Source organism: Nonomuraea sp. NPDC050310 (genome assembly GCF_040655795.1).
GTDB lineage: Bacteria > Actinomycetota > Actinomycetes > Streptosporangiales > Streptosporangiaceae > Nonomuraea.
Genome location: NZ_JBFAKP010000008.1, coordinates 166,535 through 222,506 on the forward strand (window position 1 = coordinate 166,535; position 55,972 = coordinate 222,506).

Genomic DNA, 55,972 nt, shown 5'->3' on the forward strand with positions numbered 1-55,972 from the left:
TGCTGGCCGCCAAGGACGCCGACGGGTCATGGCCGTTCGCCGGATACCGGATGACCGCGCTGTCCAGCACCGAGGAGAAACCCAACAGCTTCGGCCGCAAGGCGCCCTGGTTCCTGGAGGACCGGCTGCGAGAGAGCGGCGCGGACTTCACCAAGGGCAAGATCCCGCTGGTGCCGCACCTCGAGACCGACCGCAACCTCTGCACCGGCCAGAACCCGGCCTCGTCCGAACGACTCGCCCGCCGCCTGGTGACCGACTTGGGCTGACCCGGAAGACGCGGGTCCAGGGAACCCGTCGGAACCCTTCGGGAGACAGCACGGTGAAATGGCTACTCACCGAAGGAGAGGCGTTGAGCGCTGAGACGGTCGAGATCGACGACGGAGAACTGATCCGTCGTTCGGCGCATGACCCGGAACAGTTCGCCGCGCTGTTCGACCGCTACGCCAGGCAGATCCATCTGTACGCGGCCCGGCGGCTCGGCACGCAGGCGGCCGATGACATCGTGGCCGAGACGTTCCTGGCGGCCTTCCGCAGGCGCGGGACGTACGACCCGTCGTTCGCGCTGGCCAGGCCCTGGTTGTACGGCATCGCCACCACGTTGATCGCCAGGCATCGACGGCAGGAGGAGCGGCTGTTGCGGGCGCTGAGCCGTACCGGAGTGGACCCCTTGCCGGAGGAACTGGCCGACGCCGTGACGCGGCGGGTGATGGCACAGGGCAGGGAACGCGAGCTGGCGGGGGCGCTGGCGTCGTTGCCCCGCGGCCATCGGGACGTGCTGCTGCTGGTGGCGTGGGAGGACATGTCGTACGAGGAGGTGGCGCGGGCGCTGGACATCTCGGTGGGAACCGTACGGTCGCGGCTGCATCCTTCCCACTTCATTGACCGGATCCTACGGGGTGGGCGAGCCGAGCAGCCGCCCTGGACGTGCCGAACCTTTCGCCGCCCCGCCGCTACCTAGGTGCATGGCTCACCTACACCCAGCGGTCAGGCTGGCGCGACGACACCCCCTGACCGGCTACTTCCTGCTGACCTTCACGCTCTCCTGGACCTGGATGGCGGTGGCGCTCGGCGTGCTGCGGCTGCCCATGCTCGGGATCGGCGGCGCGCTGGCCCCGCTGGTCGGGCCGGCCCTCGCGGCCTTCGTCCTGACGGCGCTCACCCAGGGCAGGGCCGGGATCCGGGACCTGCTGCGGCGGCTCGTGCTGTGGCGGGTCTCGCCGTGGTGGTACGCGATCGTCTTGCTCGGCTGGCCGGCGCTGCTCCTGCTGCTCGGCTTCACGCAGGGGGCGAGCGCACAGGCTCCGGCGGCGGCGTTCTGGGGACTCTTCCTCCTCATCCTGGTCACCGGCGGTCCGCTGGGCGAGGAGCCGGGCTGGCGCGGGTTCGCGCTGCCGCTCCTGCAACAGCGCCACGGCCCTCTCGCCGGAACGCTGGTCCTGGGCGTCCTGCACGGCCTGTGGCACCTGCCGGTCTACGTGCTGGTCCCCGGCTACAACGGCGCCCCGGCCGACCCGGCGGGCCTCGCGGTGTCGTTCGCGACGTTCGTCGGCGGCGTCACCGCCGGGTCGGTGCTGTTCACCTGGATCTTCAACAACACGCGCGGCAGCGTACTGCTGGCGGTCCTCTTCCACGCCGTCGGGAACGTCCTGCACAGCCTGGCCTACGAGCTGTTCCCCGGAGCGGATCTCGGGCACCTCGTGGCCGACCTCCGCACCCTGGCCCAGGTCGGGCTGGCGCTGCTGGTCGTCGCGGCGACGCGCGGGCGGCTCGGCCACGACCGCTACCTGCGCGAGGTCCCGCCCGTCCCGGACGCCGGCCGGGCCCGGGTTTGGTCACCGTGACGATACCGCCCGCCGAGTTGGCTGGGGGAGGACCCGGCCCCGCAGCGGGTCAGCACCGTTCGCCCGGCCGCTGCCGCCCACCTGACGGCAGCGCGAGACCGAACCAGTTGGAGGAAACCCCGTGGATCCCTTACGGCAAGACGGCGGGCCGTACCTCGTGATGACGCAACCCGAAGCGCCGACGACCGGACCCTTCTCTCGGCGATCGCCCAGGGTGATCGCGCCGCGCTGGTGACGCTCTACGAGCGGCACTCGGGCGTGGTCTACTCCCACCTCGTCCTGCTCACCGACGATCACGGGCTCAGCGAGGAGATCCTGCAGGACACCATGCTCGCCGTCTGGCGCGGCGCGGGCGGTTTCCGCGGCGACTCCTCGGTGCGGTCGTGGATCATCGCCATCGCCCGGCGGCAGTGCCGGGACCGGCTGCGCCGCCGGCGGCCCACGCTCGTCCCGCAGGACGTGCTGGCCAACCGCCCGGCCGCCGAGCCGGGACCGGAGGAGCAGGTGCTGGACCGGATGGCGGCCGGGGCGATGATGACGGCCGTCGGCGCCTTACCGCGGCACCACCGCGAGGTGCTCGACCTGGTCTTCAGGACCGGGCTGCCGCTCGCCGAGATCGCCAAGATCCTGGAGATTCCCGTCGGCACGGTCAAGAGCCGGCTGTTCGCGGCGCGGGCCGCACTCGTTCGCTCGATGCCCGAAGGGGGATACGCGTCATGACCAAGGCCTCGCCTCATCTGAGCCTTGAAGAGCTCCTCGCCCATGCCGACGGTACGGCGGAGCCGGCCGACCCCCACCTCGACCGCTGCCCGGCCTGCCGGGCGGAGCTCGACGCGTGGCGGGCCGTTGCGCCTGCCGTACGCGACAGTGCTCCTGCCGCTCAGCCGCACCCGCGGGTCCTGCGCGGCGTGCTGGACGCGATCGACGGCCCGCGCCGGGTCCGGCGGCGCGGGCCCGCGGTGCTGAGCTGGGTCGCGGCCGCGGCCGCGCTGGTGGCGATCGCCGGGTACGTCCTGCTGCCGCGCACCGCGTCCGCCCCGGTGGAGGAGGCTTTCGACGCCCAGCGGGTCGCCGCGATGGGCCTGCTCGCCACCGAGTGCGAGAGCCTGCAGGTGGCCGCGGGCTCCCTGCGGGTCGTGGACGGCTCACGCCTGGTCGTGCGTACGGCAGGCGGCAAGGACATCCGGGTCGACGTCGCGCCGACGGCCAAGGTGACCCGGCAGATCGCCGGGACCGTCGCCGACCTCGTCCCCGGTATGTCGGTCCTGGTGCGCGGCGAGGGCAGCCGGGCGGGCGACACCCTCGCCGCCGGCAGCGTGCTCGTCGCGCCCGCGAAGCTGAAGCCGCCCCGGCTCCCCGGCGGGATGGGTTTGGGCATCACCGCGATGCTGGCCGGGCACGGCATCGCGATGGGCACGGTGAGCCAGATCCGGGACGGCGCGTTCACCGTGACGGGCGCGGACGGCGGCAAGGTGAAGGTCACCACGTCCGCCTCCACCACGCTCGTCCGGCAGTCCGCGGCGCGCTTGACCGACCTGACGACCGGCAAGTACACCACCGTGGTCGGCACGCTCCAGGGCGACGGCACCCTTCAGGCCCGTACCGTGCAGCAGGACACCCTGACCGACGGCGACAAGCCGTCCAGGCCCGAGGGCCTGAAGCCCCCCGGCGGCCTGCCCAAGCCGCCGGGCATGAAGGACCCGTTCTCCGGCCTGGGCTGCGACGCCGACGCCATCGCCGGCACCGCACTCAACGGGACGCCGATCTAGATGATCTAGGGCTTCGGCGGGCAGAAGCCTCCGGCGATGATGAGCGCGGTGTCCGCCCGGTCCGCGTTGGCCGGCTTGAAGTTCGCCCGTTCGCCGGCCGACCAGGCGGAGCCGAGCAGCACGTGGCCGTCGGGGACCCGGTCGTATAGGCAGACGGAGTGGGCGCTGCGGTTGTAGACGGAGTCGACGGCGTCGTGCCAGTGATCGGTGGACGGCTCGGACAGCGGGATGGCGCCGAGTTCGAAGCGCTGGCCGGCGCGGACTTCCCCCAGGTCGGCCATCTGCCCTCCGCCGTCCCGCTGCCCGAACAGGCAGGCGTGGCCTTCGGCGCAGGCCGCGTAACCCGTGGGGCGGAGCAGGAAGAAGGCCGCCGCACCCGCGAGCACGCAGGCGAGACCTGCGGCGATCCACGCCGGCTTCCGGAAGCGGCGTGGAGAGCCCTGCTGCGGAGGCGCTGCGGTGGTCTCCGGGGGAACATCCGGAGCGCTGCCGTTGCCGGCGTAGGCCCGCTCGGCCCGGTCACGGGCGTCCAGCCACTCCTGCCGGTCCGCTGCCTCCAGCAGGGTGAGCAGCCGCGCGAGATAGGCGGGCGAAGGCAGGCCCGTCCCCGGCCGCCCAGGAACCGAGGTCATCCACTTCGACACCGCCGAACGCGACAGACCCAGCTCGCGCGCCAGATGCGTGGCGTTGGTGATGCGGTTCTCCCGCACCGCCATCGCCACCAGAGTCTTGAGCGCAGCGGCGAACTCCGGCTGCGTGCCGACCTTCGTGGGATCCGCTCTCATCGTGCCTCCCGACGGGAGAAACCTGTCAACCGCTGTCCACACTTGTCAACACCCCGTGCGAACTGCGGGAACGGGTGGATTACTGAAGTCGTCCGGAAGATCCAGCACAGAAGGAGCGCTTCCATGAAACGGCGACACGCAGCCGCCCTGGCCCTGATCCCCAGCCTCGTCCTCCCCGCCACGGCCGCCGCCGCGGAGGGTCGCACGACGGTGTGCGAGAGCAACGTCCACAACCCGCAGATCGACAACGCCATCCGCGTCTGCGCCCAGCTGATCAAGGGCGACGTGGGGTACCTGTCCGGTCGGGGAACCGTGCGCATCGGCCGGTACGCGACCCGTGCCACGGGCTGCAAGCTGACCGTCTGGTTCGTGGTCTCCGACCGCAAGGGCATGAGCCCGGGTTGGAGCACGCAGCGGAGCACCCACTCTTGCGACTACGCCCTGCTGCACCGCGGAGTCGTGGCGTCGAAGAGCGCGAGCGTGCGTTCTTCGGCCGGCTGGGGCCAGCTGAACGCCTGCGTCGACCTCTACTACAACGGCTCCAGCAGGTCCGGCGCGCAGCTGTGCGCCCGCACCGACGCCATGAGCCTGTCGGGGCCCCTGTCGAAGGCCTGACAGCCGGGTGTCACTCCTCGGTCCCGGCGCCGCTCAAGCCGCTGACGATCCCCTCCGCGGTCATGCCCAGCCCGGGCAGCGGAGCACTCTCGCCCCTGCGCAAGCCGTCCAGGAGGGTGCCGAGCAGGCGGTCCCGCAAGGTGGTGGCGAGCGCGGGGGAGAGGGCCGGGAGGGGCCGGGTGGCGACGGCGAGGAACAGGATCAGATCCCCCGAGGTCACATCGGGCCGGAGCGTGCCCTCGGCCTGGGCGGCGTCGACCAGGGAGTCCACGGCCGACAGCACGCGGGCGGCGGCCTCGCTGAAGCGGGGGCCGGACTCGACCTGGCCGCCGAGGATCGGGAGCATCGCGACGCTCTGGTGCTCGACCACCTGGGAGGCGAACGTCCGGATCGCCTCCCAGGCGGAGGGCGAGGAGTCCAGGGCGTCGGTGGCCGTCGCCGCGACCTGGTCCATGTCGTGGACGGCCACGCTGTGGATCAGGTCTTCGCGGGTGGGGAAGTGGCGGTAGAGGGTGGCGTTGCCGACTCCCGCGCGCTCGGCGATCTGGTCCAGCGGCGCGGCTGGGCCGTACTCCACGAAGGCCGCGTGCGCGGCGCGCAGGATCTGCTCGCGGTTGCGGCGCGCGTCGGCGCGCATCGGCGGATGGTCGGCCACTCGACGGCTCCCTCGATAAACGTGGACAAACTCCCCGCTTATGCTAGCGTGCGAAGGAAGCGGGGAATAACCCCCCGTTTTAGGCGGCAAAGGAGCAGGGACATGCGGTCGGTGGCATGCACGGTCGTGGGCGGCGGCCCGGCGGGGATGGTGCTGGGTCTGCTGCTGGCTCGATCCGGGGTGGAGGTGGCCGTCCTGGAGCAGCACCCCGACTACCTGCGCGACTTCCGCGGGGACACCGTCCACGCCTCGACCCTCGGCCTGCTCGACGAGCTGGGGCTGGGGGAGCGGTTCGCCGCGTTACCCCAGCAGCGCGAGCGGCGGCTGACGGTCCGCTTCGACGACGGAGGCTTCGACGAGGACTTCGGCCGGCTGCCCGGACGGCACCAGCACGTGGCGCTGGTGCCGCAGTGGGACTTCCTCGACCTGCTGGCCACGGCGGGCCGGGAGTCGCCGCATTTCCACCTGGTCCAGAACGCGCGGGTGACCGGCGTGATCCGGGAGGGCGCGGCGGTCCGCGGCGTTCGCTACCTGGACAAGGGCGGGATGGTCCGCGAGGTGCGCTCAGCCCTGGTGGTCGCGGCGGACGGGCGGCATTCCACCATGCGCGACCTGCTCGGCCTCCGCCCCAAGAACATCGGAGCCCCCCACGACTGCCTCTACGTCCGCATCCCCCGCCTGCCCGGTGATCCGAAGCTTACGCACCTGCGCTTCTCCGCCTCCGGCGGCCTGATCATGATCAACCGGGGCGACTACTGGCAGACGGCCCTGCTGATCGGCAAGGGCGAAGCCGCCGCGGCCCGCGCGGACGACGGCGCCCGGACCCGGGAGCTGATCGTACGGCTGGCGCCGTACCTGGCCGAGCGCGCGGAGTCGATCGGAGCGGCCGACATCGCCGCGCTCCAGATCCGGATCGACCGGCTGGAGCGCTGGTGGGCGCCGGGAGTGCTGTTCATCGGGGACGCGGCGCACGCGATGTCCCCCATCGCGGGAGTCGGCATCAACCTGGCCATCCAGGACGCGGTGGCGGCCGCCCGGGTCCTCGTGCCCGGCCTGCGGAACGGGCACGTCACCACCAGGGACCTGGCCCGCGTGCAGCGGCGACGCCGGTGGCCGGCCCTCGTGACGCAGGGCATCCAGCGGGCGGCCCAGAAGCGGTTCGTCGCCGCCTCCATGGACGGCTCCGGAGCGGCGGCCGAACCGCTGCGCGTGCCGCAACCGCTGCGGACGCTCCGTCACCTGCCCGGCTTCAGCGGCCTGCTCGGCCGCCTGGTCGCGCTCGGCGTCCGGCCCGAGCACCTGACCGGCTCGCTCGCGCCGCTCAACGGCCGGTGCTAGGGAAGACCCCTGTCGATGCGGCCGCGCAGCGAGTGCAGGGCTTGCCGGAGCTCGGCCGGTTCGATGGCGGTGAGGTCGGCGTCGAAGGTGAGCAGCAGCCCGGCCACTCCTGACCACGACCACGCGCCGAGCGTGAGCCGGCACGTGGTGTCGGTCTCGTACTCGACCGTTGACCCACCGGGGGCGAACCTGGCGACCGTCGAGGCCGGCAGGGCGAGTACGGCGGAGCCACGGCACGGCCATTCGGCGGCGGCGTCCCCGCGGTCGTGCGCGGTCATGACGAAGGCGACGGGATCCCCGTGCGGGATCGCCCGCCGGTCGAAGGGCAGGTGCGTCGGCGGGTGCGGGCCGATGCGGTCCACGCGCATCGCCCGCCACCGGCCCGCGTCCGGGTCGAAGGCGACCAGGTACCAGCGCGCGGCCCAGACCACGAGGTCGTGCGGTTCCAGCGTGAGCGTGACGGGTTCGCCGTCACCGGTGTAGTCCACCCGGACGAGGTGCCGCCGGCTGATCGCGCTGCCGACAGCACGGACGATCTCGGAGTCGATCGGTGGCGCGGGAAACTCCCAGTAGTTGCGCGCCGACGTGACCGTGAACGCCTCGGCGTGCAAGCGGCTGCGCGCGGGCATCGCCTGGTGCAGCGTGGCCAGAGCCCGGGCCGCGTTCTCGCGGATGCCGGACAGGACCGCCGGCACCGTCTGCAGCGCGACCGCCGCGGCGACGGCCTGGTCCTCGTCGAAGACCACCGGCGGCAACCGCGTGGCCCGGCCGAGCCGGTACCCGCCACCCGCGCCGCGCACGGCCTCGATCTCGTACCCGAGCTCCCGGAGGGTGTCGATGTCGCGGCGGACCGTTCGCGCCGAGGTCCCGAGCCGGTCGGCGAGGTCCTCGGCGGTCAGCGTCGCACCGATTCCGAAGATCGACAGCAGCTTGAGCGCCCGAGCGGAGGTGGCAGCCATGCTCCGATTCTCCGCCCTGTAGCGGACACTCGATGGCAATTATGCCCGCCATGGTGGCCGGCATGACCGCCACCTCGAACCTCCGCACCACCCAGGCCTCCCTGGCCCTGCTCGTGGTGCTCTTCGGGTCCTTCATGGACCTGCTCGACGCGACGATCGTCACCGTCGCGGCACCCGCGATCGCCCACGACCTGGGGGCGTCCGCCGCCGAGATCCAGTGGACGATCGCCGCCTACACCCTCACCCTGGGCGCGGGCCTCATCACCGGCGGCCGGCTCGGCGACCAGTACGGCCGCAAGCGGCTGTTCATGCTCGGGCTGGCCGGGTTCATGCTCACCTCGGCGCTGTGCGCGCTGGCCGTCGACCCGGGCATGCTCATCGGCATGCGGGCCGGGCAGGGACTGACCGCCGGGATCATGGTCCCGCAGGTGTTCGGGATCATCCGGGCGTCCTTCGCCCCGGCCGAGCGGGCCAAGGCGTTCGCCGCCTACGGGGCGGTCCAGGGCCTCGCCTCGGTCGCCGGCCCGCTGCTGGGCGGGCTGCTCGTCGACGCCGACCTGGCCGGGCTCGGCTGGCGCACGATCTTCTGGATCAACGTGCCCGTCTCGATCCTGGCGCTGGTCCTCGGGGCGAGGATCCTGCCGGAGTCGCGGTCCGCCTCGACCGCGCGGCTGGACCTGCTCGGCGCGTTCCTCGCCGCCGCGGGCGCCCTGCTCCTCCTGCTGCCGATCATCCAGACCGAGGCCTGGGGATGGACCTGGACCAGCTACGGCCTGCTCGCCGCCGGCGTCCTCGTCCTGGCGATCTTCCTCGCCTACGAGCGCCGGCTCACCGCCCGCGGCGCAGAACCGGTCTTCGACCCGGCCCTGCTGCGGATCCGCAGCTTCGCGGCCGGCCTGGCCGCCTCGACGCTCTTCTTCGGGGGCATCGGGCCGTTCTTCCTCACCCTCTCCGTCTACCTGCAGTACGGCACCGGCCGGACCGCATGGGCGACCGGCCTGGTGATCCTCCCGTACGCGCTCGGCTCGATCATCACCTCCGGGCTCGGCGTCGCGCTCGCCGCCAAGGCCGGCCGTACGCTCCTGGTCACCGGCTCCCTCACCGTCGCCGCCTCCCAGCTCGTCCTGTGGCTCGTCGCCAAGGACGGCACCGACCCCGGATACTGGCCCCTCGCCCTGGCGCTCCTCATCGGCGGCCTCGGACTCGGCCTCGCCGCCCCCATCCTGGTCAACGTCGTCCTCGCCGGTGTGCCCGGCCGCAACGCCGGCGCCGCGGGCGGGGTGCTCTCCACCGTCAACCAGATCGGCGCCGCGGTCGGCATCGCGGTCCTCGGCACCCTCTTCTTCACCGCCGCCACCGGCTCGACGGCCGCAGCACCGGCCTTGTCCGACTACAGCCACGCGCTCGGCACGGTCCTGATCGTCTCCGCCGCGCTCTACCTGGTCACGGCGCTGGCGATGCTCGCCCTCCCGAGGACGGAGCACCAGCGGTGAAGGCCGGCCCTGGGGCTGACCACCGGCCCCTCCTGGAGCGAACCCCCGCCCCAGAACGGCGGCAGGCATGATCGCGGCGGCCGCACGAGCCCGCCTACCGTCGACCTCGTCTCAGCAACCCGGGAAGGAAGCACGATGTCGCCGCACACCTGGGCCGCCACGGCCACGATCACCGCCCTCGCCGGTCTGAGCGGGGTGGTCTCGGCCCCTGCTCCCGACCGCTACCACCGGCAGCCGATCACCTGGCGCGCCTGCGCCACAGACCCTGCGGACGAGCTCGGCACCCTGCTCGACCAGGCCGGTGTCCAGTGCGCCGGCGTCACGGTGCCCATGGACTACCGCAGGCCCGCCGGCCGGACGATCACCATCGAGATCTCCCGTCTCAAGGCGCCCGACGCCACCCGCCGGCGAGGGGTGCTGCTGATCAACCCCGGCGGGCCGGGCGCCACCGGCATCCAGCAGGTCCTCCTCGGCAAGAAGGTGCCGGCGCTGGCCGAACGGTACGACCTGGTGGGGATGGACCCCAGGTTCGTCGGACGGAGCACCCCGATCCGCTGCCGATGGCAGACCGACACGTTCCTCCGCTCCGCCGGCCCCGACCGGCGTTCCTTCGACGCCGGCGTGGCCCTCGCCAGACGGCTGGCGGAGGGATGCGCACGCGACGATCGCAGCGCCCTGCCGTACGCCTCCACCAGGAACACCGCGCGGGACATGGACGTGATCAGATCGGCGCTCGGCGAGAGGAAACTGTCCTACCTCGGGTACTCCTACGGCACCTACCTGGGCGCGACCTACCTGCAGATGTTCGGCGCGCACGCCGACCGTGTCGTGCTCGACAGCGCGGTCGATCCCGAGACGTACGGCCCGCGCCTGCTCAGGCACAACGCTCCCGCGCTGGAGGCCGCGCTGCGCCGGTGGGCCGCCTGGGTCGCCGGACGCGACGGCGAGTACGGGCTGGGCGCCACGGTGCGGGAGGTGCGGGCGGCCATCGACAAGATCACCGAGAAGCCGGTGCAGGTCAACGGCCATTGGGTGGACGCCTCGGTCGTGCCGTACTGGCTGTTCGCGCGGCTCTACGACGACGGACCCGCCGAGTACGCCGCCCTCGCGAAGGAGGCCGCCGCCCTGACCGGACGCACCCCGCCGCCCGCGTCGCTGCTGGAGTTCCTCGACGGCCTGTTCACCGGCTCCGGCACGGCCGAGGACCGGGCAGGGACGCCGATCCTGTGCGCCGACCGCGCCGCGCCGACGAACCCGGAGCTGTACTACCGCGACATCCAGCGCCACCGGGCCGCGGAACCGCTGTTCGGGCCGCTGGTCCGCAACATCTCCCCGTGCGCGTTCTGGCCGGACACGCCGGTCGAACCGGCCACCAGGATCGCGAACGCCGTGCCCGCGCTGATCGTCGGCGCCGCGGGCGACCCGGCGACGCCCTACGCCGGCCAGCGGGCGATGCACCGCGCGCTGACCGGCTCCCGGATGCTCACGCTGATCGGGTCGTACCGGCACGGCGTCTACGTCTCGGCCGGCAACCGGTGCGTCGACACCGTGGTCGGCCGGTATCTGCTCGATGGAGTGCTGCCGAAGGCAGACACGAGCTGCACCGTTTCGTCCGCGAGGCCGGCGCCGCCGGGTTCAGAGCAGTAGCAGGGTCTTGCCCACCGCCGTACGGTTCTCGATCGCGGCGTGCGCCTCGCCGGCCCGTTCCAGCGGGAAGGTCTGCCCGATCACCGGGCGGACGGTGCCGGCGGCGGCCAGCGACCTCATCTCCTCCGCCCACCGCGGCAGGTCCGGGCCGAACTCCGCCAGTTGCTCAAGGCCGAGTACGGTCACCCCACGGCTCTGCGCCTCCTCCGCGGAGATCACCGTGGGAGCGTCGCTCGACGCGCCGTGCACCGAGAAGCGGCCGCCGCGCGCCGTCACCTCGAACGCGGCCCGCCCGATCGCCCCGCCGACGCCGTCGAACACCACGGTCGGCCCCTGGCCACCGGTCGCTTGCCGTACCTGCTCGGTCCAGTCCGGCTCGGAGTAGTCGACCGCCGCGTCCGCGCCCAACTCCCGGATGAGCTCCAGCTTCCGCGCGCCGCGGGCGGCGCCGACCACCTGGGCGCCGGCCGCCAGCGCGAGCTGCACCAGCAGGCTGCCCACCCCGCCGGCCGCCGCTTCGACCAGCACCCGGTCGCCGGGGCCGATGCCGGCCTTCTCCACCAAACCCTGCGCGGTGCTGCCGTCGCTGTGCAGGGCGACCGCCTCCGGCAGGCCCAGCCCGTCCGGCACGGGGGACAGGCCGGCAACGTCGACCACCGCGTGCTCGGCGAAAGCGCCGGTGTCCCCGACATCCGCGATGACCCGCCGCCCCAGCCAGGCCGCATCCACGTCCGGCCCGACCGCGCTCACGTGTCCGGCCGCCACACCTCCCGGCACGTACGGCAGGGCCGGCCTGGCATGCCATCGGTCCACACCGCGCCGGATCTGCGTCTCGACGAACGTGATGCCCACCACCGCCACATCCACCAGGACCTGGCCCCGCCCGGCCACCGGGACCGGCGCTTCACCCGGCTCCAGCACCTCCGGGCCGCCGAACCGCGTCACTCTGGCCACTCGCATGGTTCTTCTCCTCTGATCAGCAAGCAACGCGGCCATCGTGCAACCTCAAGTCGCCTTGAGGTCAAACGTCAGCCGAAACGGAGGCCTCGCGCGACCAGGCCGAGCACCAGCGCACCCACCTTCCAGGCGTCATCGCCCCCCGATGCTCGGTGCCCTCGAAGCAAAGGCCGGCCAGCCGGAACGCCTCAGGACGATCCGGCCCGTGCGAGAGCCCGTAGGCCACGGCGAAGGAAGCCCTCCGAAGCGCCTCGACCTCGACCCCACCCTGCCCGGGAATTCCGTTGAGCGCCCAGCCGGCGCCTGCCTAGGATCGCCCGCATGCGGCGAACCGTGATCATCGGTGACATCCACGGCTGTTTCGACGAACTGCTCGAACTGCTGGAGAAGGTCGACCTCCACCCCGACGACCTGCTGGTGAGCGTCGGCGACCTGGTCGACCGGGGACCGGCGCCCGGAGAAGTGATCGGCCTCTTCCGCGAACGACCCAACTCGGTCGCGGTCATGGGCAACCACGAACGCAAGCACGTGCGCGGCATCTTCTCCTACGCCCAAGAGATCACGCGCCTGCAACTGGGCGACGGCTACGCCGAAGCGGTCGACTGGATGCGGACCCTGCCGTACTACTTCGAGAACGACCACGTCCGGGTCGTGCACGCCGCGATCCAGCCCGGCCTCCCGCTGGCAGACCAGAGGGAAGCGGTCCTCTGCGGCTCGACCAGCGGCGAACGCGAACTCGCCACCCTGTTCCCGGACAGCCACTGGCACGACCACTACCAGGACCCGAAGCCGATCGTCTTCGGTCACCACGTGACGGGCCGCGAGCCGTTGATCCGCGACGGCAGGATCTTCGGTCTCGACACCGGCGCCTGCCACGGCTGGAACCTGACCGCGCTGTGCCTGCCCGGCTCCACGCTGCACTCAGTCCAGGCGCGCGCAGACCACTGGTCCCTCGCCAAGCGGGCGTGGCAGCTGCCCGTCCTGAAGTCCAAGCCCTGGCCGGACTACACCTGGCCGGAGCTGAGGCGGTCCATCGAACGCTTCGCCTCCGCACCCGACCCAGCCACCCACCGCTGGGTCGAAGCACTCGAGGAGTGGGCCGCCACCCTGCAATCCTCGCTACCGGCCCTGCTCCATGCGGCACATCGCCTCGCCGGCGACCTCGACCCGGCCGACCTGGCACGGCACCCGGCCGCCAAGTTCCTCTTCCAAGCTCGCGACGGCCGCCTCGACGAGGCGGGCCTGGCCAGGCATTGCCTCACCCCCCGCAGGACCAGCGACCTGGCGGCCCACCTGGGGCATGCGCTGCCCGGGCTGCCTGACTGAACGGTGATGGGCAGGCGGAGGTCGGTGTCGTAGGGGAGCAGCACGGCATTCACCGCCCAGGGGGTGGCGCGCCCTGATGCGCGTCTGTTCATACTTTGCCGGATTCGGGGATCAAGGAGGATGATCGGCCGGGTAGCACCAGGCCATGATGTTCGCCGGGCTGCGGGGCGTGCCACGGGCGCAACTCCCGAGAGAGGTCATCGCCGGTGTGACGCTGGCCGCCCTGGCGATCCCGCTCAACATCGGTTACGCCCAGATCGCCGGCCTGCCTCCGGTCGTCGGGCTGTACACGGCGATCGTCCCGATGCTGGTGTTCGCGCTGTTCGCCTCCTCCCGCCAGCTCGTGGCCAGCCCGGACGCGCCGATCGCGGCGCTGATCGCCTCCCTGCTCGGCGCCATGGCGGCCGCGGGCAGCACGAACTACGTGGAGCTCGCCTACGCCCAGGCGCTGGTCTGCGCGCTGGTGTTCCTGCTGTTCTACGTCTTCAAGCTCGGCTTCCTAGCCAACTTCCTGTCCGAGCCGGTGCTGGTCGGCTTCATCGCGGGCCTGGCGATCGAGATCCTCACCAGCCAGGTGGAGAAGATCCTCGGCATCAAGACCACCTCGGAGCACTTCTTCCCTGAGCTGTGGGAGATCGTGACGAAGATCCCGCAGGCGCACTGGTGGAACGTCGCCGTCGGCGTCGGCACCATGGCGTTGATCCTGGTGCTTCGCCGAGTGGCCCCGGCACTGCCGGGTCCGCTGATCGCCCTGATCGCCGCCACCGTCCTGGTCGCCGCCGCCGGGCTGGACCGCCACGGCGTCTCGGTCCTGGGCGCGGTGCCCTCTGGTCTGCCCGTGCCGCACTTCCCGAGCGGGGTGAGCCTGGGCCAGTGGGCGACACTGATCCCCGGCGCCATCGCGATCTGCGCGGTCACCCTGGCCGACGGGCTGCTCACCGCCCGCCGCTACGCCGAGCAGCACAACTACACGATCGACGGCAACCAGGAGCTGATGGCCTTCGGCGTGAGCAACATCGCGGCCGGGCTGACCGGATCGATGACCATCGGTTCCAGCGCCTCCCGCACGGCGGCCATGGACTCGGTGGGCTCCCGCTCGCAGATCCCCAGCGTGGTCTGCGCGCTGGTGGTCGCGGTCCTGCTGGCCTTCTTCAGCGACCTGCTCGCCTACCTGCCCAACGCCGCGCTGGCCGGCATCGTCGCGGTGGCCGTGATCAGGCTCATCGACGTGCGCAAGCTGACCGAGCTGTGGCACCTGCGGCGTTCGGAGTTCTGGATCGCCACCGTGTGCATGCTCGGGGTGCCCGTCCTGGGGTCGCTGTCCGCGGTGGTCATCGCCTTCCTGCTGTCCGCGGTGGACATGGTACGGCGAGCGTCCTCACCCAGCACCGCCGTACTCGAACCGGGGCCCGCCGGGCGTTACGTCCGCGCCCGGCAGCCTGGACCGGGACCGGCGGTCTACCGCTTCGAGGGCCCCCTCTTCTTCGCCAACGCCGCCGCGTTCAAGGAACAGGTCCTGGGCCTGGCGGCGACCGACATCGTCCTCGACGCCGAGGCGATCTCGGACGTGGACACCACCGGCGCGGAGGCGCTTCGCCAGGTCATCGGGAAACTGCAGGCGCAGCATCGCACCCTCGTCGTGGCCAGAGCCACCAGGGAACTGCGTGACCTGCTCACCCACTACGGGCTGCGGTTGACCCACTTCGACTCCAACGAGGCCGCGGTCGCCGCTCAGCAACCTTGACCCCCCGCTGAGCCTCGCCGCTGATCGCGGGACAGGACCCGCGCCGGACCTGACGATTTGCCGGGACTTGGCCCGGCCCCGCGCCTGCCTCGCCTGCCGGGCGGGAACGTCACCACCGTCGCCACCTGCGGGAGCAGGCCGGTCTCCACCCTCAAGAACAAGGGACGCATGAGTCACCTGATCGCCATCGCCTACCCGGACGTCCAGACCGCCACCACGGTCCGCGAACGCCTCCTCGACCTGCGCGACACGGTCGAGGCACTCAAGGCATGATCTTCGGCAGGAAGCACGACGAGCACCCACCGCCGGTCACCGCCCTGTACCAGCTCCAGCAGAAGATGGTGTCGATCGGCGACGACTACTGGATCGAGAACGGACTCGGCCAGCGCGTCTACCACGTCGACGGCAAGGTCTTCCACCTGCGCAAGACCTTCGTGCTGGAAGACGCCTCCGGCGCCGAACTGCTGCGCATCCAGAGCCGGATCCTCCGGGTGCGCGAGACGATGGTCGTCGAGCGCGGTGACGAGACGGTGGCCACCCTGCACAAACACCTCGTCGGACTGCGCGACCGGTTCACCGTCGACCTCGGCGACGCGGGCGAGTTGCACGCCAAGGGCGACTTCGTCGACCACGAGTACACCATTCACCGCGACGACGTGGAGATCGCGAACATCTCCAAGCGCTGGATGCGCGTCCGCGACACCTACGGCGTCTCCATCGTGGAAGGCGAGGACACCCCGTTGCTCCTCGCCGTGGTGGTGTGCATCGACCATCTGAGCCACGAAGGCCACTGACGTGCGGACACTGCTCAAGATCCTCATCGTGGCCGCCTCCCTCGGGGTGGCCACGATGGTCGTCGACGGCATCGACGTGGACGCGCGGTCCACCACCGGGGCGATCGCCACCCTGCTCGGGGTCGCCCTGGTCTTCGGCCTGGTCAACGCCGTGCTCAAGCCGCTCATCCACGTGCTCGGCTGCGCCTTCTACGTGCTCACGCTCGGGCTGTTCGCGCTGGTCGTCAACGCGGGCCTGCTGCTGCTCACCGATTGGGTGGCCGGCCTGCTCCGCCTGCCGTTCCACGTCAGCGGCTTCTGGCCGGCGCTGTGGGGAGCGCTCATCATCGGCGTCGTGAGCTGGGCCCTCAGCCTGGTCCTCCAGGTGTGACGATCACAGGCCGCCGATGCCCTTGCCCAGCAGTACCGCCCCGATGACCAGCAGGAGCACGAACATGACGGTGGCGTTGTTCTGCTCCAGCCAGCCACGCAGCTCGTTGAGCGGCCCGCGCATCCGCTCGGCGGCGACCGCGTAGGCGACCACCGGGATGGCGACGGTCGAAGCCGCGATCACCGTGAAGACCACGATGGGCACGACATAGGCACCGGCCTGGGCGACGGAGACGCCGGCGCCGACGCACATCATGAGATTCTTCGGATTCACCGCGGACAGCGCGAAGCCGAGTGCCGCGCCCTTGGCCGGGGTCATCTGGTCGATGGCCTTCATCCAGCCGGGCAACTCCCCCTGGGCGCCCGCCTTGGGCCGGCTCCTCCACTGCTTCCAAGCCAGAGCCAGCATGAGCAGGCCGAGCAAGATCTTGATCCACGACACCGCGGCCGAGGGCTGCCCACCGGACTGCAGCCCGATCACGTTGGCCAGGACGGCGAACACCGTGGTCGCGACCACGATGCCGCCCACCCAGCCGACCAGGAAGCCGAAGCTGGTGCCGCCCGCCCGGGGCGCGAGCAGCATCAGGATCACCGCGATGATCGGGATCGGGCTGATCGCCACGCCTAGGGCCAGGGGCAGCACGTCCCCTATGGCGCCGTTCACCAGTCGCTCCGCATGATGCGGGGTTACCCGAGGGCCGGGTCACGTGATCTCAGCGGCTGGCAAAGCCTCCGAGGGTTGCCGGGCCCATGAATGGGCAAAGACCAGGGCCTCGCTGGTGCGCCGCAGCCGCAAGGGGTAGGCCAGCAGCCATGGGGGACTATCCATTTGAAGACCGTGCCGACTTCGACGACGTCGAACGTGGGTTTCTCGGCACTCTCAAAGACCCGGTCGTCAAGAACGACAAGGGTGAGCCCGTCTGGGACTGCGACGCCTACGACTTCCTGGCGGGCGAGTGCCCCGACACCGCCAACCCGAGCCTGTGGCGGCAGGGACAGCTCGTCTCCAAGCACGGCCTCTTCGAGGTCTGCGAGGGCATCTACCAGGCTCGCGGTCTCGACCTGTCCAACGTGACATTCGTCGAGGGCAAGCGCGGCGTCATCGTGATCGACCCGCTCATGACGGTCGAGCCGGCCCGCGCGGCGCTGGCGCTCTACCGGGAGCACCGGGGCGAGCGTCCGGTCACCGCGGTCATCTACACCCACTCCCACGCCGACCACTTCGGCGGCGTGCGCGGCGTCACCGACGGCAAGGACATCCCCATCGTCGCTCCCGCGGGCTTCCTGGAGCACGCGGTCAGCGAGAACGTCTACGCCGGCGGCGCGATGGCCCGCCGCGCGGTCTACATGTACGCCGCCGACCTCGAGCGCGGCCCCACCGGCCAGATCGGCGCCGGTCTGGGCATGACGACCTCCATGGGCACGATGTCGCTGATCGCGCCCACGCTCGACATCACCCACACCGGCCAGGAAGAGGTCATCGACGGGGTCAGGATCGTCTTCCAGATCACCCCGGGCACCGAGGCCCCGGCCGAGATGAACTTCTACTTCCCCGACCGGCGAGCCCTGTGCATGGCGGAGAACGCCACCCACACCCTGCACAACCTGCTCACCCTGCGCGGCGCGGTCGTGCGCGACGCCCGGGTCTGGGCCAAGTACCTGGCCGAGGCCAACGAACTGTTCGGCGACAAGTCCGACGTGCTGTTCGCCTCCCACCACTGGCCCACTTGGGACGGCGAGCGCATCCGCACCTTCCTGTCCGAGCAGCACGACCTCTACGCCTACCTGCACGACCAGACGCTGCGCCTGGCCAACAAGGGCCTGACCGGCATCGAGATCGCCGAGGAGATGCAGGTGCCGCCCGCGCTGGAGAAGCGCTGGCACACCCACGGCTACTACGGCTCGATCAGCCACAACGTCAAGGCCATCTACCAGCGCTACCTCGGCTGGTTCGACGGCAACCCGGCGCACCTGTGGGAGCACCCGCCCGTCGAGCAGGCCAAGCGGTACGTGGAGTTCATGGGCGGCGCCGCTAACGTGCTCGCCCAGGCCCGCAAGAGCCTGGAGGACGGCGACCTGCGCTGGGTGGCCACGGTGGTCAACCACGTCGTCTTCGCCGACCCGGCCAACGCCGAGGCCCGCGAACTGCTAGCCACGGCCTACGACGGGCTCGGCCGCGGCGCGGAGAACGGCACCTGGCGCAACTTCTACCTCACCGGCGCCGACGAGCTCCGCGGCGAGATCAAGCCGCCCGCCCCGGACACCGCGGGACCCGACCTGGTCGGCGCGCTCACCATCGGGCAGATCTTCGACTCGATCGCGGTGAAGGTCAACGGGCCGCGCGCCTGGCACGAGCAGGCGACCGTCGACTGGACCTTCACCGACCTGGACGAGTCCTACCGGATGCGGCTGTCCAACGGCGTCCTGTGGCACACCACCTCGCAGTCCGGCCCGCCGGCCGACCTCACCGTGACGCTCACCAAGCCGCAGCTCTTCCAGGTGCTGGGGAGCGGCAAGCTCGACGGCGTCGCGCACGAGGGCGACGCCACGGTCATCGGGAAGATCCTCTCGCTGCTGGAGGCCCCTGACCGCCAGTTCCCCATCGTCACGCCGTAGACGGTGCGGGGGCGTCCACCTGGAGGTTCCGGACGGCCCGAGCCGGCCCCTCAAGCTCGCCCCCGGCCGGCGCGGGCACTCCCCCCTGTCACCCGGCTTGCGCGGACTACGCGACGCTCTGGGTGAGGTCAGTTCTTGACCGGCTGGTACATGCCCCAGTAGCGGTGACCGGACTCGTTTCGCTTGTTCGACTCGGTGGCCTTGGCGAGCTGCGCCATGGTGATGGTGTATCTGCCGCCCCCGCCGGCGAAGGTGTTGGGGTCCCAGACGAGGACGGTCTTCGCCTTCTTGTCGTAGCCGTAGGCGACGATCATGTGAACGACGTCCGGCGCGCCGAAGTCGACGCCCTTGTACCAGGGCAGCCGGTCGATGTAGAGCTGGATCGGAGTGGCCTTGCGCAGGACGCCGATGCTGTAGGCGAGCCGTTCGCCCAGGCGCTTGGCGTTGTACACGTCCCACGCGGGCGCGTAGGCGTACCCGGTGTTCTTGGCGTAGGCGTTCAGCACCCGCAGCTGGTCTTCGGCGGACGTGCCGTTCTCCTTGGTGGTGCGCATCTTCTTGGCCAGGGTCGCCTGGGGCACCTTGACACCGAGCGTGCGCAGGGAGATCTCGGCCGACGCCGGGGCGCACCAGTAGTCCGTCGTCTGGTAGACCTCCTTGATGGCGAGCTTGGCCCGGATGGGGGACTGAGCCCCGGCGGGTACGGTCGCCTGTGCGATGGCGCTGCTGCCTTGGAGCGGGGTACTGGCGGGGGCGGCCTGGGCACTCCCTGGCTGGAGGGCGACGAGGGTCGTAACCACGACGGTGCCCAGTGCGGTCCTTGCTAGGAACGTCTTCACGCGGGAGATCTCCGGGGGAAGTCGGGACAGGAGTGAGCAATCGGGCCGGACTCTACATGAGCCTTGTGTGACGAGGCGCTGGACGTCAGTGGTCCTGGACGTCGAAGAGGGTCTTGGAGAAGGCGCGGGCAGCGAGGTGGTCCCGGCGGAGGTCGATCGAGCCGTGAGCGTCGGCGAAGGCGGGCCACCGAACCGTCGTCGTTGCAGACCTCGCTGATGACACCGACCGGTGCGAGGCCGGCCAACCGCAGCAGGTCCGCTGTCGCCTCGGTGTGGTCGCGCCGTTCGGCCGGACCTCCCGGCGTGCGCGCAGCGGGAACAGGTGGCCGGGCCGCCGGAGCTGGTCGGGACGGGTGGCGGGGTCGGCGAGCAGGCGGGCGGTGAGCGCACGGGTCGGCGGCGCTGATGCTTGGCTCGATGCCGTCGCGGGCGTCGGCCGACACCGGGTAGGCCGTCCCTGCCGGATCCTGGCTGTCGGCCACCATCGGCGGCAGCAGGAGCCGCTCGGCGACCTCGGCCGACATCGGGGCGCGGAGCAGGCCGCTGGTCCACCGTACGAAGAACGCCAGTGTGCTCGCCGTGGCCAGCCCGGTGGCCATGACCAGGTCGCCCTCGTTCTCCCGGTCGTCGTCATCGACCACGATCACCGGCCGCCCGGCCCGCGGGTCGGCGATGGCCTCATCGATCCTGTCGAGCACCGCTGACCTCGGATCCCTTGCAGGCTCCACACCCATGCACATGCTCGAAGCCCTCCTTTGATCACCCAGACTGACCTGCGGCGACACCGCGCCTGGAGGGGCCGTAGGGGTGGGTCGTGGGGTCCGTCGTCGGGTGGTCCGGCGCCGAGGTGCTTCGCCAGCGGGCAGTGATCGCGGCCGGTGGTTAGGCCAGGAAGTCGGTGATGAGCTTCAGCCACTCCTCCGGCCGCTCGGCGAAGGGCAGGTGGCCGGTGGCGAGGTCGGCCACCTCGGCCTGCGGTAGCGCCGCGGCCAGGTCGCGCTGGAGTGCCGGGCTGATCAGCCCGTCCTGGGTGGTGACGATGACCAGGGCGGGGATCGTGATCGCGGCCAGGTCGGCGCGCACGTCCGCTCGCCGTACGAGATCGACCTGGTCCGGGGTGCCGGCGGGGATGGACGGGACGGTCTGCGTCACGGCCGCCTGGAGCTGGGCGGGAGTGAGGGAGTTGAGAGCCGGCTCGCTGAGCGCGAGCAGGTTGAGGTACTGCACGAGCAGGTCGTGCTGTCCCGTCGCGTACAGCCGGTGCCAGATCGAGGCGGCGAGGTCGGTGCGGGTGTCGGCGTGGGAGAAGGTGGCGGTCAGCACGAGGCGGGTGACGCGCTCGGGGTGACGGGCCGCGAGGCGGATCGCGATCGGGCCGCCGAGCGAGTAGCCGCTGACCGCGAAGGTGCCCAGGCCCCGGGCGTCGGCCGCGGCGAGGTATCGGTCGGCCAGGTCGTCGAGGGTCAGGGGTGCGGAGGTGGCGGGGGTGGCGCCGGAGCCGGGGAGGTCGAGGGCGGCGACGGTGTGCCGGGCGGTGAGGCCCTCCATGATCGGGCCGTAGTTGTCCTCGATGCTGCCGCCTGCGCCGTGAATGAGGAGGAGAGACATGGTCGGGTCCTTTGCCGTCGATGCTTGCTGTAACGATCGCTAAAGCTAGCAGAGAACTGTAGCGACCGCTACAAAACGGGATAGGGTGGGACGGTGACCCGCCGAGCCTTCGACCGTGACCACGCCCTGGCCATCGCCCTCCGGGAGTTCTGGACGCACGGCTACGAGACGACCTCGATCGCCTCGCTCACCAAGGCGATGGGCATCAACCCGCCCAGCCTGTACGCGGCCTTCGGCGACAAGCGCAGGCTCTTCGACGAGGCGGTCGAGCTCTACCTGCGCACCCACGCGACCGGCCTGCGGCCCGCCGCCGACGCCGGTACCGCCATCGGCCGGTTGCTGCGCGATCTGGCCGCCGACTACGCCGATCCGGCCCACCCGCCGGGCTGCCTGATCATCAGCGCGGCGACCAACTGCGCGCCCGGCTCGGAGGAGGTCCTGGCCGCGATGCGCGCCATGCGGGAGGCCACCAAAGCCTCCCTCGCCGCTCGCGTGCGCGAGGACATCGAGGCCGGGCTGCTCGCCCAGGGCGTCGACCCCGAAGCGGTCGCGACCTTCTATGCCGCCGTCATCCAGGGGATGAACCAGCAGGCTCGTGACGGCGCCGGGCGCAAGGCGCTCGAAGGCGTGGCCGACGCGGCGATGCTCGCCTGGCCCGCTCTCACCGCCGGATAGTGCTCAGGAGCCGGCGGCGGCGCGGTCGCGGTGGGCGCGGATCTCGTCGCGGTGGTCGGCGGCCCAGCCGATCAGCTGCTTGACGATGTCGAGCAGCCCGCGGCTGAGGGGCGTGAGGGCGTACTCCACGCGCGGCGGGACCTCCGCGTAGGCCGTGCGGGTGATCAATCCGTCCTGCTGGAGCTGGCGCAGGGTGTGGCTGAGCATGCGCTGGGAGATGCCGGGGACGTCGCGCTGCAGCTCGGTGTAGCGCAGGGCGCCGTCCTCCAGGAGCGAGATGATCAGCATGCTCCACTTGTCGCCGATCCGGTCGAGGATCTGGCGGATGAAGTCCATCTGGTCGGCCGGGATCGCCGCGCAGGGCCCCCGGCTTGCAGCGGCGTCCCCTGCGTGCTCCATGACGCACATTCCTCTCCGTGACGCACAGTGATGTGCCTTTTGTACGCCTCTCCATGCTGTCCTATCTTGACGTTGCGCACAAATAGTAGGAATTGGCGACGCCGTACCCTCCGAAACTCGCTTTCCACGTTCAAGGGACACTGATCATGCCTACACTCGCCATCGTCGGCGCCGGCCCCGGCATGGGCCTCGCCATCGCCCGCACCTTCGGCTCCCAGGGCTACAACGTCGCTCTCATCGCCCGCAACCGGGCCAAGCTCGACGACCTCGTCGGGCGGCTCGCCGCGGAGGGCATCACCGCCGCCGCGTTCCCGGCGGACGTGCTCGACCACGACGCCCTGACCCAGGCCCTCAAGGACGCCGCCACCCTGTTCGGCGGCATCGACGTCCTGGAGCACTCCCCGGCCCCGAGCATCGACACCGTGGCCCTCACCTTCCCGTCCCACACCAACCCGTCCGACGTGCAGTGGCTGATCGACCTGCTGCTCTACAGCGCCATCGCCGCCACCCAGGCCGTCCTCCCCGCGATGCGTGAAGCGGGCGCGGGCACCCTGCTGTTCACCAACGGCGGCGGCTCGGTCGACCCGCACCCGATGCTCGCCAACGCCAACGCCGCCCAGGGAGCTCTGCGCAACTGGGTGCTCAACCTGCGCAAGGAGCTGGACGGCACCGGCATCCAGGTCGCGCATGTCGCCATCGACGTGTGGATCGGCGGCGGTGGCCCTCCCGGAGCCCCGACCGCGGAGGCCGAGGAGATCGCTCCGCTCTACTGGGACCTGCACACCCGGCGCGACCAAGCCGAACGCGTCTTCACCCGCTGACGGCTCGGGGCGGGGCGGCGTCGCAATAAGATCGCCTCTCATGCTCTCCGAGAGGTTATGGCGGTTCGTCAGGGTTGGCGCGGCAGGTCTGCTTCTGGTCGCGGTGGCTGCCGGGCTGGTGCTGGGTGATGCCTGGCTCTGGGTGGCCGTCCTGTGGTCGCCGCCGATCCGTTGGCCTTCCGCGACGACCGGGGAGCCGGGCTTCAGCGGGCTGTTGACGGGTCTGCTGGTCGTGGCAGGCCTGATGAAGGCCGGGATGGTGTGGCTGGTTCTGCGGGCCCCGCGGCGAGGGGTGCTCGACCGGCGTGAGGCGTGGCTGCGCGGGTTGCTGTATCTCGCGGTGGCGGTGTCGCTGGTGTTGTGGCTGCCGCTCGCGTTGCTTCCCGACTGGGCGCGGGCGGCGTTGCACCTCGTGCTCTGGAGCGGGATCTACGGCCTCTACCTCCTGGTCATCCGGTGGCGGTCGCGAGGGCTGCGGGTGGCGGCCGGGGCGGTGTTCGCGGTGGAGACGCTCGTGCAGGTGAACGACCTGCTGGACGAGCTTGACCTGCCCGAGGTGGGCCCTTGGCAGGTCATGGAGCCGGTCGCGACGTTCTCCGGGGCGGTCGGCACGGTCGTGGTCCTCGTCGGACTGCGGCGGGATGGCCGGTGGAGCCGGGGGACGCTCATCGCCGGGTGGGCGTTCGCGGGTATGCAGCTGTTGGTTGTGCCGCTCTCGTGGCTGCTCGAACCTTCCATCTACGCGGCCTTCCCCGAGCGTTCCCTGGCGATGCACCTCATCCTCCATACGACCTGGCTGGTCGGCACGGGGTGGACGGCGGCGATCGCGCGGGAGATGCCGGCCGAGCGCGGCGAGGCCGGTGTCGCGCCGAGGTGGGGGCGGCTCGCCCGCGTGGGCCTGGCGGCGGTGATCGTCCTCCCCGTCGTCGGGTCGATCCAGCCGGAGCGGGTGTCACGGCACACCTACCTCGGGTCCGGTGACGACTGCGGGTATTACGCGAACTTCGGCGACGTCCCGCCGGAAGAACGCGAGCACGTGTTCCTGTGCAAGGCGAGGGACACCATGGGCGGGGTGCCGCCGATGTTCCCGTTCGACCTGTCGGATCAGGAGGTGCTCGCGTACGGGCGGGCGCTGTGCCACGTGCGTGATCGCGAGGAGCAGCAGGCGATCCTGGAGCGGGCCGGGAGCGAGCGCGCCTCCTGGGGTGCGGACGATCGAGATCTGGTCTACGCCTGCCCGGAGGTCATCGGGGCGCGACGCCCTGAGCTGCTGCGGTCGTCCCGAGAGACGCAGGCGAGCTACGAGGACTACATCCGCAAGGAGAACGCCAAGTGCCGCGACCCGTGGCCTCGGACGAAGGGAGTCGTGCAGGCGTCGTCCAAGTACTTCCTGTTCGCCGACGGGGACCACGGCTACGCGGTCTACGACGGCGATGAGCAGACCCGCGAGGTGGAGATCGAGCAAGCGATCGACGCGCTCTACGACAACGATCTCGTCGGCGTGGCCGGTGGGACGGTGCTGGTCGGCCATCTCGGGGATGTCTCCGACCTCTGCCTGACGGTCAAAGGGCTGCGTACGGCCCCGCCGCCCCGGACAGGTGGGTGGGACCAGGTCGTCGAGGTGCCGATCCTGAGCCGTACCGGGCGGCTCGGCATCGACGACATCGTCGACGGCGCCGAGGTGGGCGCCGGAGTGCGGATCCCGAACCTGGCGGTCGCGGGAAAGGGGCGGTACCGGCTCCGGGTCTACCACCGGATCGACGCGGCGGGCGAGGAGCATCACCTGGTCGTGGTGTTCCCGGGGAAGGCGCAGAAGCGGGTCGTCCTGAAGGCGCTCAAGCGTCGCCCATGACCCAGGGGCAGCGCCGGCGGCTGTGTCAGCGGTATCGCTCGACGAGGGTCCGGCCGATCGACGCGAGGTGGTCCCGCACGCCGGGCGGGCCGGTCACCTCGAGCCATTCGACCAGCCCGGCGAGCTCGCCCGCGAGCGAGTACTCGTCGTAGCCGCGGATGACGACCTCGATGCGGCCGCCGGCCGTGGAGCCGCCGACCTCCAGCCGGTCCCCGAAGCCCATCCGGAGCTTGCCGACCGCGTCGGGAACGCACACGGCGTGGGCTTCGAGGGGTGTTCGCCTGCGGTCGAGATCGTCGGCGATCTCCCGCCAGCTCTCGGCGAGGTCGAACCCTTCGGGCCGGTGCACGGGGTCGCCGGTCGGCTCGACGGAGGACACGCGGTCGATCCGGAACGTGCGCAGACCGGCGTCGGTGTGGGTGACGACGTACCACGTCGGTCCTTTGGCGACCACGCCGAGCGGGTGGACGATCCGCTCGGTTGCGCAGCCGTCGCCGTCGACGTACCCGAGCCGCGTCCGGACACCCCGGATCACCGCGTCCTGGAGGGCGTCGAGGAAGGGCGGGGTCGGATACTCGACCTGGCTCACCCCCCAGCGATGCGGATCCACCAGCCTCGACGACGCCGCGGCCTGCGCCGGCGCTCGGAAGGGTTCGGGCAGGGCCTGGACGAGCTTGCGCAGAGCGGCCCGCGCGGCCGGATTCGCCGACGAGGCCGGGCCGGCCATCAGGAACAGCGCCCTGGCCTCCGGGGCGGTCAGCCCGGTCAGGTCGGTGCGGGCGCCGCCCACCAGCCGCCAGCCACCCCCTCGGCCCTGCGCCGAGTACACCGGGACCCCGGCCATGGCCAGCGCGTCCAGGTCGCGGCGGGCGGTGCTCTCGGAGATCTCCAGCTCGCGGGCGACCTGCGCCGCCGTCACCAGCTCGCGCTGTTGCAGCAGGAGAAGGATGGCCACCAGCCGGTCTGCTCGCATGCCGACGACACTGCCACACCAAACCGCTCAGGAGATGACCTGTTCCGGTCGTCAGGATGGCGGCGCGACTCCAACAACGGAGCGCACCGACATGAGGACGGGCCAGTGCTCAACTCCACCGATTTCCCCCAGCCCACCCGGATCGCCGTCAACGGCGTGGAACTCGAGGTCTTCGAGGCCGGAGAGCGAGGTGCGGGAAAGCCCATCGTGCTGTGTCACGGCTGGCCGGAACACGCCTTTTCCTGGCGTCACCAGATGTCGGCCCTCGCCGCGGCCGGCTACCACGTCATCGTGCCCAACCAGCGCGGCTACGGCCATTCCTCGCGCCCCGGCGATGTCACCGACTACGACATCGGCCATCTGGCGGGCGATCTCGTCGCGCTTCTCGATCACTACGGGTACGGCGACGCCACCTTCGTCGGTCATGACTGGGGGTCGTTCGTGGTGTGGGGGCTGACCCTCCTGCATCCGGCCAGGGTGAACAAGGTCATCGCGCTCAGCCTCCCTTATCCCGAGCGCGGGGAGCGGCCGTGGATCGAAGCCATGGAGGCCGTGCTCGGCGGCGACTTCTACTTCGTGCACTTCAACCGACAGCCGGGCGTCGCGGACGCCGTGCTCGACCAACAAACCGCCCGGTTTCTGGGCAACCTCTTCCGGAAGAACGTGCCCGTGAGCGAGCCGCAGCCGGGAATGGCGATGATCAACCTCGCCAGGACGGAAACAGCGCCCGGGGAGCCGCTCATGAGCGACAGCGAGCTGGCCGTCTTCGTCTCGGCCTTCGAGTCGACCGGGTTCACGGCGAGCATCAACTGGTACCGCAACCTTGACCGCAACTGGCGCCTTCTGGCGGACGTGGACCCGGTCATCCGCCAGCCCGCGCTCATGCTCTACGGCGACAGGGACCTGGTCGCACGGGGGGAGAACCTGGCGCAGTACGTGCCGAACGTGGAGGTGGTCAGCCTGGATTGCGGCCACTGGATCCAGCAGGAGAAGCCGGAGGAGACGAACCAGGCGATCCTGAAGTGGCTGGAACAGCACGACGCCACCTGAGCCGCGATGACAGGCCGGCCCTGGCGGTGAGGAGGTCGGCGGTCACCGGGTCGCGGCCGACGGCCCGATTGTCCAGCCAGGAGGTGGCCGCGGCGGCGACGCGGTCCAGGCCGGCGTCCATGGCGGCCAGCGCCTGGGTCGTGGTGAGCCGGCCGAAGGGGAGCGACTCCAGGGTGTTGCGTTCGCTCAGCGTCTCGCTGCAGGTGTCCGGCCAGCTCGGCGACGTCGACGAGCACATCCTGCAAGGCGGCGGTCGCCAGTGTGCCGGGGTGGGTGGTGGTCATGGGCGGGGATCCTTTCCCGGGATGGTGGTGATCAGCAGGGGGTGAGCCGGGCCGCGTCCACGCCCCCGAGGGTGGGCGCGGCCCGGCTCCTGCTGATCGAGGTCGATGGGCAAGACGTTAGGTCCCCGGCGGCAGGCGGTAATCGGTTAGATGACTGCACCTGAGCCGACCGGCTCCTGACTTACGCGGCCGTCCAGGGGCGTGGCGCGGGTCTCGGGTGCCAGCAGTACCGCGGTGAAGGCGATGGCGGCGCAGATCACCAGCAGGACGGCGATCGGCCACGAAGCGCCGCCCGCGGCCGCCACCAGGGCGGCCGCCACGAGCGGCGCGGGCCCGCTGGTCAGCGCGGCCGTCCACTCGCGGGCGATCGCGATGCCGCTGTAGCGGTAGCGGGTGCCGAACCACTCGGTCAGCATCGAGGCCAGGACCGCGAACATGCCGGTGACGCAGACGCCGTACCCCAGCGTGACGGCGAGGATCACCAGCTCGGGCCGGGCGGTGTCGAGCAGCCAGAACATCGGGAAGGCGAACAGGGCCAGGGCGAGCGCGGCGCCGAGGAAGACGGGCCGGCGGCCCACCCGGTCGGCGAGCACCCCGAACAGCGGCGTGAGCGCGATCGCCACCGCGGAGGAGACGACGTTGGCGGTCAGGCCCACCGTCGCGGGCAGGCCGAGCGTCCTGGTGACGTACGACAGGACGAAGACGTTCAGGATGTAGCCGATCGCGCCGTAGGGGGCGTTGACCGCGACGGCGATCAGCAGGCCGCGCGGCTGCCTTCTGACGACCTCCAGCGCCGGGAACCGGCTCAGCCCCCGTGCCCGCTCGCGCTGGAAGAGCTCCGACTCCTGGACCCGGGTCCTGAGGAAGAGCCCGACGCCCACGCCCACCAGGCTGAGCAGGAACGGCACCCGCCAGGCCCAGGACTCGAACGACGGCAGCGGCGCGACCGCGGTGAAGACCAGCGTGGCGATCAGGATGCCCATCTGGACGCCCGCGGCCGGAAGCGAGGCCCACAGGCCCCGCCGGCGCGGTTCGCTGGCCTCGGCCACCATGACCACGGCGCCGGCGTACTCGGCTCCGGCGCCGAAGCCCTGGGCCAGCCGGAGCAGCGTCAGCAGGATCGGCGCCGCCATGCCCACCTGGTCGTAGGTGGGCAGGAGCCCGATGCCGGTCGTGGCCAGTCCCATCAGCAGCAGCGTGATCACCAGGGCGGGCTTGCGCCCGATGCGGTCGCCGACGTGCCCGAACACGACCCCGCCGATGGGCCGGGCCAGGAACCCGACCGCGAACGCGGTGAAGGAGCCGAGGGTGCCCGCCAGGGGCGCGTCGGCGGGGAAGAACTGGTCGTTGAAGACGATCGCCGCGGCCAGCCCGAAAAGGGCGAGGTCGTAGAACTCGATCACGGTGCCGATGACGGCGGCTTTGGTCACGGGTCTGGTGGTCATGGCTTCCTCCTTCTGACGGGGCCGGGCGCCTGGGGACCGGCGTCGGGCGTGCGGGATCAGCGGACGGCGAGTCCAGGAGGTCGCGTCCGTGCGTGAGCGCCTGCGGTACGGCAAGCGGGGCGAAGAGGTCCGGAGGGGGCGGGCGTGGTCAGCCGGCGGCGACCTGCCGGATGAGGTCGGCGACCGCCGCCGGCTGGGAGATGTGGACGGCATGGCTGCCGATGACCTCGACGACGGTGGAGCCGGCGCGTTCGGCCATCCTGCGCTGGGCGGGCGGCGGGATCATCCGATCCTCGGTCGCCAGCAGGTACCAGCTCGGCCGGTGCCGCCACGCCGGTTCGGCGACCGGCCCGCGCAGCGCGTCCACGCCCCACGGCACCTGCGAGTCGGCCATGAAGGCGGCCACCTGGTCGGGCAGGTCGGCGGCGAACCAGCCGGGGAACTGCTCGCGGTCGAGCAGGAGGAAGCCTTCGACGGGAGGGAGGATGGGCGGCGCGGGCGCGCCGGGGATGAGGGCGTGAACCGATTCGCCCCGGTCGGGCGCGAAGCCGGTGACGTAGACGAGGGATGTGACGTTGGGATGGTGGCCGGCCTCGCTGATGACGGCTCCGCCGTACGAATGGCCGACCAGGACGGCCGGGCCGTCGAGGCGGTCCAGGACCCGGCGGGTCGTCCTGATGTCGTCCGCCAGCGACCGCGTCGGGTTCTGCACGATGTGGACGCGGAGCCCGTCCCAGGTCAGCTCGTCGTAGACGCCCCGCCAGCCGGAACCGTCCACGAACCCACCGTGCACGAGCACGATGTCCCTGACTGGGGGCATGATCACTCCTGGATGGAGGGCCAGGCCCGGTGCCTGTCCCGTTGCCTCCATCCAAGGCGCGCGCACGCCGGGAGAACACGCAGAACAGCACGCAGAAGTGGGCGGAACCGTCAGCGCACGGAGCCGGCCAGGTCGCGGCAACGGCCGCTCGCCTCGGTGTCGCCGACGGCCTCGTACACCTCGGCCGCCCGCGCGTAGGCCTGCCGGCTCTCCTCGCCCCGGCCGTCCTCCGCCAGTACGGTCGCCAGCGTCTCCAGGGCGCCGGCTTTCAGGGCGGGCGCCTGCGCCTGGTCCATGAGTTCGATGGCCTCGGTGAGCCTGCCGATCGCCTCGGCCCGACGGCCGAGGAGCGCCAGACACTCACCGATCCTGGCCAGGGCGATCGGCCGGATGAACGTCGCGTTGTTCGGCGACAGCCCCGACGCGTCGTCGTCCACCAGGTTCTGGAGGTCGAGGTAGTACTGCAGGGCCTCGGCGTACCGGCCCATGTCACGACGGCAACTGCCGAGCGAGCCAAGGCAGTGGGCGTAGGCGTCGATGTCGCCGTCGGCCTTGAAGATCTCCGCCGCCCGGCTCTGCGCCTCGACGGCCTCCTCGAGCCGGCCGAGCCTGCGCAGCGCGCCCGCCGCGTAGTGGTGGGCCGAGGCGACCTCCTCGCTGCTGCCGCCACGGACGGCCAGGTCCATCGCCTGCGCCGTGTAGCGCAGCGCGGCCTCCATGTCCCCGCCGGACAGCACCTGGACCCCGGCCAGCGCGTTGAGCTGCGCGGCCTGCTGCGACGGATCGCCCAGGGCGGCGGCCGCCTCCGCCCCGAGGGTGTAGACGTCGGGCCAGTGCACCGCGTGCATCCAGCGGTTGGAGAAGTGGATCATCGACGTGGCGAAGCCGAGGACGGCGGCGTGCTCGCCCCGGTTCGCCATCTGGCGTAAGGCGCCCAGCCAGTTGTCGACGTTCACCCGCAGCCAGCGGTCGGCCTCCTCGATGCTGGACAGGCCGGCGAGCTCGGTGTCGCGAGGGTCGTTCCGGGGTCCGAACCACCACCCGGCGGTGGTGGCCATCCGCAGCAGCCAGGACGTCACCGTGGCGCTGACCGCCTCGCGCTCGGCCGCCGACTCCTCCGCCCGGACCCGGTCACGGGCGAACAGCAGGACCAGGTCGTGGAAGCGGTAGCGGCCGGAGGCGCCGTCCTGCAGGAGTCCGAGGTCCACGAGTTCGTCGAGGGCGTCCCACGCGCCGGCGATCGACGTGCCGCCCGCGACGGAGGAGAGCGCGGCGTCGAAGTCCCGGCCCGGCACCAGGGCCAGGCGGCGGAAGATCCGCCGCGTCGAGTCCGCGAGCTGGTCGTAGGAGAGCCCGAACGCGGTGGCGATCTTCAGGTCGCCGGCGCTGAGCTGGTCCAGGCGGCGCTCCTCGTCGGTCAGCCGGGCGGCGAAGTCGGCGGCGTTCCAGCCGGGCCGGCTGGCCAGCCGGTTCCCGGCGATCCGCAGCGCGAGCGGCAGGCCGCCGCACAGCTCCGCGAGCTGCCACAGGGCCGGCTCCTCGTCCGGGGCGCCCCGGTCCTTCAGGATGCCGGCCAGCAGTTGCGTGGCCTCCAGTTGCGCGAGCGGCCCGAGGTTGAGCCGGCGCACCCCTTCCAGGCCGGCCAGCAGCCGGCGACTGGTCACCAGCGCCCTGCCCTCGCCGCCCGGCAGCAGCGGCCGTACCTGCTCCTCGGAGGCGGCGTTGTCGAGCACGACCAGCACGCGCCGATCGCGCAGCAGGGAACGGTACAACGACGCGCGCCCGGCGAGGTCGGTGGGCACCTGCTGGTCCGCCACGCCGAGCGCGCGCAGCAGCAGGCCCAGCGCCTCGTCGACGGGCAGGGGGTCGGGCGACATGCCGAACAGGTCGAGGAAGAACACCCCGCCGGGGAAGTCCGGCCGCAGCTCGTGCGCGGCGCGGATGGTCAGCGTGGACTTGCCCAGCCCCGCCGAGCCGGTGACGAGCCCCACGCCCGCGCCTTCGGCGCGCATCACCTCGCCGGTCCAGGCCAGCTCCGCGGCCCGGCCGGTGAAGTCGTCGACGGTCCGGGGCAGCTCGCACAATCCGGTCGGCCGGTTCCAGTGGTCGCGCAGGCGGCCCTCGCGCGCCAGCTCGACGAGCTGCTCGCGCTCGGCGCCGGCCAGGCCGAGCGCGTCGGCCAGCGCGACGACGGTCCGGTGCTGGGGGCCCTTGCTGCGGCCGCGTTCCATGTCCGACAGCGTCCGGGCGCTGACACCCGAGGCCTCGGCGAGCTGCTCCAGCGTCAGCCGCGCGGCGCGCCGGTGCTGCCGCAGCACCTGCGCGAAGCTGATCGGGGTGGCGATGGCGGGCTCCCTCTGCGCGATCCGGTGGAGATCACCCAGAGCCTACGCGGGGCCCCGCCGCCGGTCACCTCCCGGGGATCGCGTGCGCAGGTTGACGGCTCGGATGGCGGTCTGCTTGCGGGCGTTGCCCGCTCTGTCCCGGGCTCCGACCTTCAGCGCCACCGCCAGGCCACCGCCAGGCCACCGCGCGGCACCCGCCTGCCGTTCACCAGGGCACCACCCCGGCGTCCTCGAAGAACGCGCCGGTCGGGCCGCCGTCCGGGAGGGTGGCGAGCCGGATGGCGATCGCCGCGCCCTGCTCGGGCGTGCGCACGCCGCGGAAGCCGTTGAGGTCGGTCGCGACGAAGCCGGGGCAGGCGGCGTTGATCAGGATGGCGGTGTCCCGCAACTCCCTGGCGTACTGCAGGGTGACGGCGTTGAGGAACGTCTTGGACGGCGAGTACGCCGCCGACAGCGGCCCGACCACGGCCAGGTCGGTGGACGCGCTCTGCCGGGTGAGGGAGCCGACGCCGCTGGACATGTTAACGATCCGCGGCGAGGCGGAGCGGCGCAGCAACGGCAACATCGCATTGGTGACGCGGATGACGCCGATCACGTTGGTCTCCACGGCCACCCGCACCGCCGACAGGTCGACCGTCGTGGGGTCCTGCGGCATGCCGCCGGTCACCGCGGCATTGTTGACCAGCGCGTCGAGCCGTCCGGCGCGTTCTTCGACGAGCCGGGCCGCGGCGGCGACGCCGGCGTCGTCGGTGACGTCCAGCGGCACACCGAACGCGTCCACGCCCGCCGCGCGCAGCTTCTCCACGGCCGACTCCCCGCGTCCGGCGTCCCGGGCGCCCACCCCGACCCGCCAGCCGAGGCCGCCCAGACCGGCCGCGATCTCGAAACCGATTCCCTTGTTCGCGCCGGTGACCAGCGCGATCGACTGTTCGCTCATGTCTCGATCCTGGCGGCGCACCTGGTGGGAGCTCTAACACCGTCTGGGTAGCCGGCGATACCCCAGCGGTATCGATGCGGGTCGCTCCGCCGTACGGTGGGGGCATGGAAACGCGGGAGCTGCGGTATTTCGTCGCGGTCGCCGAGGAACTGCACTTCGGGCGGGCCGCGCAGCGGCTCGGCATCGCGCAGCCGCCCCTGTCGCGGGCCATCCGGCAGATCGAGCGCCGGCTGGGCGTTCCGCTGCTGACCCGCAGCAGCCGCGCGGTCGCGCTGACCGAGGCCGGCGCGGTGCTGCTGCGCGAGGGCCGGGCGGCTCTCGACGCGGTCGAGGCCGCCGAGCGCCGCACCCGGCGGGCCGCGACCGGCCGGCCGGGCCTGGTCCTGGTCACCAAGGCCGGAGCGGTCGGCGAACTGCTGGTCAAACTGCTCGACGCCTACGCCGCCGAGCCCGATTCGGTCGCCGTCGAAGTGGTCCTGTGCGGGATCGCCGAGCAGGGGCGGCTGCTGCGCGACGGCCGGGCGGACGCGGCGCTGCTGCATCTGCCGTACGACTCGACGACCGGCTTCGACACCGAGGAACTGCACGCGGAGGGACAGGTCGTCGTGCTGCCCGCCGGGCACCCGCTCACCAGCCGGGCCGAACTGCGGATGGCCGACGTCGCCGACCTGCCCGGACTGCCGCGGCCGCGCTGGCCCCGGCCGGACGGCAGCCACGCCGACGGGCCCGGCCCGCAGGTCCGCGACCTCGCGCAGTTGTGCCAGCTCATCGCCCTGGGCCGGGCCTCGGCGATCCTGCCCGAGTCGTGCCGCGCCCAGCTACGCCATGATCTGGCCGCGGTGCCGGTGCCGGACGCGCCGACGGTGACGACCGTGATCGCCTGGCCGCCGCACAGCCGGTCCCTGGCGCTCGCCTCCCTGATCCGCACCGCGACCAGCCTCTGACCCCTCCGGTCGGGCTCGGTCACAGCCAGTGCCAGGTGATGTCCGCCTTGGCACGCCGTTCGGCCATGTGCTCCGCGAAGCCCGCGCGGCCGGCGGCGGCCAGGATGGCAGGGTCGCTCGGGTCGGCGGGCCGGCGCTCGCGGACGACGCCGAGCAGATGGTGCCGGCCATGGGGGACAGGGCCGACGACGCCCTTCTCCGGTACGGCACGCAAGGGCTCGGGCAGATCGAGGGCGGGACCCTCGGCGGTGTGGACGCTGATGCGGTCCCGGCCGGTGAGAGCGCGGACAAGGGCCTCGGCGGGATCGGGGGCACCGGCCAGCTCGGCCAGCCGATCCTCGGGGCCTTCCGCCCACAGCGCCCAGACCTGGTCGAACTCGGCCGGGTTGCGCTCCAGGTAGTCGCGTGCCGTCTCCCGCTCGATGCGGGCGCGGACCCGCTGCTTGAGGGCCAGGCCGAAGATGTGGCTGGTGTAGGCCGTCTCGTTCAGGCCGACGGCGTCGAGCCAGCGCATCATGTCGTCGCGGCTGCGCAGGCCGTTCCTGATCCGGTAGGCGTCGGAGGCCTGCTGGAGTTCCTCCTGGGTGGGCGGGAGCTCCTTGCCGGTCAGGTCGCTCAGGATGCAGTAGTCGATCAGCTCGTCCTGGATCGTGGTGTCCCGCTCGGCCCGGGCACGCAGGGTGAGCAGCGCGTTTTGGATGAGCAGGGCGAAGTCGTCCACGGTGACCACCCGGCCGGAGGCCCAGTGGGTGGAGTGGTCCACCGTCCACGGGACGCCGTCGTCGGCCGGGGCGGTCAGCGCCACGCTGCCCCCGTCGGGGTGGGCCAGGACCAGGTCGTAGTCGACGATGGGGCTGCCGGGCCGTACGTCGGCGACGAGCTGGGCGCGCGTGGCGGGCCGGCTCTCCCGCCAGCGGGCGACGGCCCGGCGGGCCTCGGGCACGTCGTCGCGGCGGCGCGGCAGCGCACGCAGCAGGTCCACGGCTTCGGACAGGGCGGCGTTGAAGGTGCTGGTCATGGAGTGGTTCACCTGCGGGGTTCGGCGGCGATGAGCCAGTCGGCGACGGCGGCGGCGATGGGCAGGCCGGTGGTGGCCTCGATCCAGCCCCACTGGCCGGCGGGGTTGATTTCCAGGTACACGTACTCGCCCTCGGGAGTGACGATCAGGTCGATGCAGCCGAAGTGCAGGCCGAGCGCGGCGGTCAGCTCCAGGCAGCGGCGCTCGACCTCGGCGGGCAGCTCGTGGATCGCGTAGGTGGAGAAGGTCTGCTCGTAGTGGCGGTAGTCGTACCGCGTCGCGCGCGAGCCCTGGGAGTGGATCTCGGCCGCGAACACCCGCTCGCCCACGACGGTGACGCGCAGCTCGACGGCCTTCCTGACGTACGGCTGCAGGATGGCGGGTGACAGGGCCAGCCGGTGCCGGTCGGTGAGCCGGCGGCGGGTGACCGGCGTGGTGTAGTGCGAGTGGTCCGCGCCGTCGACCCGGAACTCGACGTACTCCACCTCCTTGGCGATCAGCTCCCCTCCGGCCTCCTCCCAGAACGGGATGAGGTCCTCGTCGTCGTTCGTGACGAGCGTCTCGGGAGTGGTGAAGCCCAGCGAGGCCGCGACGCCGAGGTTGACCAGCTTGTTCTGGGTGCGCAGGATGTCCATGGTCCTGGCCGGCAGCCAGCGGCTGTCCAGCGTGTGCTCCCACCCGTGCAGCAGGATGCCGGCGATCTTCTCGACGTACCTGCGGTGGTTGCCGTCGGTGACCGACTCGGGCGCGTGCGGATGGGTCGGATGGCGGTTCCAGATCGCGGTGAACCGGGAGCAGTCGTACTCGCCGCCGTCAACGCGCAGCGTGTGCCGCCAGGACCCGCCGGTCAGCCGCGAGCTGATCACGCTCTCGGCGGGATAGTCGCCCGGATCCCACCACAGGAACTCGGCACCTCGCTCGACGAGTTCGGCGACGACCGACTTCACCGAAACGTCACCCTTGGCGCTGAGGATCAGAATCAACGGATTTCCTATCATCGAAGGCGGCGTGCCCGATACGCGCGGGCACGCCGCTTCCTTTGCGGCGTCAGGGCTTCAGGCCCGGGCCGTTACATGATGTGGTCGCGCCGGTCGACGGTCTGGCCCTTGTGGGCGCTGGCGGTCCAGAAGCAGGCTTCCCACTGCATCTCCCGGCCGCCGACGATGTCGTCCAGGGCGTCCTCGGGCAGCTCGGCGAAGCTGTCGAGGTTGTCCAAACGAATGCTCATTTCTTGCACCTCCCTTCTGGGATCGATGGAACGAGACTTTCGCGGGGCCGTCTTGGATCTTGGTTGGAGGCGGCTTGCACGTCCCTGTCGCGGTGGTTCCGCGAGCCGGCGGCCCGTCCGCCGGCAGGCCACGGATGGGACGGTCTTCCGCTTCCTGCCGGTGAGCGAGTCCAGCAGGACGAGGTCGCCCATCCGGCAGGGCTTCGCGGCGGTGCTGTGGTCCTCGACGGCCGCGACCGTCCTGCCGTCCGGCGCCAGCGGGCTGAAGGCGTAGTGCTGCGGCAGGACGACCGCCGTGGAGTCGCCCGGTGAGGTGGGCGGCCAGAGGCCGGAGATCGTGCGCAGCCGGGAGTTGGGCGAGTACTCCGCGAGGGTGATGGTGGCGCCATCCGGCGACAGGCCGATGGGGACCCAGCGGGGCGGAAGCTCGCGCACGACCCTGCCGTCCAGGTCGAAGAGCAGCGCCGGATCCTTGAGCTCGGGGACCCTGCTGAAGGCCAGATAGCGCCCGTCGTCGGACACCATCAGCCGCGTGATGCTGTACAGCCACCTCTTCGCGGGCAGCCTCATCGGCGCCGTGGTCGTCGCGCCCGAGGCCAGATCGCGCACCTGGAAGGTGGCTTCCTTCGCGCTGTAGTAGGCGATCTTGCGGCCGTCCCGGCTGATCGCCAGCGGGCTGTCCTGCCTGCTGCGGCTGGGCAGCGCCTCCGGCAGGCGGTAGGTCCTGCCGCTGCGGGTGACCACTCGCCAGGCCGGTTCGGTCCACGCTCTCGAAGACCCCGCCCTGCCTGTGGCAGGCGTTACCGGTAATCGATGGCCACTGCGGAATCTCCTGCGAAATCATGGCTTCGTGACCTCTTTGTCCGGCCGGGAAGCCGAAGTGCTCAGCCTGCTCAGCTCCGGGATGACGAACGCCGCCATCGCCGCCCGCCTGCACCTCTCCGTCCGGACGGTCGAGAGCCACGTCTCCTCGCTCCTGCGCAAACTGGGCGTGCCCGATCGACGAGCCCTGGCCGGGCTCCACGCTCCCGGCGAGGTGGTCGGCCTCCCCATCCCCAGGACCCGCTTCATCGGCCGGACGGCGGAGCTGGAGCAGGCCCGGGCGGCACTCGCCGGCAGCCGGATGGTCACGCTGGTCGGCGCCGGGGGAGTGGGCAAGACCCGGCTGGCCGTCCATCTCGCCGCGAAGACGGCGACAGCGGGAGCCTTCGTGGACCTCGTCCCGGTCCGGGAGGGGTACGTCGTCCAGGCCGTCGCCGCCGCGCTCGGGGTGAGCGGCGCGCAGCCGGGCCCGCTGTCCGACGCGGTCGTCGAGCGCCTGGCCTCCGACCGGGCGCTGCTCATCCTCGACACCTGCGAGCACCTGCTCGACTCGGCGGCGGCCCTGGCCGAGCAGGTGCTGGCCGCCTGCCCCCGGACCAGGATCATCGCCACCAGCCGGGAACGCCTCGGCATCGCCGGCGAGCTGCTGGTGCCCATCGGCCCGCTCCCGCTCGGCTCGGAAGCCGAGGAGCTCTTCCTCGACCGGGCAGGCGTCTCCGCACCCGAGGTCTGCGCCCGGCTCGACGGCCTCCCGCTGGCGCTCGAGCTCGCGGCCGCCCGGGTGCCGTCGCTGGGCGTGGACGGGCTGCTCGCCGGGCTCGACGACCGGTTACGGCTGCTGTCGGGCCGCCGCGACCCCGACGAGCGCCACCGCTCCCTCAGCGCGGTGATCGGCTGGAGCCACGACCTGCTCGACGAGCAGGAGCAGGCGCTGTTCCGCCGGCTCGGCGTCTTCCACGGCCGCTTCGACCTGGCCGCGGCCACGGCGGTCAGCGCGGGCGGCGAACGCGGCCAGGTGGCCGACGTTCTCGGCCGCCTGGTGGACAAGAGCCTGGTGGTACGGCAGGCCAACCGCTGGCGGCTGCTCGACACGATCCGCGCCTACGCCCTCGACCGGCTGGCGGAGTCCGGTGAGGAGGCGGAGACGCGACATCGCCACCTGGTGTGGGCCGAAGCCTTCGCCGAGCACCTCGAAAGCCGGCTCCGCGGCGACTGGCGGGAGGAGTTCGACGCCGCCGTGGACGACCTGCACGCCCATGCTCCGCACTCGCATCGGCTCGCCCGCTCGCTCGGCCATCTCGGCTTCGCCCGGGGCTACCTCGCCCAGGCGCAGGACCACTACGAGCTGGCGGCGGGCCGTACCCCCGACGCGGCGCAGGCCGCCCACGACCTGCGGGTGGCGGCCAGCATCGCGGCCCACGGGTCTGGAGAGGAGGCCGTACGGCTGCTGATCGCCTCGGCCGGCCGGGCGGTCGAGGGCAGCGCCCGGGCGATCGCGCTCGCGCAGGCGGTCGAGCTCTACCACCGGTCACCCGCGGCCTTCCAGGCCCCCGCGCCGGCCGAGGTCATCGTGAGCCTCCTCGATCAGGCCCGGACCGCGGGCGACCCCGGCTCCCCGCGGGTGGCGGCCCATCTCGCCCTGGCCGCGGCCTGGCCGAAGCCCGGTGAGGCCGATCTCGCCCTCGCCGGACACGCTGCCGCCGCGGCTCGCCGTACCGAAGACCCTGTCCTGATCTGCGCCGCGCTCGATGCGGTGGGCACCGCGCTCAAGAGCGCGGGCCGCTACCTCGACGCGGCCCGGGTGAGCCGCGAGCGGCTGGCGCTCGCGGAGCGGCTGGACCCCGATGATCCGATGGCCGCCCTTGAGCACGTCGAGGCACTCGGAGTCGCCTGCGACGACGCGGTGCTCGTCGGGGACCTGTCCCGGGCGCTCGAGCTGAGCTGGAACGAGGCCAGGACACCCACGTCCCGGGCCTGGCCGGTCGTGCCGCTGGCGCTCCTCGGGGAGTTCGACGCGGCACTCGAACAGGCCGAGGCGGCGTGGGAGAGCCAGCGCCGGTCGGGGCGGGTCAGCTCGGGGTGGCTGGGCCGCGCGGTCATCGCGGCCTCGTTCATCCAGGCCGTGCGGGGCGACAGGAGCCGGGCCCGGCTCTGGCGGGGCAGGCTCGTGGAGATGTTCGGGGCCGAGAACCTCGTGCACATGCCGGCGCTGGCGTTCTTCGACGCCCGGCTGGCGGCCTTCTCCGGCGACTTCACCGACGCCCCCCGGCTGGTCGAGCGGGCTTTCGCCAGGTATGCGAGTGCCACGGCCATCCCCTACGCCAGGGCGGCGGGCGCCGAGCTCGCGGTGCTGGCGGGGCTGCCCACCGCGGCGGCCCTGGTCGAGCAGGCGGCCGCGACGGCCGAAGCCGCGGCCAACGACTGGGCCCGGGCCTGCCTCGCCCGGACCCGGCGCCGCATACCTGAGGCGATCGCGGGGTTCGAGAGGATCGGCTCCCGGTTCGAGCGGGCGTGCACGCTCCTGCTGGAGCCCTCACGAGAGCCGGAGGGGCACGCGGAGCTCGCCGCTCTCGGGGTCATCCCGCCCTTCGCCCGGGCCGCCGGGGGGTGAACGTCAGGGCGTTCCCTGATGGCGTCGGGTCGAAGATCGCCGATCCTGTCGGCACGGGCTCGATCAGGGGCCCGGCCGTCCGGTGATCCGGACGAACGCACCGGGAGGACCGAGTGAGACGGATCTCGATCGCGCTGGGCGTGATGGTGGCGACGGCCCTGGTCGGCCAGAGCGTCGTTCCCGCCCAGGCCATGGCTTCCACCGACGGCAGCGCGCCCTTGTCGCTGGCCGAACCGACCGGCCCGTACCGGGTGGGCCGGACGACCCTGCATCTGAAGGACCCCGGCCGGGCCGACCCCTGGGTCCCGGCGAAGCGCCGGGAGCTGATGGTCTCGGTGTGGTACCCGACCTGGCTGCCGAGGGGCCGGACCGCCGCGTACACGAGCAGGAAGGAATCCGAGCTGCTCGTCCGGCACTTCAACGCGGGCCTGCCGCCGGGCGCCGGTCTGCCGCTGGACCTGCTGGCCACCGTCGAGACCCACGCCAAGGCCGACGCCCCGCCGCTGCCGGGCAGGGGCGCGCTCGCGCTGGTGGTGCTGTCACCCGGCTGGGAACTGCCCCGCAGCTCGCAGTCGGGGCTGGCGGAGGATCTCGCCAGCCGGGGTTACGTCGTGGCCGCGATCGACCACACCTACGAGTCGGTCGCCGTCGAGTTCCCCGACGGCCGGGTCACCGGCTGCGTGGCCTGCGCCCGGCTGGCGGCCTTACCGGAGGACCAGCACGAGAGGTTCTTCGAGAAGGTGACCGCCGGGCGGGCCGCCGATGTGTCCTTCGTGCTCGACCGGCTCACCGGATCCCGTCCCGCCTGGCGCGGCGGCCGCTCCATCGACCCCCGCCGCATCGCGATGGCCGGGCACTCGATCGGCGGTGCGAGCGCCCTGCCCGCCATGCTCGCCGACGCCCGGGTCAAGGCCGGGATCAACATGGACGGACGCCAGTCGCCCGCGCTCACCGTCCCGTTCGACCGGCCCTTCATGCTGCTGGGCGGGGAGCAGAGCGTCCCCGGCGGTGACATCGGCTGGGGCCCGACCTGGGACCGGCTCACCGGCTGGAAGCGCTGGCTGAGCGTGCGAGGGATGGGCCACGAGTCCTTCTCCGACCTGGCCGTGCTCCTCGGTCAACTGGGGGCGCCCCTGCCCGGCCTCCCCGGGGACCGGTGCGTCCGGATCGTCACCGGCTACGTCGCCGGGTTCCTCGACCTGCACCTGCGAAAGATCCCGCAGCCCCTGCTCGACGGCCCGAGCGCCCGCTTCCCCGAGGTCGATTTCCACTCCTGACCGGGCCCGGGTACCGCTCCGAACGCCGGGTGAGGCCGCCGGCCTCGTGAGCGGTGCCGGTGCCTAACGCTCTCCCGGCGTGACCACACCGGATTCGTACGCCAGGACCACCGCCTGGACCCGGTCACGCAGCCCGAGCTTGGCCAGGATGCGCCCCACGTGGGTCTTGACCGTGGTCTCCGACAGGAACAGCCCGGCCCCGATCTCGGCGTTGGACGCGCCCCGGGCCAAGCTCAGGAAGACCTCGCGCTCCCGCTCGGTGAGCACCTCGAGCACGGCCTCCGGATCGGTGTCGGTCTTCGCGACGAGCCGCCCGATGAGCCGCCGGGTCGTGGCCGGCGCGATGATCGAGTCACCCCGATGCACGTGCCGGATCGCTGCGACGATCTCCTCTCCCGGCGCGTCCTTCAGCATGAACCCGCTCGCGCCAGCGCGCAGCGCGGCCAGGGCGTGCTCGTCGAGGTCGAAGGTGGTCAACACCAGCACCTTCGGCGGGTCGTCCAGCCGCTGGATCTCCCTGGTGGCCGTGACCCCGTCCATCCAGGGCATCCGGATGTCCATCACCACCACGTCGACGCGCCGCGACTCCAGCGCCTTCAGCGCCTCCAGCGCCGCCAGGCCGTCTGCGGCCTCGGCCGCCACCTCGACATCCGGCTGGGAGCTGACGACCATCCTCAGGCCGTTGCGCAACAGCTCCTGGTCGTCGACGATCATGATCCTGATGATGAGAGACTCCTGGGCTCGTAGGGCACGGTGGCCGACAGCAGGAAGCCGGCACCGGGACGGCTACGGGCCTCCAGGGTGCCTCCCACCATGCTGAGCCGTTCGCGCATCCCGGTCAGCCCGACGCCGGCCCCTTCGGCGGGCGGCCGGTCGCCGTCGTCGGTGATGGTGATGTGCAGCCCGTCCGGACGCCACGCCAGCGTCAGGTCCGCCTGGGCCGCCTGGGCCGCCGCTCCCGCGTGCTTGATCACGTTGGTCAGTCCCTCCTGGATGACGCGATAGGCGGTCAGGTCGGCGGCGGGGCGCAGCGGCCGGGCGTCCCCGACCTCTTGGACGGCGACGTGCACGCCCGCGTTGCGCACCTGGTCGAGCAGGTCGGACAGGACCGCGAGGCCTGGTTGCGGAGCGGTGCCGTGCTCGGCGTGCAGGACGCCGAGGAGCCCGCGCATGTCGCGCAGGGCCTCGCGCCCGACCTCGGCGATGGTGGCGAACACCCCGGCGCCGGGCGCGTCCGGGTCGGAGAGCCGGCCGCCTTCGGCCTGGCTGACCATCACGGCGAGGGAGTGGGACACCACGTCGTGCATCTCGCGGCTGATGCGGTCGCGCTCGGTCCTCGTCGCCTCCATCCGCTCCCGGGCCCGGTCGGCCTCGGCCCGCTCGGCCTTCGCTCTGAGTTCGGACAGGAACAGTCCCCGCATCCGGCTGAGGCGGCCCAGCGACCACAGGCACGCCATCACGGCGATCAGACCCACCGACAGCCCGAGCCGCCACGAGACCAGTTCGTACGAACCCGACGAGCCGCCCCAGGAGGCCGGATCCCACAGCCGCGCCAGGAGCAGGCCCACACCCGCCAGGGCGACGGCCAGGCAGAGCAGGCCACGCAGCAGGTCGAGCCGGCCGGACGCCGTGTAGAGCAGCAGCCCGAAGACCAGCGTGCTCGGCAGCAGCACCGCCGGATAGTAGGCGCCGCCCGGGTCGTGCAGGGGCGGCAGCGCCACCAGCAGCAGCATGGCCGCGGCGGCCAGGCCGTACGCCGCCAGCGGGCGCAGCCGGCGCGGAACGACGCACGCATGGAGCACGAGCAGGCCGAGACCCGCCAGCAGACGGAGCGACAGCGGACTGTCCGAGGCCCGGAGCAGGCTCACCGAGATCAGGCCGAGCGGCACGGCGAGCAGGACGGCGAGCACGGCATCGGCGCTCAGCCGATGCCGGTCGAGGAAGGAGTCCATCGCGGCGCCGGAAGGGGACGGGGACTCTCGCACGCGCCCCATTATGGTCGGCGTGCCTGATCGGGGTGCCGGCGGCGATGGAGGTAGGCCAGCGCCGCCACCGCCAGGGCCGCCCCCCACAGCGGCCACAACATCTCCGGCAGCCAGGCGCCCAGCTCCTCGGCCGCCCCCACCGGGCCGACCTGCTCGCCGGTGAGCTTCTTGCGGACGTACATCAGCCCGGCGGAGCTGATGGGCAGGGCGAGGGCCAGCGCCGAGCAGGCCGGCAATCGAGGTGGGATCGGCCGCCCGCCCAGGAACGGCATCCAGCGCGGCCAGATCTCCCCCCACGGCCGGACCAGGCCGACGGTCAGGGCCGCGCCGAAGAGGCCGAGCAGGCTGAGACCGGCCCCGATCGGGGTGATCTCGGCGATGTGGGCCAGGAACCGGTCGCTGATGCCGACGGGCAGCCCGAGGAGCCAGCCGAAGCGGGTGACGGCGTAGACGACGGGGACGGCGACCGCGACCACGGTCGCCCACTGCCCGACCCGTAGCGCACCCGCGGCGCTGCCGGGCTGCCTCGGCCCTCCGGCCAGTGTGCGCGCCCCCAGGACCATCAGGCAGACACCGGCCGCCATGAGGATGAGCAGGTTGACGCTCGGCCACGTCAGCATGGTGGCGATCATCGAGAACTCGGCCTGGCCGACGAGCGCGGCGGCCAGCATGACCGGCAGGTAACCGGCGGTCATCATGATGCGGACGTCGGGCAGGAGCACCGCCAGGCCGGCCCCGGCCACGACGGCCGCGACGGCGGAGGCCCGGTTGAGCGGGCCTCTCGCGGCGAGCGCGGCGACGACGCCGGCCACCAGCGCCGACCCGGCCAGCGTGCTCCCGCCCACCGCCGCCGGAACCGGGTCGAGCAGGGTGCCGCCCGGGCCCGTACGGCCGGCGTCGAACGGATATCCGGGCCCTCCGAAGGCCCAGAGCAGCCCGAGGACGAGATACGTCACCGACCAGACGACGATGATCAGGACCGGCACGAACGCCCGGATGCTTCGCGGGGAAGAGGTGTTCACCCGGCCCAATCTGTCGCTGCGGCGGTGCCCCGCGCATCGTCTCGGGGGCGCGGCGGGCTCCTCCGCAGGTCGCGACGGCGTCGTCCCTGAGGATGAACGCCCAAGGCCGGCATGCGGAGATCGCTCGACGCCGACAGCTGAACCCCTACCGCGCAGGGTCTTCGGGCGGGCAGGGTGACGCCATGGACCTTGGTTTCCGCGGTGAGGTGGCCGATCTCTACCACCAGTACCGGCGCGGCTACCCGCCGGCCGTCATCGGCTCGCTGGTGGAGTCCTTCGGTCTCACCGGGGACGACACCGTCGTCGACCTCGGCTGCGGGACCGGTCAACTGGCCCTGCCGATCGCCGCGAAGGTGCGGGCGGTCGTCGGCCTGGACCCCGAACCCGACATGCTGCTCCGTGCCCGGCGTGCCGCCGACGAGCAGGGTGTCGCGAACGTGAGCTGGATGATCGGCGCCGACACCTACCTGCCGGCCCTGGGCCGGCTGCTCGGGCGCGGGACCGTGGGCGCGGTGACCATCGGGCAGGCCCTGCACTGGATGGACCACGACACCCTGTTCCCCGCGCTGGCTCCGCTGGTGCGGCCCGGCGGAGGCGTGGCCGTCCTGGCCAACGGGACGCCGCTCTGGCAGCAGGACACCGCCTGGTCGCGGGCGCTGCGCGACTTCCTGGAGCAGTGGCGTGGCCGCAAGCTCACCCGCACCTGCGGCACCGACGAGGAGAGCCGGAGGCGGTACGGCGCGAGCCTGGCCGCCGCCGGGTTCGAGGTGCGCGAGACCGGGTTCGACTACACCGACGAGCTGGACCTCGGCCGGATCGTCGGCAGCGTCTACTCGGCCCTTCCCGTCGACGAGCTTCCCGCTCCGGACCGCAGGGCCTCCTTCGCCGAGCAGGTCCGCGGTGCGCTGGAGCCGTACGCGCCGTTCACCGAGCACGTCCGCGTGGCGATACTGATCGGCCGGACACGTTCGAGTTGACCTCAACCGCGGTTGAGGTCGCACGATGGCGGGCGGGGCTGCGCCCCGTCCACCACGATCACTACACGGGACCTTCATGAAGCTTGAGATCTACGCCGATGTGCTGTGCCCCTGGTGCTACATCGGCAAGAGACGCCTGGCGGCCGCGGTGGCCCGGGCTGCCGGCCATACCAGCATGGAGATCATCTGGCGCGCCTACGAGCTCGCGCCGGGCGAAGGCCGGACGCCCGGCCAGACCGCCGCGGAGGCCCTGGCCGGCTGGTGGGGCGAGCGGACGCCCGCCCGCGTCGCACTGATCCGGTCACTGGGCGCGGCCGAGGGCCTGGAGCTGAACCTGCACCTGGCCCGCCCGGTGAACACCTTCGACGCGCACCGGCTGGTCAAGCTCGCCGCCGAGCACGGCCGGGCCGACGAGATGATGGAACTGCTGCTGCACGCCTACCACACCGAGGGGCAGAACGTCGCCGACCCCCAGGTCCTGCAACGCCTCGGCGGCGAGGCCGGGCTGGACGCCGGGCGGGTGCGCAGCGTGCTGGACGGCGACGACTACGTCGGCGAGGTGCGTGACGACCGGCGCCGCGCCGCCGAGCACGGCGTCACCGGTGTGCCCAGCCTCGTGCTCGACGACCGGCCGCCGGTCTCCGGAGTCCAGCCCGTCGCCGATCTGCTCGCGCTTCTGGCGGACGACCCGGCCGCTCACCCGGTGCCCGGCTCTTGACCCTCACGTCGCGTCAGGCGGCATAGTCGGTGCCGTGGAGGAGCACTGGACCGTGGGACGCGTGGCCCACCTGGCCGGCGTGAGCGTCCGCACGCTGCATCACTATGACGCGATCGGGCTCGTGCGCCCTTCGGCGCGGACCGCGGCCGGGTACCGGGCCTACTCGGCGGGCGACGTGGAGCGGCTGCGGGAAGTGCTGGCCTACCGGCGGCTGGGCTTCGGCCTGCGCGAGGTCGCGGACCTGGTCGGCGACTCCACCACCGACGCCGTCGCGCACCTGCGCCGGCTGCGCGGCCTGTTGCTGGAGCGGCGGGATCGCGCTGACGCCATGGTGGCGGCCATCGACCGGGAGATCGAGGCACGGGCGAAGGGGCTGACGGTGACACCGGAGGAGCAGCTGGAGATGCTCGGCGCCCGGCTGTACGACGCGATCGGCGGCGCCTACACCGCGACACGGCGTACCGATCCGCGGATCGCGGCGCAGATCTGGGACGCGCTCGGGGACGCACGGACGGTGCTGAACGTCGGGGCCGGAACCGGCTCCTACGAGCCTGCCGATCGCCGGGTGACCGCGGTGGAGCCCTCGGCGGTCATGCGGAGCCAGCGGCCGGTCGGCACGGCACCGTGCGTGGCCGCCGCCGCGGAGCGCCTGCCGTTCGAGGACCGGTCCTTCGACGCCGCGATGGCCGTCTCCACCGTTCACCACTGGGGGGACCCGCTAGCGGGGCTGCGCGAGATGCGCCGCGTGGCCCGCCGCGTGGTGGTGCTGACCTTCGACACCGACGAGCCCGGCTGGCAGGACCGGTTCTGGCTCACCCGCGACTACCTGCCCGAGTTCGCCACCGTCCTCGCGGAGTTCCCCTCGCTGGCGGGGATGGCCGACGCGATCGGCGCCCGTGCTGAGCCGGTGCCCATCCCGTGGAACTGCGCCGACGGCCTGTTCGAGGCGTACTGGCGCCGGCCGGGGGCGTATCTGGAGAATCACGTCCGCCGGGCGATGTCGGTGTGGACGAAGGTGGGGCCGGAGGCCGAGCGGCGGGCGGTGCGAAGCCTCGGCGACGACCTCCGGTCCGGCCGGTGGGCCGAGCGCAACCGCGACCTCGCCGACCTCGACACGGCGGACCTCGGTCTCCGCCTGCTCGTCGCCTGAACGGACAGCGAGCCCAGCGCTTCGGGGGAGCCTGTATCGTGGACGAGTTCCAGTTCCTTCTGCGTCGATCTTGAGGTGACGTCCTATCAACCAGGCCAGGTAGCCGTCCGCGTTCCCCGCGTGCTGTCTTGTCGCACGTGTCCGGGGGCGGACGTCGCGCTGGCCTGAGTTGCGTCACCCTTCCCGCAGTTTCCTTTACCGGGTGCAGCTCTGCCGTCTGCCCCGGTGCGGCTGTCGGCAGGGCTCCCCGATCGATCTGGATCAGGAGTTCCCCGTCGTGCCTCACTACACCACTGATGAGTCCCCCGGACTGTCCAAGATGGGCTTGACCGCCTGGATCGCCCTCTTGGTGCTGCTGGGCGCCGAGCTGATGGACATGATCGACCAGTCGGTCGTCCTGACCGCCCTGCCCGCGATCCAGGAGTCGACCGGCGCCGGACCGGCCGCCGTACAGTGGCTGACCACCGGCTACTCGCTGCCCATCGCCGTCGGCCTGATCACCGGCGGCCGCCTCGGCGACCTGTACGGCCGGCGCAGGATCCTCCTCATCGGCACCGCCGTGTTCACCACGGCCTCGCTGCTGTGCGGCCTGGCCGCCGGGCCGGGCCTGCTGATCGCTGCCCGCGGGGTGCAGGGCGTGGGAGTGGCCCTGATGATCCCGCAGATCCTGGCCACCCTCCATGTCACCTTCGAGGGGCAGAACCGCAGCAAGGTGTTCGGTCTGTACGGAGCCGTCATGTCCCTCGCCAACGTCCTGGGCCCGGTGATGGGCGGCCTGCTGACCGAAGCCGACCTGTTCGGGCTGTCGTGGCGGCCGATCTTCCTGGTCAACGTGCCCGTCGGCCTCGCCGTGATCCTGCTGGGACGCCGGTTCATCCCCGAGTCGACCGTCCAGAGGGCCGACCGGCTCGACCTGACCGGCATGCTGCTGTCCGCGCCGGCCATCGTCCTGATCGTCTTCCCGCTCGCCGAGGGACACCTACGTCGCTGGCCGCTGTGGTGCTTCGCCCTGCTCGCCGCGGGACTCCTCCTCCTCGGCGGCTTCCTGCGCCACCAGTGGCGCAAGCAGGGCGACGCCCCGCTCGTCACCCTGTCCCTCTTCCGGAGCCGGCAGTTCTCCGGCGGCATGGCCGCGCAGCTGACGCACGGCCTGCTGTGCGGGCTCTTCTTCATGACCTGGACGCTCTACCTCCAGCGCGGGCTGGGCCTGAGCCCCTTCCACGCGGCCCTGGCCTTCGTGCTGCTCTCCCTGGGGGAGCTGGCCGGCGCGTCGCTCGCGGCCAAGAGCGCCGGGCGCTTCGCCCGCAGCCTTCCGCAGGCCGGCGTCCTCATCACGCTCGCCGCGATGGCCGCCTACGGGCTCCAGGCCGACGCGAGCCAGGCCGGCCTGACCCTGCCGGCGATGGCCGCCCCGGTGGTGCTGATCGGGTTCGGCCTCGGCATGGTCAGCGGCCCGCTCGCCGACCTGACGCTGGCCCGAGTCCCGGAGGCGGACGCCGGGTCGGCCTCGGGCCTGTTCAACACCGTCATGCACCTGGGCATCGCCGTCGGTACCGCCCTGACCGCCCTGACGTTCTTCGCCACCACCGGCGGCTCACCCGACGCCGCGCTCAACCGCGACGCGTTCCTCACCGTGCTGTGGTGGGCCGGCAGCCTCCTCGCCGTCATGTGGGCCCTGCTGTTCTGCCTGCCCAAGCGCGGGTACGGCAGGCGCCGCGACGCCCGATGAGAACCGGCTCAAGGGGAGGTCGGCTCCGCCAGGCCCGGCAACTGGTCCATGAAGGCGATGGCCCGGCGGAGCAGCGGCACGGTGACCGAACCGGATCCCACCATCGCCAGATGCAACGCCTCCAGCACCTGATCCCGGCCGACGCCTTCCTGCGCGCACTGTTCCAGGTGGTAGTAGACGCACTCCTCGCAATCCTTGGTCACCGAGATGACCAGGCCCATCAACTCCTTGACCCCCTTCGACAGGGCCCCGGGCTCGTAGGCGGCGCCGTCCAACGCGAAAAACGACTCCACGACCGGACCTGTGGCACGCAGCGCGTCGTTGCCCTTGGCCCGGGAATGGCGAAACTCGTCTGGAGCAGGAACGTTCGTCATGAGCTCACGCTATCGGTGACGACTTCTCGCCCCGGCTGCGGGATTCGGTCGTGACAGTCGGGAAGATTCCGGCGATCCGTGGACCCTGTGTTCGGCGTCCGGCCTTCTGGCGGGTGCCTTGCCGACACGGCGTTCGCTCTTGTGGGCCGCCCGCGCTCCATCCGGGAGCCGGTCCGGTTCAGTGCTGGAGGGTCGCGAGCCAGTCGGTCAGCAGGCGGTTGACCTCGTCGGGGCGCTCCTGCTGGATCCAGTGCCCGCAGCCGTCCAGCAGGTGGGAGGCAGACAGGCCGGGGAGGGTGGCGGGAAAGGCGTCGATGGCGTCGGACATCCAGGTGGTGGAGGCGTCCAGGGCGCCGCCGATGAACAGGGACGGCTGCTTGATCGGGGCTCCGCGGTGCGGGGCGAGGTCTTCCCAGTCCCGGTCCATGTTGCGGTAGCGGTTGAGCGCGCCGACGACCCCGGTGCGCTCGAACTCCCCGGCATAGACGTCGAGGTCGTCCTCGCTCAACCAGGCCGGGCGGACGCCCGTGGGAAAGCGGTCGCGCAGCCGGCCGCCGCCGCGGGCGACGAAGTGCGGGTCGGGCTCGTCCTGGGCGGGCATGGTGTCGCCGGACAGGGCCGCGTAGAAGCCCCCGAGCCAGCCCCGGACGTCGGGCTCGATCTCCGCCTCCGCGCGCCCGGGCTGCTGGAAGTAGGAGACGTAGAACTCCTGCTCGGGGCCGCCGACGTGGCCGAAGACGTCGGTGGGGCGAGGGCCCCCGGGCGGCGCGTAGGGGACGCTCAGCAGGGCGACGGCGCGAAAGACCTCGGGGTGGAGCAGCGCGGAGGCGGAGGCGATGGTGGAGCCCCAGTCGTGGCCGACGACCACCGCGTTCCGCTCGCCGAGGGCGCGCACGACGGCGACGTTGTCCGCCACCAGGTCGAGCATCCGGTAGGCGTCGGTGGCCTGCGGTTTGGAGGAGCGGCCGTAGCCGCGCACGTCGATCGCGACCGCCCGGTAGCCGGCGGCGGCGAGGGCCGGGAGCTGGCGGCGCCAGGAGTACCAGGACTCGGGGAAGCCGTGCACGAGCAGGATCAGCGGGCCGGTGCCCTGCTCGACCAGATGCAGGCGCCCGGCCGGGCCCTCGACGGTGCGGTGGCGGAGCTCGTCCGTCGGCGCGGGCTGCATCGGCTGTATCGGCTGCATGGGCTTGTCCTCGGTTCGCGGGCGGACGCGGCTACCCCTCGATCATGCGGCGGGACACCCCCCGGAGCGATTCGCCTTGCCATTCTGGCAAGCTTGCAGGACAGGGCGATGGAGCGGCACGGCAGAGGGGTGGGAGGTGGCGGTCGACGACGTGGACGGCACACTGGCCGCGATGGGGCCCCGGTTGCGGGCCGCGCGCGAGCACCACGGGGCGACGCTCGCCGGTGTGAGTTGCGCGACCGGCATCTCGGTCAGCACGCTGTCCCGGATCGAGACCGGCCGGCGCAAGCCCACGCTGGAGGTGCTGCTGCACCTGTCGAAGGAGTACGGCGTCTCCCTGGACGAGCTGGCCGGCACCGTCCCCGCGGCCGGGCCGCGTGCCACGGCGCCGCTGAGCTTCGGGGATGACAAGGTCGTGCTGTCGTTGACCCGGTACGTCGGCGGCCTGCACGCCCACAAGCACGTCCTGCCCGCTCTCGGGGATCCGCCCGCCCGGCCCCGCCAGGTCTCCCACGAGGGCTATGAATGGCTGTGCGTCCTGTACGGGCGGCTGTGGCTCGCGCTCGGCGACCAGGACCTCGTCCTGACGGCCGGGGACGTCGCCGCGTTCGACACCCGCACCCCGCACGGGGTGACGAACGCCGGATCCGGCGGCCCGGTCGAGTACCTGATCATGTTCGGACCCCAGGGCGAGCGGCTGCGGCTGCGCACCCCTCCGGCCGAAGCCCCCGTGAACCGCGGGCCGGGCCGTCCCCGGTGACGTCTTCCACCGCATCCGCGACGCCCGACTTCGGAACCCCTCGTCTAGGCCTCGGACCGCAGGCCGCGTAGCAGCAGGTCGATCAGGTGGCGAGGGTCGTAGTCGGGGTCGTCGTCGCGACCGATGCAGAGGTTGCCGATGCCCCGCATCAGCTCGTACGGCCGGGCGCCGGGTCTGATCTCGCCCGCCTCGACCGCGGCGTCGAGCAGCCGGGCGGTGACGGGCAGAAGCCGGTCGAGGAAGTGGGCGTGCAGGGTGGCGAAGCCGGCGCTGTCCGACTGCAGGGCGTCGGCCAGGCCGTGCTTGGTGACCAGGAAGTCGACGAACAGATCGACCCATTGCCGCAGCGCGGCCAGAGGGCTGCCGGCGCTGGCCAGGAGCGCGGGTCCGGCCTCGACGCAGGCTTCGATCTGGTGGTGGTAGACGGCGGTGACGAGGTCGGCCCGAGTGGGGAAGTGGCGGTAGATCGTGGCCAGACCGACGCCCGCCCGCGCCGCGATCTGGCGGATCGGTGCGTTGACGCCCGAGGTCGTGAACACTTCGGCAGCGGCGGAGAGCAACGCCTGCTGGTTGCGGATCGCGTCGGTGCGCTTGCTCCGGGCCCCCGTCTTCCCGCCGGGTTCCTGGCTGGCCATCAGACTCCTCGTGACGGAATTGACAAAGCGGATCGCTGTTCCGCATATTAAAGGGAACAACGTTCCGTTTCAGTCTAGCGAACGTCCCGAGCCTCCCGACAGCCGAAAGGGATCACCTCGTGATCACATCCCGTACGCTCGACCGACCCGTTGCCGTGCTGTCGTACAGCCCGGTGGTGCTCCCGGTGCCCGGCCGTCCCATAGACCTTCACCTGCGGGTGTCGGTTCCCCAGGCGGGTGCCGAACTCCCGGTGATCTTGCTGTCGCACGGGCACGGGCCGTCCAACAACCTGTCCTCGCTGAACGGCTACGCGCCCCTGGCGAGCCTGTGGGCGCAGCTCGGATTCGCGGTCGTGCAGCCGACGCACCTGAGCTCCCGGACGCTGAGCTCCGTTCTCGAGGGCGAGCCAGGCGGGCCGTTCTTCCTGCGGTCGCGTCCCGAGGACATGACGCGCATCCTCGACGCGCTGGAGGAGATCGAGAAGACCGTGCCGGGGCTCGCCGGCCGGCTCGACCACGACCGGGTCGCGGTCGCCGGGCACTCGCTCGGCGGCTTCTCCGCCGGCCAGCTCCTCGGCGTCCGGCTCACCGACGACCCCGGCTCCGACGTCCGCGACCCGCGGATCAAAGCCGGAGTGCTGCTGGCCGCACCGGGCCGGGGCGGCGACGCCCTCAACGGGCCCGCCGCCCACCTGGTCGCCGACTTCCACAGCGTCGACTTCTCCACCATGACCGCGCCCACGCTCGTCGTCACCGGCGACAAGGACGACCCCGCGCACTTCACCGACATGGGCCCGGCCTGGCACGCCGACCCCTACCACCTCGCCCCCTCGCCCAAGACCCTGCTCACGCTGTACGGCGCCGAGCACGGGCTGGGCGGGATCGCCGGCTACGATGCCGCCGAGACCACCGACGAGAACCCCGCCACGGTCACCGCCCTGGCCCGGCTCACCGCGGCCTACCTGCGCAGCGAGCTCTACCCCGACGACAACGCCTGGGAGGCCGCGCAAGCGGAGCTGACCACCGGACCAGATGCGGTCGGGCGGGTCGAGGCCAAGTGAGGCAGAGACGGGCGCCTGGGCCTGTGGCGGCCCGGGCTCCCCTCCCCGCCTCCCCGGTGGGACCGGCTGGGCGCACCTACCCGACCCGTTGCGGGCCACGACGGCGCCTGATCGTCGAGATCACGCCGGGGCCGCACTCCTGAAGGGTTTCGACGGAGCCGCGCATCCGCGGCTCACCAGTTGGCCGGCACGCCGGGCACGCCCGCGGGCAGCGGGTGGCCGGGCGGCCGGATGATGTAGACGATGCCGCCGCTGCTGGAACTGCGCTGCCAGACGTTCTCGAAGTCGGCGCGGGGATAGACACGGCGCGCATCGTCGTTCGTCGGCGAGTTGGCCGGGTCGTTGACGATCACGTCGCCGGTCGCGGTGAACCCGATGACGACGAAGATGTGGCCGTTGGTCCCGTAGCCGGCTCCGGGCAGCTCGCCCTTCTTGAACGACTGCGACGTGATCACGGGGATGCCGGCCTTGACGAACTTCTCCAGCTCGGTCAGCGACCGCAGCCGCGTGACGAAGCCGTCGAGCCCGTAGCGGCCCGCGTAGGCGGTGTTGAACGGCCAGTTCCCCGCACCCTGGTAGGCGTGGTCGTAGACGTACCTGGCGGCGTAGTCGACCTCGGGGCTGGGATCGGCGGGATCCACCCAGGCCGTGTCGGCCGCGCTGGGCCACTTGCCCCAGAAGCCGAGCACCATCGTGGTGGACGTCGGGCTGCACCAGGCCTGGCCGCCTCCGTCCCACTCGGGGTAGTGGCCCTGGTGGATGCTCTGCGAGCGGCGCGGCACGTTCAGCTCGACGCCCCACGCCTCGCCGCCCGGGCTCGCCGGCACGGACTTGCGCTCGGGGACCGCGGAGGCCATCGCGCCCAGGGTGCGGACCGTGGGCCCGCCGGTGGCGCCCGGCTTGCGGTAGAGCGTCGCCCGCAACTGGTAGGAGTCGATCGGCTTGCCCGCGGCGGCCACGAACGTGTCGACGGAGACCGTGCCGTCGGCGTCGCCCTGCCCCGGCACCGAGGTCCGCTGGATGTCGGACTCGCCGTAGGCCCAGCGGCCCATGACGTACCACTTGGTGTCGGGCGCGGTGCCTCGCATCTCGATCTGGATCCAAGTGCCCGCCGGGGTGTCGGCGGTCCAGGAGGCGATCAGTTCGGTGGCTCCGAAGCCGATCTGCCTGTCCTGGCCGGTCCACTGGGAGTACTCCCAGGTGGCTCCGCCGTACTCGATGGTGCCCGCCGGTTGTCCGAAACTCAGCCCGGCGCCCAGATCGGCGCGCTGGTAGACGACCTTGGACTGGGCTGGTGGTGGTTTCTGCTCCGCTACGGCGGCGCTCGCGGGGAACGCGGCCAGGATCGCGGTCGATAACAGCACAAAGAGCTTGCGCATTCGGCTCACCTCGCCCGGAATCTACGGGCGCGGTGCCGGCGGGCGCATCGGATGAGTTACGTATACCGAGCTGGTCTTTCGGCTTGAACAGCGGTTCGGCGGGTAACTCGCCCGGCTGGTGGCTAGTCCCGCACGTGCAGGCCGAAACCCTTGCGGCCCGGCGCTTCCAGGCCCTCCTTCAACCGCAGCGACGGGATCTCGTAGTCACCGAAGTTCTGGCGCCGGAACGCGATCGGCTCGGTGGATTCCAGCGACAGCAGCCGCTCCTCCCAGGCCTTCGCGGCGTCGTCGAAGTCGCCGCGCGACATCTTGTCGGTGCCGTACAGCACGAACGGCGGCAGCACCTCCATGCCCGGGTAGTAGAGGATCCCGTGGTGGATCGGGAACAGCAGGTCCTCGATCGGGCCGTTGATCCCGCGATCGGTGTAATGGGACTCCCGGCCCCCGATGGTCACCGACAGCATCGCCCGCCGTCCCTGCAGCGTGCCCTCACCGAAGCGCTCGCCGTACCGGGTCTCGTCGTGCACCCCGACGCCGTAGGCGAAGTGGAAGGCGAACACCCGGTCCACCCAGCCTTTGAGGATCGCCGGCATCGTGTACCACCACATCGGGAACTGGAAGATCACCGTGTCGGCCCACAGCAGCTTCTCCTGCTCGGCCGCCACATCGGGCGTGAGCGCGCCGGCGTCGTACGCGCCGGCCGAGCTCGCTATCACCCGCAGCGGGCTCGTGGCGTGCTCGCCGAAGTCCGCCGCGTCCACCACGGCCTTCCAGTTCATCGCGTACAGGTCGCTCACCAGCACCTCGTGCCCGGCGGCTTCGAGCGTGGACACGGCGAGGTCCTTCAGCGAGCCGTTCAGCGAGTGCGGCTCGGGGTGGGCGTGGACGATGAGCGTCTTCATGGCTGTTCCCTTCACGAAGGTGTCGCCACTGATGCTCGGGCGTCGCGGCCTCGTTGTTCAGGGGCGCTTCTTCCCGTGGACGGGACTTCCTGGTATCGGCAGGGCCACCTTCACGCGCGTCGCCGCGGCCATACTGGAGGCATGGACGATCTGGCGAGTTTCCTGCGCACCCGGCGTTCGCGGGTCGACCCGTCGGTCGTCGGCATCCGCACCGACAGCCGCCGCCGGGTCGAAGGACTGCGCCGCGAAGAGGTGGCGCACCTGTCCGGGGTCAGCGTCGACTACTACGTGCGCCTGGAGCAGGGCCGTGCCACCCAGCCCTCCGAACAGGTCCTCGACGCGCTCGCCCGCGTCCTCGGCCTGGACGAGACCGAACGCGGGCATCTGTACCGGCTCGCGCGGCAGCGCCGCCGCCGCGCGAAGTCGCCCAGCGGGCGTCTGCGGCCGGAACTGCTGCGCGTCCTCGACCTGGTCACCGACGCGCCCGCTCTGATCATGGACCACCGGATGGACGTGGCCGCCGGGAACCGCCTCGCCGGGCTGCTCTACGGCCGGGAGCTGCCGGGCTTGAACACCGCCCGGCACATCTTCCTCGAGGAGGCCGAACGCGGCCTGTACGCGGACTGGGACAGATGCACCCTCGACGTGGTCGGGCACCTGCGCCTGGCCGCCGGCAAGTATCCCGACGACCCGCGCCTGGCCTCGCTCATCGGTGAGCTCGCGATGGGCAGCGACCGCTTCCGCCGCCTCTGGGCCCGAGCGGACGTCCGCGCCCGCACCCATGGACGTAAGGCTTACCGCCATCCGCTGGTGGGACTGCTGGAGCTGCACCAGGAGAACTTCGCGCTGCCGGATGACTCGGGCATGGAGTTGCTGGTGCTTTCGGCGGCGCCCGGGAGCCCCGCTGAGGATGGGCTGCGCCTGCTGAGCTCGTTCAGTGGGGGCTCGAAGAATATGACGCTAGATGGGAATCCTGGATGGAGCCAGCTAGGCGGACGTCAGTCATAGGCGGAATGCTTTGGACGGCTCTCGGAGTCGGTTACAACCTTGTCCTGGGGTTCGCCGCTTATTTTCCCATCGATTTCACCTACTGGCTTGTCTCTGGTCCACCTCCCGGTAATCATCGCGACACCCTGCCGTTGTTTGTTGCTATCACGGTCTTGTCCTGGGTGGTGGTCCTGGCTCTCGCGGTCGCTCCGAATATCCCGCTTGCGCGGAGATCTTTTCTTCCTGGCAGT

54 protein-coding genes (2 of these 54 cut by a window edge) are annotated in these 55,972 nt (G+C 71.8%); 29 read left to right on the plus strand and 25 right to left on the minus strand.

Annotated elements, in window-relative coordinates; translation table 11 throughout:
- The 5 genes from AB0I67_RS21240 to AB0I67_RS21260 form a co-directional block, all read left to right on the plus strand.
- Nucleotides 1-266, plus strand: the 3' portion of a protein-coding gene (locus AB0I67_RS21240) for a DJ-1/PfpI family protein (RefSeq protein WP_357926061.1). It extends 226 nt beyond the left edge of the window; only the last 266 of its 492 coding nucleotides appear in the window; the start codon falls outside the window, past its left edge; the stop codon is at nt 264-266.
- 83 nt (nt 267-349) lie between these two features.
- Nucleotides 350-958: an RNA polymerase sigma factor gene (locus AB0I67_RS21245; protein WP_357926064.1), complete on the plus strand. Its 609-nt coding sequence runs from the start codon at nt 350-352 to the stop codon at nt 956-958.
- A gap of 4 nt (nt 959-962) precedes the next feature.
- Nucleotides 963-1,841 (plus strand): CPBP family intramembrane glutamic endopeptidase, encoded by an 879-nt coding sequence (locus AB0I67_RS21250; protein WP_357926067.1) that lies wholly within the window; start codon nt 963-965, stop codon nt 1,839-1,841.
- Nucleotides 1,842-2,072: 231 nt separating this feature from the next.
- Nucleotides 2,073-2,561 (plus strand): sigma-70 family RNA polymerase sigma factor, encoded by a 489-nt coding sequence (locus AB0I67_RS21255; protein WP_357926069.1) that lies wholly within the window; start codon nt 2,073-2,075, stop codon nt 2,559-2,561.
- Nucleotides 2,558-3,610: a hypothetical protein gene (locus AB0I67_RS21260; protein WP_357926072.1), complete on the plus strand. Its 1,053-nt coding sequence runs from the start codon at nt 2,558-2,560 to the stop codon at nt 3,608-3,610. The genes AB0I67_RS21255 and AB0I67_RS21260 overlap by 4 nt, the downstream gene beginning before the upstream one ends.
- Nucleotides 3,611-3,615: 5 nt before the next feature.
- Here the strand turns inward: AB0I67_RS21260 and AB0I67_RS21265 are convergent, their stop codons facing one another.
- Complete coding sequence (locus AB0I67_RS21265) at nt 3,616-4,395, minus strand: peptidase inhibitor family I36 protein (RefSeq protein ID WP_357926075.1); 780 nt, start codon at nt 4,393-4,395, stop codon at nt 3,616-3,618.
- A 123-nt stretch (nt 4,396-4,518) separates the two neighbouring features.
- On the opposite strand from AB0I67_RS21265, the gene AB0I67_RS21270 reads away from it, so the two are divergent.
- Nucleotides 4,519-5,010: a hypothetical protein gene (locus AB0I67_RS21270; protein WP_357926078.1), complete on the plus strand. Its 492-nt coding sequence runs from the start codon at nt 4,519-4,521 to the stop codon at nt 5,008-5,010.
- Nucleotides 5,011-5,020: 10 nt separating this feature from the next.
- Here AB0I67_RS21270 and AB0I67_RS21275 read toward each other — a convergent pair whose 3' ends face one another.
- Complete coding sequence (locus AB0I67_RS21275; protein WP_357926080.1) at nt 5,021-5,665, minus strand: TetR/AcrR family transcriptional regulator; 645 nt, start codon at nt 5,663-5,665, stop codon at nt 5,021-5,023.
- 102 nt (nt 5,666-5,767) lie between these two features.
- On the opposite strand from AB0I67_RS21275, the gene AB0I67_RS21280 reads away from it, so the two are divergent.
- Entirely contained in the window at nt 5,768-7,003 is a 1,236-nt protein-coding gene (locus AB0I67_RS21280; RefSeq protein WP_357926083.1) for an FAD-dependent oxidoreductase, read from the plus strand.
- On the opposite strand, the gene AB0I67_RS21285 is transcribed toward AB0I67_RS21280, so the two are convergent.
- Nucleotides 7,000-7,962, minus strand: coding sequence for a WYL domain-containing protein (locus tag AB0I67_RS21285; RefSeq protein ID WP_357926086.1), 963 nt, complete (start codon nt 7,960-7,962; stop codon nt 7,000-7,002). The two genes, AB0I67_RS21280 and AB0I67_RS21285, sit on opposite strands and share 4 nt — an antisense overlap.
- Before the next feature lie 62 nt (nt 7,963-8,024).
- Between AB0I67_RS21285 and AB0I67_RS21290 the strand changes: the two genes are divergently transcribed.
- Both AB0I67_RS21290 and AB0I67_RS21295 read left to right on the plus strand, forming a co-directional pair.
- The gene (locus AB0I67_RS21290; RefSeq protein ID WP_357926089.1) at nt 8,025-9,455 is read left to right on the plus strand and encodes an MFS transporter; all 1,431 of its coding nucleotides are present in this window, start codon (nt 8,025-8,027) and stop codon (nt 9,453-9,455) included.
- Nucleotides 9,456-9,590: 135 nt separating this feature from the next.
- Nucleotides 9,591-11,102: an alpha/beta hydrolase gene (locus AB0I67_RS21295; protein ID WP_357926091.1), complete on the plus strand. Its 1,512-nt coding sequence runs from the start codon at nt 9,591-9,593 to the stop codon at nt 11,100-11,102.
- Here AB0I67_RS21295 and AB0I67_RS21300 read toward each other — a convergent pair.
- Nucleotides 11,091-12,062 carry a zinc-binding dehydrogenase gene (locus tag AB0I67_RS21300; RefSeq protein ID WP_357926093.1) on the minus strand — a complete coding sequence of 324 codons (972 nt, stop codon included), beginning with the start codon at nt 12,060-12,062 and terminating at the stop codon, nt 11,091-11,093. The two genes, AB0I67_RS21295 and AB0I67_RS21300, sit on opposite strands and share 12 nt — an antisense overlap.
- 318 nt (nt 12,063-12,380) lie before the next feature.
- On the opposite strand from AB0I67_RS21300, the gene AB0I67_RS21305 reads away from it, so the two are divergent.
- The 4 genes from AB0I67_RS21305 to AB0I67_RS21320 all read left to right on the plus strand — a co-directional run bounded on the left by AB0I67_RS21305 (nt 12,381) and on the right by AB0I67_RS21320 (nt 16,293).
- Nucleotides 12,381-13,385: a metallophosphoesterase family protein gene (locus AB0I67_RS21305; protein WP_357926096.1), complete on the plus strand. Its 1,005-nt coding sequence runs from the start codon at nt 12,381-12,383 to the stop codon at nt 13,383-13,385.
- Nucleotides 13,386-13,530: 145 nt separating this feature from the next.
- On the plus strand, nt 13,531-15,129 hold the full coding sequence (locus AB0I67_RS21310; protein ID WP_357926100.1) for a SulP family inorganic anion transporter: 1,599 nt from the start codon (nt 13,531-13,533) through the stop codon (nt 15,127-15,129).
- Between the two features lie 269 nt (nt 15,130-15,398).
- Nucleotides 15,399-15,923, plus strand: a complete 525-nt coding sequence (locus AB0I67_RS21315; protein WP_357926102.1) for an LURP-one-related family protein — start codon at nt 15,399-15,401, stop codon at nt 15,921-15,923.
- Nucleotide 15,924: 1 nt separating this feature from the next.
- Nucleotides 15,925-16,293 carry a phage holin family protein gene (locus tag AB0I67_RS21320; protein ID WP_357926104.1) on the plus strand — a complete coding sequence of 123 codons (369 nt, stop codon included), beginning with the start codon at nt 15,925-15,927 and terminating at the stop codon, nt 16,291-16,293.
- Nucleotides 16,294-16,296: 3 nt separating this feature from the next.
- Here the strand turns inward: AB0I67_RS21320 and AB0I67_RS21325 are convergent, their stop codons facing one another.
- Complete coding sequence (locus tag AB0I67_RS21325; protein WP_357926107.1) at nt 16,297-16,956, minus strand: GAP family protein; 660 nt, start codon at nt 16,954-16,956, stop codon at nt 16,297-16,299.
- A 149-nt stretch (nt 16,957-17,105) separates the two neighbouring features.
- Between AB0I67_RS21325 and AB0I67_RS21330 the strand changes: the two genes are divergently transcribed.
- Nucleotides 17,106-18,908 carry an alkyl sulfatase dimerization domain-containing protein gene (locus tag AB0I67_RS21330; RefSeq protein ID WP_357926110.1) on the plus strand — a complete coding sequence of 601 codons (1,803 nt, stop codon included), beginning with the start codon at nt 17,106-17,108 and terminating at the stop codon, nt 18,906-18,908.
- A 128-nt stretch (nt 18,909-19,036) separates the two neighbouring features.
- Here AB0I67_RS21330 and AB0I67_RS21335 read toward each other — a convergent pair whose 3' ends face one another.
- The 3 genes from AB0I67_RS21335 to AB0I67_RS21345 form a co-directional block, all read right to left on the minus strand.
- Nucleotides 19,037-19,747 (minus strand): C39 family peptidase, encoded by a 711-nt coding sequence (locus AB0I67_RS21335; RefSeq protein ID WP_357926113.1) that lies wholly within the window; start codon nt 19,745-19,747, stop codon nt 19,037-19,039.
- A complete protein-coding gene (locus AB0I67_RS21340) occupies nt 19,744-20,487 on the minus strand; it encodes a 3,4-dihydroxy-2-butanone-4-phosphate synthase (protein WP_357926115.1) in 744 nt (247 codons plus the stop codon). The genes AB0I67_RS21335 and AB0I67_RS21340 overlap by 4 nt, the downstream gene beginning before the upstream one ends.
- 142 nt (nt 20,488-20,629) lie before the next feature.
- Nucleotides 20,630-21,355 (minus strand): alpha/beta fold hydrolase, encoded by a 726-nt coding sequence (locus AB0I67_RS21345; protein ID WP_357926117.1) that lies wholly within the window; start codon nt 21,353-21,355, stop codon nt 20,630-20,632.
- Nucleotides 21,356-21,448: 93 nt separating this feature from the next.
- Here AB0I67_RS21345 and AB0I67_RS21350 point away from each other — a divergent pair, with 93 nt between their 5' ends.
- Nucleotides 21,449-22,030, plus strand: coding sequence for a TetR/AcrR family transcriptional regulator (locus tag AB0I67_RS21350; RefSeq protein WP_357926119.1), 582 nt, complete (start codon nt 21,449-21,451; stop codon nt 22,028-22,030).
- A gap of 3 nt (nt 22,031-22,033) precedes the next feature.
- On the opposite strand, the gene AB0I67_RS21355 is transcribed toward AB0I67_RS21350, so the two are convergent.
- Nucleotides 22,034-22,429, minus strand: coding sequence for a helix-turn-helix domain-containing protein (locus AB0I67_RS21355; RefSeq protein WP_357926122.1), 396 nt, complete (start codon nt 22,427-22,429; stop codon nt 22,034-22,036).
- Between the two features lie 146 nt (nt 22,430-22,575).
- On the opposite strand from AB0I67_RS21355, the gene AB0I67_RS21360 reads away from it, so the two are divergent.
- Both AB0I67_RS21360 and AB0I67_RS21365 read left to right on the plus strand, forming a co-directional pair.
- Complete coding sequence (locus AB0I67_RS21360) at nt 22,576-23,250, plus strand: SDR family oxidoreductase (RefSeq protein WP_357926125.1); 675 nt, start codon at nt 22,576-22,578, stop codon at nt 23,248-23,250.
- Between the two features lie 40 nt (nt 23,251-23,290).
- A complete protein-coding gene (locus AB0I67_RS21365; protein ID WP_357926129.1) occupies nt 23,291-25,102 on the plus strand; it encodes a hypothetical protein in 1,812 nt (603 codons plus the stop codon).
- Nucleotides 25,103-25,127: 25 nt separating this feature from the next.
- Here AB0I67_RS21365 and AB0I67_RS21370 read toward each other — a convergent pair whose 3' ends face one another.
- A complete protein-coding gene (locus AB0I67_RS21370) occupies nt 25,128-26,075 on the minus strand; it encodes a WYL domain-containing protein (RefSeq protein WP_357926132.1) in 948 nt (315 codons plus the stop codon).
- A gap of 105 nt (nt 26,076-26,180) precedes the next feature.
- Here AB0I67_RS21370 and AB0I67_RS21375 point away from each other — a divergent pair, with 105 nt between their 5' ends.
- Complete coding sequence (locus AB0I67_RS21375) at nt 26,181-27,125, plus strand: alpha/beta hydrolase (RefSeq protein ID WP_357926134.1); 945 nt, start codon at nt 26,181-26,183, stop codon at nt 27,123-27,125.
- Between the two features lie 430 nt (nt 27,126-27,555).
- Here AB0I67_RS21375 and AB0I67_RS21380 read toward each other — a convergent pair whose 3' ends face one another.
- The 4 genes from AB0I67_RS21380 to AB0I67_RS21395 all read right to left on the minus strand — a co-directional run bounded on the left by AB0I67_RS21380 (nt 27,556) and on the right by AB0I67_RS21395 (nt 32,956).
- The gene (locus tag AB0I67_RS21380) at nt 27,556-28,854 is read right to left on the minus strand and encodes an MFS transporter (RefSeq protein ID WP_357926137.1); all 1,299 of its coding nucleotides are present in this window, start codon (nt 28,852-28,854) and stop codon (nt 27,556-27,558) included.
- Between the two features lie 148 nt (nt 28,855-29,002).
- Nucleotides 29,003-29,674, minus strand: a complete 672-nt coding sequence (locus tag AB0I67_RS21385) for an alpha/beta hydrolase (protein ID WP_357926139.1) — start codon at nt 29,672-29,674, stop codon at nt 29,003-29,005.
- Nucleotides 29,675-29,784: 110 nt separating this feature from the next.
- Nucleotides 29,785-31,992, minus strand: coding sequence for a tetratricopeptide repeat protein (locus AB0I67_RS21390; protein ID WP_357926142.1), 2,208 nt, complete (start codon nt 31,990-31,992; stop codon nt 29,785-29,787).
- Between the two features lie 232 nt (nt 31,993-32,224).
- Nucleotides 32,225-32,956: an SDR family oxidoreductase gene (locus AB0I67_RS21395; RefSeq protein ID WP_357926145.1), complete on the minus strand. Its 732-nt coding sequence runs from the start codon at nt 32,954-32,956 to the stop codon at nt 32,225-32,227.
- Nucleotides 32,957-33,060: 104 nt separating this feature from the next.
- Between AB0I67_RS21395 and AB0I67_RS21400 the strand changes: the two genes are divergently transcribed.
- On the plus strand, nt 33,061-33,900 hold the full coding sequence (locus AB0I67_RS21400; RefSeq protein WP_357926148.1) for a LysR family transcriptional regulator: 840 nt from the start codon (nt 33,061-33,063) through the stop codon (nt 33,898-33,900).
- Nucleotides 33,901-33,919: 19 nt separating this feature from the next.
- On the opposite strand, the gene AB0I67_RS21405 is transcribed toward AB0I67_RS21400, so the two are convergent.
- The 3 genes from AB0I67_RS21405 to AB0I67_RS21415 all read right to left on the minus strand — a co-directional run bounded on the left by AB0I67_RS21405 (nt 33,920) and on the right by AB0I67_RS21415 (nt 36,890).
- Nucleotides 33,920-34,918, minus strand: coding sequence for a TIGR04500 family putative peptide maturation system protein (locus AB0I67_RS21405; RefSeq protein WP_357926151.1), 999 nt, complete (start codon nt 34,916-34,918; stop codon nt 33,920-33,922).
- Nucleotides 34,919-34,926: 8 nt separating this feature from the next.
- Nucleotides 34,927-35,901 (minus strand): MvdC/MvdD family ATP grasp protein, encoded by a 975-nt coding sequence (locus AB0I67_RS21410; protein ID WP_357926153.1) that lies wholly within the window; start codon nt 35,899-35,901, stop codon nt 34,927-34,929.
- Between the two features lie 86 nt (nt 35,902-35,987).
- On the minus strand, nt 35,988-36,890 hold the full coding sequence (locus tag AB0I67_RS21415) for a hypothetical protein (RefSeq protein ID WP_357926155.1): 903 nt from the start codon (nt 36,888-36,890) through the stop codon (nt 35,988-35,990).
- Between the two features lie 106 nt (nt 36,891-36,996).
- Between AB0I67_RS21415 and AB0I67_RS21420 the strand changes: the two genes are divergently transcribed.
- Together AB0I67_RS21420 and AB0I67_RS21425 are read left to right on the plus strand one after the other, a co-directional pair.
- Nucleotides 36,997-39,579, plus strand: coding sequence for a LuxR C-terminal-related transcriptional regulator (locus tag AB0I67_RS21420; RefSeq protein ID WP_357926157.1), 2,583 nt, complete (start codon nt 36,997-36,999; stop codon nt 39,577-39,579).
- A gap of 113 nt (nt 39,580-39,692) precedes the next feature.
- A complete protein-coding gene (locus AB0I67_RS21425) occupies nt 39,693-40,856 on the plus strand; it encodes an alpha/beta hydrolase (RefSeq protein ID WP_357926159.1) in 1,164 nt (387 codons plus the stop codon).
- Nucleotides 40,857-40,919: 63 nt separating this feature from the next.
- On the opposite strand, the gene AB0I67_RS21430 is transcribed toward AB0I67_RS21425, so the two are convergent.
- From AB0I67_RS21430 to AB0I67_RS21440, 3 genes are read right to left on the minus strand one after another with little or no spacing between them, the layout of a single operon-like run.
- Nucleotides 40,920-41,570 carry a response regulator transcription factor gene (locus tag AB0I67_RS21430; RefSeq protein ID WP_357926161.1) on the minus strand — a complete coding sequence of 217 codons (651 nt, stop codon included), beginning with the start codon at nt 41,568-41,570 and terminating at the stop codon, nt 40,920-40,922.
- On the minus strand, nt 41,567-42,841 hold the full coding sequence (locus tag AB0I67_RS21435) for a histidine kinase (protein WP_357926164.1): 1,275 nt from the start codon (nt 42,839-42,841) through the stop codon (nt 41,567-41,569). The genes AB0I67_RS21430 and AB0I67_RS21435 overlap by 4 nt, the downstream gene beginning before the upstream one ends.
- Nucleotides 42,842-42,849: 8 nt before the next feature.
- Nucleotides 42,850-43,863 (minus strand): hypothetical protein, encoded by a 1,014-nt coding sequence (locus AB0I67_RS21440; RefSeq protein ID WP_357926166.1) that lies wholly within the window; start codon nt 43,861-43,863, stop codon nt 42,850-42,852.
- 182 nt (nt 43,864-44,045) lie between these two features.
- On the opposite strand from AB0I67_RS21440, the gene AB0I67_RS21445 reads away from it, so the two are divergent.
- The 4 genes from AB0I67_RS21445 to AB0I67_RS21460 all read left to right on the plus strand — a co-directional run bounded on the left by AB0I67_RS21445 (nt 44,046) and on the right by AB0I67_RS21460 (nt 48,437).
- Nucleotides 44,046-44,840: a class I SAM-dependent methyltransferase gene (locus AB0I67_RS21445; RefSeq protein ID WP_357926169.1), complete on the plus strand. Its 795-nt coding sequence runs from the start codon at nt 44,046-44,048 to the stop codon at nt 44,838-44,840.
- A gap of 76 nt (nt 44,841-44,916) precedes the next feature.
- Nucleotides 44,917-45,558, plus strand: a complete 642-nt coding sequence (locus AB0I67_RS21450) for a DsbA family oxidoreductase (RefSeq protein WP_357926172.1) — start codon at nt 44,917-44,919, stop codon at nt 45,556-45,558.
- Between the two features lie 34 nt (nt 45,559-45,592).
- The gene (locus AB0I67_RS21455; RefSeq protein WP_357926173.1) at nt 45,593-46,708 is read left to right on the plus strand and encodes a MerR family transcriptional regulator; all 1,116 of its coding nucleotides are present in this window, start codon (nt 45,593-45,595) and stop codon (nt 46,706-46,708) included.
- 277 nt (nt 46,709-46,985) lie between these two features.
- Entirely contained in the window at nt 46,986-48,437 is a 1,452-nt protein-coding gene (locus AB0I67_RS21460) for an MFS transporter (RefSeq protein WP_357926176.1), read from the plus strand.
- Between the two features lie 8 nt (nt 48,438-48,445).
- Here AB0I67_RS21460 and AB0I67_RS21465 read toward each other — a convergent pair whose 3' ends face one another.
- Nucleotides 48,446-48,811, minus strand: coding sequence for a carboxymuconolactone decarboxylase family protein (locus tag AB0I67_RS21465; protein WP_357926178.1), 366 nt, complete (start codon nt 48,809-48,811; stop codon nt 48,446-48,448).
- Between the two features lie 178 nt (nt 48,812-48,989).
- Nucleotides 48,990-49,997 (minus strand): alpha/beta hydrolase, encoded by a 1,008-nt coding sequence (locus AB0I67_RS21470; RefSeq protein ID WP_357926180.1) that lies wholly within the window; start codon nt 49,995-49,997, stop codon nt 48,990-48,992.
- A gap of 136 nt (nt 49,998-50,133) precedes the next feature.
- Here AB0I67_RS21470 and AB0I67_RS21475 point away from each other — a divergent pair, with 136 nt between their 5' ends.
- On the plus strand, nt 50,134-50,757 hold the full coding sequence (locus AB0I67_RS21475; protein ID WP_357926183.1) for a helix-turn-helix domain-containing protein: 624 nt from the start codon (nt 50,134-50,136) through the stop codon (nt 50,755-50,757).
- A 44-nt stretch (nt 50,758-50,801) separates the two neighbouring features.
- Here the strand turns inward: AB0I67_RS21475 and AB0I67_RS21480 are convergent, their stop codons facing one another.
- Entirely contained in the window at nt 50,802-51,392 is a 591-nt protein-coding gene (locus AB0I67_RS21480) for a TetR/AcrR family transcriptional regulator (RefSeq protein ID WP_357926186.1), read from the minus strand.
- Between the two features lie 119 nt (nt 51,393-51,511).
- Here AB0I67_RS21480 and AB0I67_RS21485 point away from each other — a divergent pair, with 119 nt between their 5' ends.
- Nucleotides 51,512-52,453: a chlorophyllase gene (locus tag AB0I67_RS21485; RefSeq protein WP_357926189.1), complete on the plus strand. Its 942-nt coding sequence runs from the start codon at nt 51,512-51,514 to the stop codon at nt 52,451-52,453.
- Between the two features lie 173 nt (nt 52,454-52,626).
- Here AB0I67_RS21485 and AB0I67_RS21490 read toward each other — a convergent pair whose 3' ends face one another.
- Nucleotides 52,627-53,832, minus strand: coding sequence for a C39 family peptidase (locus tag AB0I67_RS21490; protein WP_357926192.1), 1,206 nt, complete (start codon nt 53,830-53,832; stop codon nt 52,627-52,629).
- Between the two features lie 122 nt (nt 53,833-53,954).
- Nucleotides 53,955-54,734, minus strand: a complete 780-nt coding sequence (locus AB0I67_RS21495; protein WP_357926195.1) for an NAD(P)H-dependent oxidoreductase — start codon at nt 54,732-54,734, stop codon at nt 53,955-53,957.
- 141 nt (nt 54,735-54,875) lie between these two features.
- On the opposite strand from AB0I67_RS21495, the gene AB0I67_RS21500 reads away from it, so the two are divergent.
- Both AB0I67_RS21500 and AB0I67_RS21505 read left to right on the plus strand, forming a co-directional pair.
- Nucleotides 54,876-55,742 (plus strand): helix-turn-helix transcriptional regulator, encoded by an 867-nt coding sequence (locus AB0I67_RS21500; protein ID WP_357926197.1) that lies wholly within the window; start codon nt 54,876-54,878, stop codon nt 55,740-55,742.
- 5 nt (nt 55,743-55,747) lie between these two features.
- A protein-coding gene (locus AB0I67_RS21505) for a hypothetical protein (protein ID WP_357926200.1) crosses the window boundary here: on the plus strand, nt 55,748-55,972 show its 5' portion. It continues 84 nt past the right edge of the window; 225 of the gene's 309 nt are visible here — the first part of the coding sequence; it begins with the start codon at nt 55,748-55,750; its stop codon lies off the right edge, out of view.

Coding starts and splice junctions, on each gene's coding strand:
- AB0I67_RS21305 (WP_357926096.1), top strand. CDS start 12,381: ATGCGGCGAACCGTGATCATCGGTGACATCCACGGCTGTTTCGACGAA.
- AB0I67_RS21295 (WP_357926091.1), top strand. CDS start 9,591: ATGTCGCCGCACACCTGGGCCGCCACGGCCACGATCACCGCCCTCGCC.
- AB0I67_RS21250 (WP_357926067.1), top strand. CDS start 963: ATGGCTCACCTACACCCAGCGGTCAGGCTGGCGCGACGACACCCCCTG.
- AB0I67_RS21370 (WP_357926132.1), bottom strand. CDS start 26,075: ATGCGAGCAGACCGGCTGGTGGCCATCCTTCTCCTGCTGCAACAGCGC.
- AB0I67_RS21470 (WP_357926180.1), bottom strand. CDS start 49,997: ATGCAGCCGATACAGCCGATGCAGCCCGCGCCGACGGACGAGCTCCGC.
- AB0I67_RS21480 (WP_357926186.1), bottom strand. CDS start 51,392: ATGGCCAGCCAGGAACCCGGCGGGAAGACGGGGGCCCGGAGCAAGCGC.
- AB0I67_RS21310 (WP_357926100.1), top strand. CDS start 13,531: ATGATGTTCGCCGGGCTGCGGGGCGTGCCACGGGCGCAACTCCCGAGA.
- AB0I67_RS21495 (WP_357926195.1), bottom strand. CDS start 54,734: ATGAAGACGCTCATCGTCCACGCCCACCCCGAGCCGCACTCGCTGAAC.
- AB0I67_RS21315 (WP_357926102.1), top strand. CDS start 15,399: ATGATCTTCGGCAGGAAGCACGACGAGCACCCACCGCCGGTCACCGCC.
- AB0I67_RS21280 (WP_357926083.1), top strand. CDS start 5,768: ATGCGGTCGGTGGCATGCACGGTCGTGGGCGGCGGCCCGGCGGGGATG.
- AB0I67_RS21300 (WP_357926093.1), bottom strand. CDS start 12,062: ATGCGAGTGGCCAGAGTGACGCGGTTCGGCGGCCCGGAGGTGCTGGAG.
- AB0I67_RS21355 (WP_357926122.1), bottom strand. CDS start 22,429: ATGGAGCACGCAGGGGACGCCGCTGCAAGCCGGGGGCCCTGCGCGGCG.
- AB0I67_RS21405 (WP_357926151.1), bottom strand. CDS start 34,918: ATGACCAGCACCTTCAACGCCGCCCTGTCCGAAGCCGTGGACCTGCTG.
- AB0I67_RS21330 (WP_357926110.1), top strand. CDS start 17,106: ATGGGGGACTATCCATTTGAAGACCGTGCCGACTTCGACGACGTCGAA.
- AB0I67_RS21430 (WP_357926161.1), bottom strand. CDS start 41,570: ATGATCGTCGACGACCAGGAGCTGTTGCGCAACGGCCTGAGGATGGTC.
- AB0I67_RS21445 (WP_357926169.1), top strand. CDS start 44,046: ATGGACCTTGGTTTCCGCGGTGAGGTGGCCGATCTCTACCACCAGTAC.
- AB0I67_RS21260 (WP_357926072.1), top strand. CDS start 2,558: ATGACCAAGGCCTCGCCTCATCTGAGCCTTGAAGAGCTCCTCGCCCAT.
- AB0I67_RS21490 (WP_357926192.1), bottom strand. CDS start 53,832: ATGCGCAAGCTCTTTGTGCTGTTATCGACCGCGATCCTGGCCGCGTTC.
- AB0I67_RS21380 (WP_357926137.1), bottom strand. CDS start 28,854: ATGACCACCAGACCCGTGACCAAAGCCGCCGTCATCGGCACCGTGATC.
- AB0I67_RS21385 (WP_357926139.1), bottom strand. CDS start 29,674: ATGCCCCCAGTCAGGGACATCGTGCTCGTGCACGGTGGGTTCGTGGAC.
- AB0I67_RS21345 (WP_357926117.1), bottom strand. CDS start 21,355: ATGTCTCTCCTCCTCATTCACGGCGCAGGCGGCAGCATCGAGGACAAC.
- AB0I67_RS21360 (WP_357926125.1), top strand. CDS start 22,576: ATGCCTACACTCGCCATCGTCGGCGCCGGCCCCGGCATGGGCCTCGCC.
- AB0I67_RS21285 (WP_357926086.1), bottom strand. CDS start 7,962: ATGGCTGCCACCTCCGCTCGGGCGCTCAAGCTGCTGTCGATCTTCGGA.
- AB0I67_RS21270 (WP_357926078.1), top strand. CDS start 4,519: ATGAAACGGCGACACGCAGCCGCCCTGGCCCTGATCCCCAGCCTCGTC.
- AB0I67_RS21395 (WP_357926145.1), bottom strand. CDS start 32,956: ATGAGCGAACAGTCGATCGCGCTGGTCACCGGCGCGAACAAGGGAATC.
- AB0I67_RS21400 (WP_357926148.1), top strand. CDS start 33,061: ATGGAAACGCGGGAGCTGCGGTATTTCGTCGCGGTCGCCGAGGAACTG.
- AB0I67_RS21465 (WP_357926178.1), bottom strand. CDS start 48,811: ATGACGAACGTTCCTGCTCCAGACGAGTTTCGCCATTCCCGGGCCAAG.
- AB0I67_RS21340 (WP_357926115.1), bottom strand. CDS start 20,487: ATGTGCATGGGTGTGGAGCCTGCAAGGGATCCGAGGTCAGCGGTGCTC.
- AB0I67_RS21365 (WP_357926129.1), top strand. CDS start 23,291: ATGCTCTCCGAGAGGTTATGGCGGTTCGTCAGGGTTGGCGCGGCAGGT.
- AB0I67_RS21265 (WP_357926075.1), bottom strand. CDS start 4,395: ATGAGAGCGGATCCCACGAAGGTCGGCACGCAGCCGGAGTTCGCCGCT.
- AB0I67_RS21450 (WP_357926172.1), top strand. CDS start 44,917: ATGAAGCTTGAGATCTACGCCGATGTGCTGTGCCCCTGGTGCTACATC.
- AB0I67_RS21500 (WP_357926197.1), top strand. CDS start 54,876: ATGGACGATCTGGCGAGTTTCCTGCGCACCCGGCGTTCGCGGGTCGAC.
- AB0I67_RS21290 (WP_357926089.1), top strand. CDS start 8,025: ATGACCGCCACCTCGAACCTCCGCACCACCCAGGCCTCCCTGGCCCTG.